Origin of the sequence: Psychrobacillus sp. NPDC058041, assembly GCF_042885655.1 — a bacterium.
GTDB lineage: Bacteria > Bacillota > Bacilli > Bacillales_A > Planococcaceae > Psychrobacillus.
Genome location: NZ_JBHVRO010000004.1, coordinates 6,338 through 64,008 on the forward strand (window position 1 = coordinate 6,338; position 57,671 = coordinate 64,008).

At 35.1% G+C, this 57,671-nt stretch carries 55 protein-coding genes and 3 pseudogenes (1 of these 58 cut by a window edge); 44 read left to right on the top strand and 14 right to left on the bottom strand.

Annotated features, from left to right (window positions below):
- The 19 genes from ACFVR1_RS07505 to ACFVR1_RS07595 all read left to right on the top strand — a co-directional run.
- Positions 1–355, top strand: a 355-nt coding sequence (locus tag ACFVR1_RS07505; protein WP_387582476.1) for a sigma-70 family RNA polymerase sigma factor, incomplete at its 5' end; no start/stop codon positions are given.
- 12 nt (positions 356–367) lie between these two features.
- Positions 368–1,000 (top strand): zf-HC2 domain-containing protein, encoded by a 633-nt coding sequence (locus ACFVR1_RS07510; protein ID WP_387582478.1) that lies wholly within the window; start codon positions 368–370, stop codon positions 998–1,000.
- Between the two features lie 114 nt (positions 1,001–1,114).
- Positions 1,115–1,951 (top strand): diadenylate cyclase CdaA, encoded by an 837-nt coding sequence (gene cdaA, locus ACFVR1_RS07515; RefSeq protein WP_387582481.1) that lies wholly within the window; start codon positions 1,115–1,117, stop codon positions 1,949–1,951.
- Positions 1,944–3,206, top strand: coding sequence for a CdaR family protein (locus ACFVR1_RS07520; RefSeq protein ID WP_387582484.1), 1,263 nt, complete (start codon positions 1,944–1,946; stop codon positions 3,204–3,206). The genes cdaA and ACFVR1_RS07520 overlap by 8 nt, the downstream gene beginning before the upstream one ends.
- A gap of 266 nt (positions 3,207–3,472) precedes the next feature.
- Positions 3,473–4,825, top strand: coding sequence for a phosphoglucosamine mutase (gene glmM, locus ACFVR1_RS07525; protein ID WP_387582487.1), 1,353 nt, complete (start codon positions 3,473–3,475; stop codon positions 4,823–4,825).
- Between the two features lie 300 nt (positions 4,826–5,125).
- On the top strand, positions 5,126–6,091 hold the full coding sequence (locus ACFVR1_RS07530) for a quinone oxidoreductase family protein (RefSeq protein WP_387582489.1): 966 nt from the start codon (positions 5,126–5,128) through the stop codon (positions 6,089–6,091).
- 107 nt (positions 6,092–6,198) lie between these two features.
- Complete coding sequence (locus ACFVR1_RS07535; RefSeq protein WP_387582491.1) at positions 6,199–6,714, top strand: type 1 glutamine amidotransferase domain-containing protein; 516 nt, start codon at positions 6,199–6,201, stop codon at positions 6,712–6,714.
- 268 nt (positions 6,715–6,982) lie between these two features.
- Positions 6,983–7,432, top strand: a complete 450-nt coding sequence (locus ACFVR1_RS07540; RefSeq protein ID WP_387582494.1) for an Lrp/AsnC family transcriptional regulator — start codon at positions 6,983–6,985, stop codon at positions 7,430–7,432.
- Between the two features lie 413 nt (positions 7,433–7,845).
- Positions 7,846–8,787 carry a nickel ABC transporter permease gene (nikB, locus tag ACFVR1_RS07545; RefSeq protein ID WP_387582497.1) on the top strand — a complete coding sequence of 314 codons (942 nt, stop codon included), beginning with the start codon at positions 7,846–7,848 and terminating at the stop codon, positions 8,785–8,787.
- Positions 8,788–8,803: 16 nt separating this feature from the next.
- The gene (locus tag ACFVR1_RS07550; RefSeq protein WP_387582499.1) at positions 8,804–9,700 is read left to right on the top strand and encodes an ABC transporter permease; all 897 of its coding nucleotides are present in this window, start codon (positions 8,804–8,806) and stop codon (positions 9,698–9,700) included.
- 23 nt (positions 9,701–9,723) lie between these two features.
- Positions 9,724–11,280: an ABC transporter substrate-binding protein gene (locus ACFVR1_RS07555; RefSeq protein ID WP_387582502.1), complete on the top strand. Its 1,557-nt coding sequence runs from the start codon at positions 9,724–9,726 to the stop codon at positions 11,278–11,280.
- 8 nt (positions 11,281–11,288) lie between these two features.
- Positions 11,289–12,293, top strand: coding sequence for an ABC transporter ATP-binding protein (locus ACFVR1_RS07560; RefSeq protein ID WP_387582504.1), 1,005 nt, complete (start codon positions 11,289–11,291; stop codon positions 12,291–12,293).
- Complete coding sequence (locus tag ACFVR1_RS07565) at positions 12,268–13,281, top strand: ABC transporter ATP-binding protein (protein WP_387582507.1); 1,014 nt, start codon at positions 12,268–12,270, stop codon at positions 13,279–13,281. The genes ACFVR1_RS07560 and ACFVR1_RS07565 overlap by 26 nt, the downstream gene beginning before the upstream one ends.
- Positions 13,282–13,303: 22 nt before the next feature.
- On the top strand, positions 13,304–14,908 hold the full coding sequence (locus ACFVR1_RS07570) for a gamma-glutamyltransferase family protein (protein WP_387582510.1): 1,605 nt from the start codon (positions 13,304–13,306) through the stop codon (positions 14,906–14,908).
- Complete coding sequence (locus tag ACFVR1_RS07575) at positions 14,902–15,498, top strand: chromate transporter (RefSeq protein WP_387582512.1); 597 nt, start codon at positions 14,902–14,904, stop codon at positions 15,496–15,498. Before ACFVR1_RS07570 ends, ACFVR1_RS07575 begins: the two co-directional genes overlap by 7 nt.
- The gene (locus tag ACFVR1_RS07580) at positions 15,495–16,022 is read left to right on the top strand and encodes a chromate transporter (RefSeq protein WP_387582515.1); all 528 of its coding nucleotides are present in this window, start codon (positions 15,495–15,497) and stop codon (positions 16,020–16,022) included. Before ACFVR1_RS07575 ends, ACFVR1_RS07580 begins: the two co-directional genes overlap by 4 nt.
- A gap of 447 nt (positions 16,023–16,469) precedes the next feature.
- Positions 16,470–18,272: a glutamine--fructose-6-phosphate transaminase (isomerizing) gene (glmS, locus tag ACFVR1_RS07585; RefSeq protein ID WP_387583288.1), complete on the top strand. Its 1,803-nt coding sequence runs from the start codon at positions 16,470–16,472 to the stop codon at positions 18,270–18,272.
- 671 nt (positions 18,273–18,943) lie between these two features.
- Positions 18,944–19,189: a hypothetical protein gene (locus tag ACFVR1_RS07590; protein ID WP_387582518.1), complete on the top strand. Its 246-nt coding sequence runs from the start codon at positions 18,944–18,946 to the stop codon at positions 19,187–19,189.
- Positions 19,190–19,453: 264 nt separating this feature from the next.
- A complete protein-coding gene (locus ACFVR1_RS07595) occupies positions 19,454–20,050 on the top strand; it encodes a hypothetical protein (RefSeq protein WP_387582521.1) in 597 nt (198 codons plus the stop codon).
- 1,366 nt (positions 20,051–21,416) lie between these two features.
- On the opposite strand, the gene ACFVR1_RS07600 is transcribed toward ACFVR1_RS07595, so the two are convergent.
- Positions 21,417–22,133, bottom strand: coding sequence for a 3-ketoacyl-ACP reductase (locus tag ACFVR1_RS07600; RefSeq protein WP_387582523.1), 717 nt, complete (start codon positions 22,131–22,133; stop codon positions 21,417–21,419).
- A 255-nt stretch (positions 22,134–22,388) separates the two neighbouring features.
- On the opposite strand from ACFVR1_RS07600, the gene ACFVR1_RS07605 reads away from it, so the two are divergent.
- Both ACFVR1_RS07605 and ACFVR1_RS07610 read left to right on the top strand, forming a co-directional pair.
- Entirely contained in the window at positions 22,389–22,769 is a 381-nt protein-coding gene (locus ACFVR1_RS07605; protein ID WP_387582526.1) for a winged helix-turn-helix transcriptional regulator, read from the top strand.
- Positions 22,770–23,416: 647 nt separating this feature from the next.
- Positions 23,417–23,590: a hypothetical protein gene (locus ACFVR1_RS07610; protein WP_387582528.1), complete on the top strand. Its 174-nt coding sequence runs from the start codon at positions 23,417–23,419 to the stop codon at positions 23,588–23,590.
- 728 nt (positions 23,591–24,318) lie between these two features.
- On the opposite strand, the gene ACFVR1_RS07615 is transcribed toward ACFVR1_RS07610, so the two are convergent.
- From ACFVR1_RS07615 to ACFVR1_RS07625, 3 genes are read right to left on the bottom strand one after another with little or no spacing between them, the layout of a single operon-like run.
- The gene (locus ACFVR1_RS07615) at positions 24,319–25,266 is read right to left on the bottom strand and encodes a TIGR03943 family putative permease subunit (RefSeq protein ID WP_387582530.1); all 948 of its coding nucleotides are present in this window, start codon (positions 25,264–25,266) and stop codon (positions 24,319–24,321) included.
- A gap of 9 nt (positions 25,267–25,275) precedes the next feature.
- Positions 25,276–26,280, bottom strand: coding sequence for a permease (locus tag ACFVR1_RS07620; protein WP_387582533.1), 1,005 nt, complete (start codon positions 26,278–26,280; stop codon positions 25,276–25,278).
- 55 nt (positions 26,281–26,335) lie between these two features.
- Complete coding sequence (locus tag ACFVR1_RS07625; RefSeq protein ID WP_387582535.1) at positions 26,336–27,310, bottom strand: CobW family GTP-binding protein; 975 nt, start codon at positions 27,308–27,310, stop codon at positions 26,336–26,338.
- A 377-nt stretch (positions 27,311–27,687) separates the two neighbouring features.
- On the opposite strand from ACFVR1_RS07625, the gene rpmG reads away from it, so the two are divergent.
- Together rpmG and ACFVR1_RS07635 are read left to right on the top strand one after the other, a co-directional pair.
- Positions 27,688–27,837 carry a 50S ribosomal protein L33 gene (gene rpmG, locus ACFVR1_RS07630; protein ID WP_387582538.1) on the top strand — a complete coding sequence of 50 codons (150 nt, stop codon included), beginning with the start codon at positions 27,688–27,690 and terminating at the stop codon, positions 27,835–27,837.
- Positions 27,838–27,859: 22 nt separating this feature from the next.
- A pseudogene (locus ACFVR1_RS07635) lies at positions 27,860–27,931 on the top strand (GTP-binding protein); the annotation flags it as partial.
- A gap of 88 nt (positions 27,932–28,019) precedes the next feature.
- On the opposite strand, the gene ACFVR1_RS07640 reads toward ACFVR1_RS07635, so the two are convergent.
- The 3 genes from ACFVR1_RS07640 to ACFVR1_RS07650 form a co-directional block, all read right to left on the bottom strand.
- The gene (locus ACFVR1_RS07640; RefSeq protein ID WP_387582540.1) at positions 28,020–28,232 is read right to left on the bottom strand and encodes a hypothetical protein; all 213 of its coding nucleotides are present in this window, start codon (positions 28,230–28,232) and stop codon (positions 28,020–28,022) included.
- A 12-nt stretch (positions 28,233–28,244) separates the two neighbouring features.
- Positions 28,245–29,624, bottom strand: a complete 1,380-nt coding sequence (locus ACFVR1_RS07645; RefSeq protein WP_387582543.1) for an NAD(P)-binding domain-containing protein — start codon at positions 29,622–29,624, stop codon at positions 28,245–28,247.
- A gap of 97 nt (positions 29,625–29,721) precedes the next feature.
- Complete coding sequence (locus ACFVR1_RS07650; RefSeq protein ID WP_387582546.1) at positions 29,722–30,168, bottom strand: MarR family winged helix-turn-helix transcriptional regulator; 447 nt, start codon at positions 30,166–30,168, stop codon at positions 29,722–29,724.
- Between the two features lie 98 nt (positions 30,169–30,266).
- On the opposite strand from ACFVR1_RS07650, the gene ACFVR1_RS07655 reads away from it, so the two are divergent.
- Positions 30,267–30,770 (top strand): GNAT family N-acetyltransferase, encoded by a 504-nt coding sequence (locus ACFVR1_RS07655; protein ID WP_387582548.1) that lies wholly within the window; start codon positions 30,267–30,269, stop codon positions 30,768–30,770.
- 287 nt (positions 30,771–31,057) lie between these two features.
- Here ACFVR1_RS07655 and arsC read toward each other — a convergent pair whose 3' ends face one another.
- Genes arsC through ACFVR1_RS07670 form a run of 3 tightly spaced genes read right to left on the bottom strand, consistent with a single transcriptional unit; the run spans position 31,058 to position 33,146 of the window.
- Complete coding sequence (gene arsC / locus ACFVR1_RS07660; protein ID WP_387582550.1) at positions 31,058–31,477, bottom strand: arsenate reductase (thioredoxin); 420 nt, start codon at positions 31,475–31,477, stop codon at positions 31,058–31,060.
- A 14-nt stretch (positions 31,478–31,491) separates the two neighbouring features.
- Positions 31,492–32,802, bottom strand: coding sequence for an arsenic transporter (locus ACFVR1_RS07665; protein ID WP_387582553.1), 1,311 nt, complete (start codon positions 32,800–32,802; stop codon positions 31,492–31,494).
- The gene (locus ACFVR1_RS07670) at positions 32,802–33,146 is read right to left on the bottom strand and encodes an ArsR/SmtB family transcription factor (protein WP_387582555.1); all 345 of its coding nucleotides are present in this window, start codon (positions 33,144–33,146) and stop codon (positions 32,802–32,804) included. The genes ACFVR1_RS07665 and ACFVR1_RS07670 overlap by 1 nt, the downstream gene beginning before the upstream one ends.
- Before the next feature lie 243 nt (positions 33,147–33,389).
- On the opposite strand from ACFVR1_RS07670, the gene ACFVR1_RS07675 reads away from it, so the two are divergent.
- The 9 genes and pseudogenes from ACFVR1_RS07675 to ACFVR1_RS07715 all read left to right on the top strand — a co-directional run bounded on the left by ACFVR1_RS07675 (position 33,390) and on the right by ACFVR1_RS07715 (position 41,778).
- Positions 33,390–33,992, top strand: coding sequence for a TetR/AcrR family transcriptional regulator (locus ACFVR1_RS07675; RefSeq protein WP_387582557.1), 603 nt, complete (start codon positions 33,390–33,392; stop codon positions 33,990–33,992).
- Positions 33,993–34,280: 288 nt separating this feature from the next.
- Positions 34,281–35,675, top strand: a complete 1,395-nt coding sequence (lpdA, locus tag ACFVR1_RS07680) for a dihydrolipoyl dehydrogenase (RefSeq protein ID WP_387582559.1) — start codon at positions 34,281–34,283, stop codon at positions 35,673–35,675.
- A gap of 23 nt (positions 35,676–35,698) precedes the next feature.
- Positions 35,699–35,977 (top strand): annotated as a pseudogene (locus ACFVR1_RS07685) (DinB family protein); the annotation flags it as partial.
- Positions 35,978–36,347: 370 nt separating this feature from the next.
- Positions 36,348–37,466 carry an ABC transporter gene (locus tag ACFVR1_RS07690; protein ID WP_387582562.1) on the top strand — a complete coding sequence of 373 codons (1,119 nt, stop codon included), beginning with the start codon at positions 36,348–36,350 and terminating at the stop codon, positions 37,464–37,466.
- 12 nt (positions 37,467–37,478) lie between these two features.
- Positions 37,479–38,672, top strand: a complete 1,194-nt coding sequence (locus ACFVR1_RS07695) for an ABC transporter permease (RefSeq protein ID WP_387582565.1) — start codon at positions 37,479–37,481, stop codon at positions 38,670–38,672.
- Between the two features lie 23 nt (positions 38,673–38,695).
- On the top strand, positions 38,696–39,604 hold the full coding sequence (locus ACFVR1_RS07700; RefSeq protein ID WP_387582567.1) for an ABC transporter ATP-binding protein: 909 nt from the start codon (positions 38,696–38,698) through the stop codon (positions 39,602–39,604).
- Positions 39,605–40,066: 462 nt separating this feature from the next.
- Positions 40,067–40,564: a DinB family protein gene (locus ACFVR1_RS07705; RefSeq protein WP_387582569.1), complete on the top strand. Its 498-nt coding sequence runs from the start codon at positions 40,067–40,069 to the stop codon at positions 40,562–40,564.
- A gap of 202 nt (positions 40,565–40,766) precedes the next feature.
- Positions 40,767–41,153, top strand: a complete 387-nt coding sequence (locus tag ACFVR1_RS07710) for a hypothetical protein (protein ID WP_387582571.1) — start codon at positions 40,767–40,769, stop codon at positions 41,151–41,153.
- Entirely contained in the window at positions 41,140–41,778 is a 639-nt protein-coding gene (locus tag ACFVR1_RS07715; protein WP_387582574.1) for an O-methyltransferase, read from the top strand. Before ACFVR1_RS07710 ends, ACFVR1_RS07715 begins: the two co-directional genes overlap by 14 nt.
- A gap of 72 nt (positions 41,779–41,850) precedes the next feature.
- On the opposite strand, the gene pdxR is transcribed toward ACFVR1_RS07715, so the two are convergent.
- On the bottom strand, positions 41,851–43,230 hold the full coding sequence (gene pdxR / locus ACFVR1_RS07720) for a MocR-like pyridoxine biosynthesis transcription factor PdxR (protein WP_387582577.1): 1,380 nt from the start codon (positions 43,228–43,230) through the stop codon (positions 41,851–41,853).
- A 124-nt stretch (positions 43,231–43,354) separates the two neighbouring features.
- Here pdxR and ACFVR1_RS07725 point away from each other — a divergent pair, with 124 nt between their 5' ends.
- The gene (locus tag ACFVR1_RS07725; RefSeq protein ID WP_387582580.1) at positions 43,355–43,978 is read left to right on the top strand and encodes an FMN-binding negative transcriptional regulator; all 624 of its coding nucleotides are present in this window, start codon (positions 43,355–43,357) and stop codon (positions 43,976–43,978) included.
- A gap of 218 nt (positions 43,979–44,196) precedes the next feature.
- Positions 44,197–44,658, top strand: a complete 462-nt coding sequence (locus ACFVR1_RS07730) for an ankyrin repeat domain-containing protein (RefSeq protein WP_387582582.1) — start codon at positions 44,197–44,199, stop codon at positions 44,656–44,658.
- 32 nt (positions 44,659–44,690) lie between these two features.
- Here the strand turns inward: ACFVR1_RS07730 and ACFVR1_RS07735 are convergent, their stop codons facing one another.
- On the bottom strand, positions 44,691–45,335 hold the full coding sequence (locus ACFVR1_RS07735) for an alpha/beta hydrolase (RefSeq protein ID WP_387582584.1): 645 nt from the start codon (positions 45,333–45,335) through the stop codon (positions 44,691–44,693).
- Between the two features lie 755 nt (positions 45,336–46,090).
- Between ACFVR1_RS07735 and ACFVR1_RS07740 the strand changes: the two genes are divergently transcribed.
- The 6 genes from ACFVR1_RS07740 to ACFVR1_RS07765 all read left to right on the top strand — a co-directional run bounded on the left by ACFVR1_RS07740 (position 46,091) and on the right by ACFVR1_RS07765 (position 52,897).
- A complete protein-coding gene (locus tag ACFVR1_RS07740) occupies positions 46,091–46,666 on the top strand; it encodes a DNA-3-methyladenine glycosylase I (RefSeq protein WP_387583291.1) in 576 nt (191 codons plus the stop codon).
- Positions 46,667–47,027: 361 nt separating this feature from the next.
- Positions 47,028–48,059: an ATP-binding cassette domain-containing protein gene (locus ACFVR1_RS07745; protein WP_387582586.1), complete on the top strand. Its 1,032-nt coding sequence runs from the start codon at positions 47,028–47,030 to the stop codon at positions 48,057–48,059.
- On the top strand, positions 48,056–48,871 hold the full coding sequence (locus tag ACFVR1_RS07750) for an ABC transporter permease (RefSeq protein ID WP_387582589.1): 816 nt from the start codon (positions 48,056–48,058) through the stop codon (positions 48,869–48,871). Before ACFVR1_RS07745 ends, ACFVR1_RS07750 begins: the two co-directional genes overlap by 4 nt.
- A gap of 298 nt (positions 48,872–49,169) precedes the next feature.
- Entirely contained in the window at positions 49,170–50,258 is a 1,089-nt protein-coding gene (locus ACFVR1_RS07755) for an endospore germination permease (protein WP_387582591.1), read from the top strand.
- A 33-nt stretch (positions 50,259–50,291) separates the two neighbouring features.
- Positions 50,292–51,746, top strand: a complete 1,455-nt coding sequence (locus ACFVR1_RS07760; RefSeq protein ID WP_387582594.1) for a spore germination protein — start codon at positions 50,292–50,294, stop codon at positions 51,744–51,746.
- Positions 51,743–52,897 carry a Ger(x)C family spore germination protein gene (locus tag ACFVR1_RS07765; protein WP_387582597.1) on the top strand — a complete coding sequence of 385 codons (1,155 nt, stop codon included), beginning with the start codon at positions 51,743–51,745 and terminating at the stop codon, positions 52,895–52,897. The genes ACFVR1_RS07760 and ACFVR1_RS07765 overlap by 4 nt, the downstream gene beginning before the upstream one ends.
- A 163-nt stretch (positions 52,898–53,060) precedes the next feature.
- On the opposite strand, the gene ACFVR1_RS07770 is transcribed toward ACFVR1_RS07765, so the two are convergent.
- Complete coding sequence (locus ACFVR1_RS07770; RefSeq protein WP_387582600.1) at positions 53,061–54,194, bottom strand: DegT/DnrJ/EryC1/StrS family aminotransferase; 1,134 nt, start codon at positions 54,192–54,194, stop codon at positions 53,061–53,063.
- 283 nt (positions 54,195–54,477) lie between these two features.
- Here ACFVR1_RS07770 and ACFVR1_RS07775 point away from each other — a divergent pair, with 283 nt between their 5' ends.
- From ACFVR1_RS07775 to ACFVR1_RS07785, 3 genes and pseudogenes are all read left to right on the top strand, one after another.
- On the top strand, positions 54,478–55,467 hold the full coding sequence (locus tag ACFVR1_RS07775; protein WP_387582602.1) for a phosphotransferase: 990 nt from the start codon (positions 54,478–54,480) through the stop codon (positions 55,465–55,467).
- A 236-nt stretch (positions 55,468–55,703) separates the two neighbouring features.
- A pseudogene (locus tag ACFVR1_RS07780) lies at positions 55,704–56,518 on the top strand (lipid II flippase Amj family protein).
- Between the two features lie 102 nt (positions 56,519–56,620).
- Positions 56,621–57,184 carry an SMI1/KNR4 family protein gene (locus ACFVR1_RS07785; protein WP_387582605.1) on the top strand — a complete coding sequence of 188 codons (564 nt, stop codon included), beginning with the start codon at positions 56,621–56,623 and terminating at the stop codon, positions 57,182–57,184.
- Between the two features lie 56 nt (positions 57,185–57,240).
- Here ACFVR1_RS07785 and ACFVR1_RS07790 read toward each other — a convergent pair whose 3' ends face one another.
- Positions 57,241–57,671, bottom strand: the end of a protein-coding gene (locus tag ACFVR1_RS07790; RefSeq protein ID WP_387582607.1) for an LCP family protein. The gene runs 616 nt beyond the window's last position; only the last 431 of its 1,047 coding nucleotides appear in the window; its start codon lies beyond the right edge, outside the window — the gene reads right to left on this strand; the stop codon is at positions 57,241–57,243.

Consider the following 57,671-nt stretch of genomic DNA (forward strand, 5'->3'; position numbering starts at 1 on the left):
TCGAATTGCGACAAACCTATGTATTGATCGTATAAGAAAAAAGAAGCCAGATTATTATTTAGATGCTGAAGTTGCGGGTACAGAAGGACTTAATATGTACTCCCAGATCGCCGCGGCAGAAGAGCTTCCAGAAGAAGAATTGATGAAACTCGAATTGCAAGATCGCATTCAATATGAAATAAGCCGATTACCAGACAAGTACCGATCGGCAATTGTGTTGAAGTATATGGAAGAACTATCTTTACAAGATATAAGTGAGATATTGGAATTGCCACTTGGAACAGTTAAAACTAGAATTCATAGAGGCCGAGAAGTACTTAGAAAACAGTTAAGTAAACAGCCCAACTTTTTATAGGAGGTAATCACGATGAATGCGTGTCCAGAGCGAATTGTTCACTATATGCATGAATATTTAGATGGTGAAATAAGCCGTGAACATGAGCTTGAGCTTAAAACTCATTTGCAGTCATGCGTCGATTGTCAGAAGCATATGCATGAGCTTAGTGATGTAGTTGCCTTCATAAAAGGAGCAGCTCATGTAAAGGTTCCGTCTAATTTTAAAAAATTAGTTATGGATAGACTTCCTAAAGAAAGATCTCATGCTGGTGTAAGTAGATGGTTGCGACGCCATCCAATTCTTACTGCAGCGGCGTTATTCTTTTTGTTAATGAGTAGTGCATTATTCACTAATTTTAATGAAGAGCAACAATTCTCTTTTACAAAACAAGAAAACGTTATTGTAGAAGGAGAAACAGTCATTGTTCCTAAAGGACAGGTCGTAAAAGGTGACCTAGTTGTAAAAAATGGCGATGTTCGAATTGATGGTGAATTGGATGGGAATCTAACCGTTATCAACGGTTCTAAATATATGGCTTCCACAGCAGTTATTACTGGTAAAACAGAAGAAATCAATGAAGTATTTGATTGGCTATGGTTTCACATAAAAGATGGAGCCAAACAGGTTGTATTATTTTTTGATAAAGAAGAAAGCGTAAAATAACGAAAAGTCTATCCAAAAAATGGGTAGACTTTGTTGATTCAAGAAAGCGGAAAATTACTTATCTATGTTATACTTACATTGTATGGATTTGTGATGAAAAGTGGGGGATGCCACATGTCGTTTATGGAGCAATTTACAAATTTAATGCCAGTAAACGTAATTGTAAACATTTTAGATGTTTTATTTGTTTGGTTTGTAATATATAAAATAATTACCCTTGTAAAAGGAACGAAAGCGGTCCAATTATTAAAAGGGATTTTTGTCATTGTTGTAGCCCGTGTCGTCACAGACTTTTTAGGTTTGGATACACTTGGTTGGATGCTAGAACAGGTTATTAATTTTGGATTTTTAGCGATTATTATTATATTTCAGCCAGAAATTAGAAGAGCACTAGAACAAATAGGTAGAGGAACACTCTTTTCGAGAAGTTCGATGCAAGAAGAGGAAGAACAGAGCCGTTTAATAGGGGCAATGACCAAATCTGTGAGCTATATGGCAAAACGCCGTATTGGAGCATTAATATCAATTGAAAGAGAAACAGGTTTAACGGATTATATTGAAACTGGAATTCCTTTAAATGCGAATATCTCATCCGAACTAATGATTAATATTTTCATTCCAAATACACCACTTCACGATGGTGCAGTGATCGTACAAAAAAATAAAGTGGCTTCTGCAGCATGTTATTTGCCGTTGTCCGAAAGTCCTTTCATCTCTAAAGAGCTTGGAACGAGGCACCGTGCAGCAATTGGTTTAAGTGAAGTAACTGATGCTATAACAATAGTTGTATCGGAAGAAACGGGAGCAGTAAGTTTAACATCGAACGGAGATCTCCATAGAAATTTATCCATGGAAGAATTTGAAGCCCACTTGAAACGTCTTTGGTTTGGACCAACGGTGGAACATGTAACTTCTTCTAAATGGTTGTGGAGGGGGAAACAGAATGGATAAAATGATGGATAATCCATGGTTCTTACGGATAATTGCATTAGTTTTAGCAATTATGTTATTCGTTTCCGTGAAATCTGATATCGAAAATACGAATATGAATGCTAGTGGAAAGTCAGTGGATACTCTCCGAGATGTCCCGGTTGAAGTATATTATGATGACGACAGTTTAGTTGTATCAGGCGTACCAAAAACCGTTTCGGTAAATATCGAAGGTCCAAGCCAACTAGTGCTATCTGCAAAGATGATGAAGGACTACAAAGTATTTGTAGACTTAAGAAAGTTAGCGATTGGTGAACATAGAGTAGCCGTTTCTACAGAAAATTTTTCAGATAAATTAAAAGTTCGAACGGATCCAGTTTATGTAACTGTGGTTATTGAAGAACGAATCTCTAAACAATTCCGTGTAGACCCAGATATGAATGAAAGTCTGTTGGCAGAAAATTACATCGTGAAGTCGTACGAGGTTGAACCTAAAGTAGTTACAATTACTGGTGCAAAAAGTTTGATAAATAGCATAGGCTATGTAAAAGCTACGATTGCAGGAGAACAAGGGATTAATAAATCTTTTGAACAAGAGGCAAGTGTACGCGTCTTAGACAAAGATTTAAACAAATTAGATGTAACAGTCGATCCAAAAACCGTACAGGTAAGAGTGAAAGTTGAAGAGTACAGTAAAGAAGTACCTTTAGCTTTGATGGAGAAAGGTACACCAAAACAAGGTGTGACGATTAATAAACTAACCACTAATGTTCAAAATATAAAGTTATATGGTCCTCGAACAGTGTTGGACAAAATTGAGAAGTTATTTGTGGATGTAGATGTAAGTAAAATAGAAGACTCTGGTGAATTTGATGTGAAGTTAACGGTCCCAGATGGTGTGACGAAAATGTCCCTAGACAAGATTAAAGTTATAGGTGATGTGACACCTGCTCCAATAACAGAACCGCCAGTAGATGAAGAGGGTATTTCGAGTGTGAGCGAAAAGTCTTTTGATCAAGTGGCGGTGGAAGTGAGGGGACTTCCAGATCAATTAGAAAGTGTTTTTCAAACACCTACAGATGGATTAGTTTCCGTGACTGCTAAAGGAACACCTGAAGCATTAGATAAAATAACAAAGAGCAATATTGCGCTTTATGTAGAAGCGCAAAATGCTGAAATAGGAGAAAATTTGTTTCCGATAAAAATGGATGCACCTCCTAATGTTGAGTGGGAAATGACTGCGTCCGAGGTAAAATTAACAGTTAAAGAAGCTTAACTTTCTCAGTAGGATTTGCCGAGAAACAACAGAATCACATGAAAAACGAAGTGTAAAGATATAGAAGTCCCTGACATTTGCAGATATAAGAACGAGCAACGAGATAACTACAATTCAATGAAGGCTAGCCTTGGTTGAATATAGTTAAATCTTACGACGCATACCAAGATTTAGATATGTCTACCTAGCAGTAAAAAGATCTTGGCGTACTTAGTCGAAGCGTAATTAATAAGCAGGACAACAGGTTTTTAAGGAGAGAAGTTTAAATGGGAAAATACTTTGGTACAGATGGTGTAAGAGGAGTAGCAAACTCAGAATTAACACCGGAAATTGCTTTTAAATTAGGTCGAGTAGGCGGATACATTTTAACAAAGGGAGCAGAGAGTCGCGCAAAAGTTTTAATTGGTCGTGACACGCGTATATCTGGTCATATGTTAGAAGGTGCGCTTGTAGCAGGACTTCTTTCTGTAGGAGTAGAGGTAATGCGTCTAGGTGTTATTAGTACACCAGGTGTTTCTTACTTAACTAGAGTAATGAGTGCAGATGCGGGAGTAATGATATCAGCATCTCATAATCCAGTGGCAGATAACGGTATCAAATTCTTTGGTTCTGATGGATTTAAACTTTCGGATGAACAGGAAGAAGAAATCGAGCAATTACTAGATGCAGAACTAGACGAATTGCCACGTCCAACAGGAGCGGGAGTAGGAACTGTATCCGATTATTTTGAAGGTGGACAAAAGTATATTCAATATTTAAAACAAACATTAGATGAAGAATTCGTTGGAATACATGTTGCATTAGATTGTGCAAACGGTGCTACATCTTCCCTTGCCACTCATGTTTTTGCGGATTTAGATGCTGATTTATCTACAATGGGAGCATCACCGAATGGCTTGAACATTAATGATGGTGTAGGTTCGACACATCCCGAAGAGTTAGCAAAATTTGTTTTAGAAAAAGGTGCACATGTAGGACTCGCTTTTGATGGTGACGGTGACCGACTAATCGCTGTAGATGAAAAAGGCAATATCGTAGATGGTGACCAAATTATGTATATTTGTGCCAAGTATTTAAACGCACAAGGCAGATTAAATAAGAACACAGTTGTATCTACTGTGATGAGTAATATGGGCTTCTATAAAGCTTTAGAAACACATGAAATGACAAGTGTTAAAACAGCAGTTGGAGACCGTTATGTAGTAGAAGAAATGAAAAAGAATGGCTATAATCTAGGAGGAGAGCAGTCTGGACATATCGTGTTCTTAGATTATAATACAACTGGTGACGGCTTACTGACTGGTTTACAACTAGTGAATATTATGAAAATAACAGGGAAGAAACTTTCTGATCTTGCTTCAGAAATGACCATCTACCCTCAAAAATTAATAAATGTTCGCGTAACTGATAAGCACGCAGTAACACAAAATGAAAAAGTAGCGGCAATTATTAGTGAAGTGGAAGCTGAAATGGCAGGCAACGGCCGTGTTCTTGTAAGACCATCTGGAACAGAACCGCTTGTACGTGTCATGGTAGAAGCAGCAACTGAAGAAGAATGTGAAAACTATGTAAACCGAATCGTCGAAGTTGTAATAGCTGAGATGGGTTTAGCTGAATAAAGAATAGATAAAAATCCAGCCTTATGCTGGATTTTTTATTTGGATATTTTGCTGTTTTCCTCACAGAATAAGAAAGTTAAATTTTTATGCCATGAACAGGTTTATTTCCGCTGCAGGAGACAGAAGCTATGCCCGCGAAAAGCATCCGCTTTGGCGAAAAACAACGACATTTATACGTTACTTTTCTAAAAAGGACCGGTCGTCTTTTTGCTCGTTTATTAAAAAAGGCTAATTCTTTGTGCTGCAAACAAAGATTGTTATACGATAGTTTATATATTTCAATAGAAGAGGAGTAGTAAAGTGAAAGCACTGATTTTTGAGAAGTTTGGTGGACCTGAAGTACTTCAGTATAAGGAAGTTGCTAAACCGATTATTAAGGAAAATGAGGTATTGGTAAAGACGAAGGCGATTGGATTGAATTTTGCTGATATTTATAGAAGAAAAGGAAACTATCATTTAGCTGGTAATCCACCTTTTATATTAGGATATGAGGGCTCGGGTGTAATAGATCAAATAGGTGATGGTATAAAAAATATGAAAGTCGGGGATCGTATTGCGTTTGCAGATGTTCCATTTGCAAATGCTGAATTCGTCGCAGTTCCGATGGAAAAGGCAATTCCTTTGCCAAATGAACTATCTTTTGAAATAGCAGCATCTGTTTTGTTACAAGGATTAACAGCGCAATATTTAACTAGCGATAGTTACAAGGTGAGGGCAGGAGATACGATTCTAGTCCACGCAGCAGCTGGTGGAGTTGGGCAAAATCTTATTCAAATTGGGAAGTTACTTGGAGCAAAAGTGATTGGACTTACATCTTCATTGGAAAAATCTGAAGTTGCCTATTCAATTGGTGCAGATCATGTTTTTTTATACAAAGATAATTGGGTAAATGAAATAAAGGATGTAACTAACGGAACTGGAGTAGATGCTGTTTATGAGTCTGTAGGCTCAACATTAGCGGACAGTTTTGATGTCACAAAAATAGGTGGTGCCGTAGTATTTTATGGAATGTCGGGTGGGGATCCGGCACTCGTTGATCCGCGTATGCTAATGGACACTTCTAAAACCTTAACAGGTGGAGATCTATGGAATGTACTAACCTCCTTAGAGGAAAGAAAACAGAGATCCAAACAATTATTTGATTGGATTTTAGAAGGTAAAATAACCCTAAAGGAGCCAACTACTTTCTCATTACAAGATGGTGCAAAAGCTCACAGCTTGCTGGAAAGTCGCAAAAGCATTGGGAAGATCCTGTTAATTCCTTAACAGTTACTTGAAGAAATAGAGAAAAAGGAATCATTCTCTCTGTTAAATGTTTACTCTGTTTATTTGGTGGAATAATAAGAGTGAACAAACAGATAGGGAGTGAGTAAATGGCTAAAGTAGCAACATTAGTCACAAATATGTTTGAGGATGTAGAATACACAAGTCCCGCACAAGCATTAAATGACGCAGGACATGAGGTATTTATAATTGAAAAGGAAGCAGGAAAAGAAGTAACAGGTAAGCAAGGCGAAGCCAATCTTAAAGTTGACTATAGTATTGATGAAGTAAAACCTGAAGATTTTGATGCATTATTCATTCCTGGTGGATTTTCACCGGACATTTTACGTGCGGACGATCGATTTGTTGAATTTGCAAAAGCATTCATGGATGCTATGAAACCTGTCTTTGCAATTTGTCACGGACCACAACTCCTCATTACAGCAAAAACATTGAATGGAAGAGATGCTACAGGTTATAAGTCGATAAAAGTCGATTTAGAAAATGCCGGGGCCACATTTCATGATGAAGAAGTTTTCGTTTGTGGCAAACAACTTGTAACAAGTCGTACGCCAGATGATTTGCCAGCTTTTAATAGAGAAATCGTGAAGTTATTAGAGAAGTAATAGAAAAGATTGCCCATCTATTCTTAAGTGGGCAATCTTTTATTTATATTGAATTGAACAATAGAATCTATACACATCCAGGGACGATCTTTATATCATTGATTTATAGTGAGTTTTATATAAACGAATACGAAGATCCAACTATATTTAACTAATTGGAAATATTTTAACCGTAATACTTACATTCTGTCTTCCAAGCAGTACTTTCACTTCCCAAAGTAAAGTATATTTCGTATAATATCTATACATGGCAGAAAGTGGGTGTTGTATGAATTTGGATGCTGTTGACAAGCGTATATTAGAATTATTGACGGAAAATGGCCGTTTGTCTTACGTTGATATTGGTAAAGAACTTAACTTATCAAGAGTTGCTGTTAGAGAACGAGTGCACCAATTACAAAATGAAGGAGTGATTGAGAGATTCACCGTTGTTATTAATTCAGAGAAAGTAGGTAAAAATGTCTCGGGTTTCTTTGAAGTGGATTGTGAACCGTCCTCCCTCGTAAGGGTTGCTCAAAATCTTGCTGATAATCCAAGTGTAGCAAGCTGTTATCAAATGACAGGACCATCAACCTTACATATGCATGTATTGGTAGATGACTTTTCAAGTCTTGAAAAGTTTATTAATAAAGAATTATATGCATTAGAGGGTATCACACGAGTTGAAAGTCATATTTTACTTAGAAGATTTAAAAGTCGTAGTGGATTAAAATTATAAATTTGTAAAAAGGCATTCCGTATAGGAATGTCTTTTTTATTTGTAACTGTCCAAACTCCAACACATGCGTTCGTGTGCAAAGCTCGTCGGAGAAGAAAGTGCGCATCAGAGTAAATAGGGAGCTTACGCCTTTCTTATTATTTTTATTATCGAAATGATTGAAATTAATTGGAGAAAAAGTATGGAATGTAAATACAAAAAGACTGATAAATGACTATAGATTATTCAAAACGTAATCAAATTTTATATCAATTATTCATAGTGTAATAATATTTAGAAAAAAATAAATTTATTTGAATATTCTTATAGATTTTTATTATTTATTGTATTATAATCACAATTAACAAATATTAAACATTTGTTAATTAAAAACAAATATTTAATTAACATTTGTAAGAAAGTGAGGGGGATATATGATTGCTTTAATTGTAAGGAGAGGTGTACAACTTATTTTTTTACTGTTGGGTATTTCTTTTTTGGTATTTTCATCCATGTACATTGCTCCGGGTGATCCAGCTACTATGGTAGGAGGACCAACAGCTTCGGCAACAGATTTAGAAGCAATCCGAGACAACTTAGGTTTGAATGATCCGTTCCTTGTACAATATGGTCGATATTTAAAAAATGCGGTACAAGGCGACTTCGGCTATTCTTATCAATCGAAACAATCAGTATCAGAAGCAATTTCCATACGTTTCCCTAATACTCTAAAACTCGCGATAGCTAGTATGGTAGTAGCCATCATAATTGGGATTATCGCTGGTTTAATATCAGCATTAAAACATAATTCTTGGCTAGATGTAACATCTACAACTTTTGCTTTAGCTGGAATATCTATTCCGAATTTTTGGTTAGGTGCTTTACTAATATTAGTATTTGCGGTTAATTTACAGTGGCTTCCTGTAGGAGGGCTCTCGGCACCTTTTTATACAACAGAAGGATTTAAACAGATGATTCTTCCTGCAATTACTTTAGGGACAAGCTCAGCAGCTATGATTGCAAGGATGACAAGGTCTTCTATTCTTGAAGTTGTGAAAGCTGATTATGTAAGAACTGCTCGCGCTAAAGGAGTTAGGGAGCGGAAAGTTATCTGGGTACATACTTTAAAAAATGCAATGATACCAGTAGTAACTGTGATAGGTGTCAATTTTGGTGCTTTGCTGGGTGGAACAATCATTACTGAAAAAGTTTTCGCTATTAATGGTGTTGGAAGACTTATGGTAGATGCAATAGCAATGAGAGATTTCCCAATGGTACAGGCTTCCGTATTATTAGTAGCTACGTTGTTCGTTGTCGTTAACTTAGTTGTAGATATTGTATATACGTTTATTGATCCAAGAATTACCTATGAATGATGAGGGGAGGCTACCCATGACGAATGCGATTATAACAACGGGTGTACAAACATCCGTGAATAAGAAAAGAGAGAAAGTGTACATCACAACAATCAAAAGACTATTAAAAAATAAACTATCAGTTATTGGTATTGTAATTATTTTAGGTTTAATCTTTATGGCATTGTTTGCACCTTTTTTAGCTACATATGACCCTGTAAAACAGAGTCTTGTAGATAGTGAACTACCGATGTTTTCGAATGGACATTGGCTAGGAACAGATAACTACGGAAGAGATGTATGGTCACGTATCGTATATGGATCCAGAATTTCATTAATCGTCGGCTTTACAGCAGTTTCATTAGGATTGCTTGGTGGGATTATCCTTGGTTTACTTGGTGGTTACTACAAAAAGTTAGATGGAGTTGTTATGAGAATTGTAGACTTACTATTCTCATTCCCAGGTATTCTATTGGCAATGTTAATTATTGCGATCTTAGGTACTAGTCTTGTGAATGTTGCGATAGCGATAAGTATATGGTCAATTCCAAGCTGTGCACGTATTGTAAGGGGGTCAGTTCTCTCTATTAAACAAAAGGAATACATCATGGCACTGAGGTCTTTAGGAGCTTCTGACCTACGTATTATGGTTCGCCACATATTGCCAAATGCTTTTGCTCCAATAATTGTGTTTGCAACAATGCGAATGGGGACTGCAATACTTTCTACGGCCTCACTTAGTTATTTAGGTTTAGGTGCTCAACCACCTTCACCGGAATGGGGTGCAATGATTTCTCAGGGCCAAAATTATATGTGGACATCTCCACATTTAACCATTGTTCCGGGAATAGCAATTATGCTAACGGTTTTTGCTTTTAATGTAGTAGGAGACGGATTAAGAGATGCATTAGATCCAAATATGGACATCCAATAAAAATAATAACTGGGGGAATAGAAATGAAAAAGAATATGTTTTTAGTTGTTTTATTTATTTTGTCAATCGTTTTAGCAGCATGTTCAAGTGGAGAATCTGCATCTGCACCAAAAAATTCAGAGGGTACAAGTAGTGAAAAGCCGGTAAATAATAAGACTTTTACTTATGCTTCAACTTCGGATGCAGTAGGATTATCTCCTATTTTGATGAATGATTCACCATCGGCTAATATAACAGAGCAAGTATATGAACAATTATTCCAACGAAATGTGAATACAATGGAATTTGAACCTAAATTAGCAGAGTCATATGAAACACCAGATGAAAACACATGGGTTATTAAACTAAAAGAAGGAATTAAGTTCCACGATGGAACACCTTTCAATGCTGAGGCTGTCAAATATACATTTGATAAATTACGTGATCCTGCAACAGCTGCGCCTCGTGCATCATTACTAGAACCAGTAGATACAATTAATGTATTAGACGAGTATACGGTGGAAATAAAAACTAAATATCCGTATGGTGCATTTTTAGCATCTCTATCACATACGAATGCGGCTATCGTTAGTCCTACAGCAGATCAAAAACAAGATTTAATGAAAGAACCAGTAGGTACAGGTCCATTTAAATTTGTAAGTTGGACACCAGGGGATCAAATTGTATTAGAAGCAAATGAAGAGTATTGGGGCGGTGCACCTGAGTTAAAGAAAGTAGTTTATAAAGTAGTGCCAGAAATATCAACTGCAATTTCCATGTTACAAACAGGTGAAGTTCAATTTATTGATGGTTTACCAACAGAACAAATTAAACGTCTAGAATCATTGGATAATGTAAATATCGAAAAAATAGATGGTTCACCAGTTTACTACTTAGCATTTAATCATTTAAGAGAAATAAATAAAGATCCTGAATTCCGTGAAGCAGTAGCATCAGCGATGGATCGTGATGCATTTGTTTCTAAATTAAACGGATTAGGAGTTCGTAGTGATAGTGTTATTGGACCGAAAGTTTTTGGATATGATTCATCAGAAGATAAAGCAGGTACTCCTTATAATTTAGAAAAAGCAAAATCGTTAGTGAAGAAAAATGGGTATGGAAATAAACCAATAAAATTATTAACTGCAAATCGCTCTAATTTTACTTTAATGGCTGAAATAGTTCAGGCTCAATTAACGGAAGCGGGATTCAATGTACAAATTGAATCAATGGAATGGGCTACATTCTTAGATACTGCTCGTGCAGGTGATTATGATCTAACTTTCTTAAGTTGGTCAAATGTAACAGGAGATGGATCTGAGCTGTTATACCCAAACTTCCATAGCGATAATGTAGGTTCTTCAAACCGTGCTCAATATAGCAATCCAGCATTTGATAAATTAGTAGTAGAATCTCGTACAACAATTGATCAAGATGAACGAAAAGCAATTTTGGACAAGGCGAACAAAATGATGATTGAAGATAATGCAGTTGTAGTAATGTATCACGGAATGGTTACAGCAGCGCTAGATAAAGCTTATACAGGGCTAGAATTAGACCCTAATGGTAAGTGGTACTTAAAAAATATAACTGGGAAGTAGGTTAGAAAATGCGGGAGACATTACTGGAAGTGAATCATTTAGTAACTGAATTTCGCACAGCAGAAGGAGATGTCCAAGCTGTGCGAGATGTCTCCTTCTCTATTGCAAAAGGAGAGACATTGTGTATTGTTGGGGAGTCTGGTTGTGGGAAAAGTATTACATCTTTATCAGTTATCGGTCTGCTTCCAAGCAACGGGAAGATAGCGGCTGGTGAGATTAAATACGAAGGCAAGGAAATACATAACCTACCTTACGAAGAAATGAGAAAAATGCGTGGTACCAAAATATCGATGATTTTTCAGGAACCCATGACTGCACTAAATCCAGTTTTGACAGTAGGATATCAATTGCGAGAACCATTAATGCTCCATCATAAGATAAGTAAAAGTGAAGCAACAAAACAAGGGATAGAATTATTAGAACAAGTCGGCATTCCTTACCCTGAAAAACGTATGAATCAATACCCACATGAACTTAGTGGTGGTATGAGACAACGTGTCATGATTGCAATTGCACTTGCTTGTCATCCTGGATTATTGATAGCAGATGAACCAACGACTGCACTGGATGTTACTATTCAAGCGCAGATATTAGATTTGATAAATGAGCTAAAAGGAAAGCTTAACATGGGTGTTATGTTAATTACACATGACATGGGTGTTGTTGCTGAAGTGGCTGATCGAGTAATGGTTATGTACGCTGGTAAAAAAGTAGAAGAAGGACAAGTAGCAGCGATTTTTGATAACCCAAAGCACCCTTATACTATAGGATTATTAAATTCGGTACCTAATGTAGATGATCCGGACTTTGAATTAGAGCCTATACCTGGCTCTCTTCCCAGCCTTCAAGAAAAGATTGATGGATGCAGATTTCATCCTAGGTGCAAATTTGCTACAGATAAATGTCGTGAAATAGCACCACCAGAATTTAGCACAGACCAAGGACATATTGTTAGTTGTTGGTTACATGAAGAGGAGGAAGTTAAAGATGGTCAATTTGTCTTCCAAAGCTGATCAAAAAATCCTCTTAAGGTTAGAAGGTGTGAAAAAGTACTTCCCTATTAAAGGAGGAGTATTGAAACGTGTACAAGGTCATGTAAAGGCGGTTGAAGAAGTATCTCTTAATCTATATGAAGGTGAGAGCCTTGGAATAGTTGGAGAATCAGGTTGTGGGAAATCAACTCTAGGTCGTGCAATTTTAGGGCTGGAAGGATTAACAGAAGGTAAAGTCATTTTTCGGAATGAAGAAATTCAAGATCTAAAAAGAAAAGAAAAATTAAAATTTGTAAAAGAAATGCAAATGATTTTTCAAGATCCATTTGCCTCCCTAAATCCTAGACAACGAATTGGACATGCATTAGAAGAAGTGTTTACAATGCATACTAATATGGCGCAAAAAGAGAAACGATCTGCTGTAATTGATTTGCTAAATGAAGTTGGGTTGAAGGAAGAACATTATGAAAGATATCCACACGAATTTAGTGGAGGACAAAGACAACGTATCGGAATTGCAAGAGCAATTGCTTTAAATCCTTCATTTGTAATTTGTGATGAGGCAGTCTCAGCATTAGACGTTTCAGTTCAAGCCCAAGTGTTGAAATTGCTGAAGTCGTTACAAGAGAAATATCAATTATCCTATTTATTTATATCGCATGATTTAGGTGTTGTACGATATTTTTGTGATCGTGTTTTAGTCATGTATTTAGGTAATACGGTTGAACTTGGTACTGTGGAAAATTTATTTTCCAATCCAATTCATCCTTATACACAAGCTTTATTGTCGGCAATTCCACGCCCATCTGTTCATGCAAACAAAAATCGCATAAGATTACAAGGAGATTTGCCGAATCCAGCAAATCCACCATCAGGATGTCCGTTTCATACAAGATGCCCTATTGCTCAAGAGATATGCAATAGTAAAAAACCTACCTGGGAACAAGTGGAAGAAGGTCATTTTGCCGCGTGTCATTTTGCTGGAACAAACATATTAAACGGTATATGAAAAGATTTAGAGGAGGAACATCATGGATTACTTACATCACCCATTTGCAGCAAAACGACATACCGTTTTCGCTAAAAAAGGAATGGTTGCAACTTCGCAACCATTGGCAGCTCAAGCAGGAATAGAAATCCTCCAAAAAGGCGGAAATGCAATTGATGCAGCAATCGCAACTGCAGCAGCACTTACAGTAGTTGAACCAACTTCAAACGGTATTGGTGGAGATGCATTTGCGCTAGTTTGGACTAAAGACAAGCTTCATGGGTTAAATGCATCTGGTCCATCGCCTTTGTCGATTACTGCTCAAAAGATCAGAGAAAAAGGATATGAAAAAATGCCGGTATATGGAGTTATTCCAGTAACGGTACCTGGTGTTCCATCTGCGTGGGCAGAGTTATCAGAAAAATTCGGGAAACTTCCACTTAAAGACGTGCTAATGCCGGCTATCCGATATGCTGAAGAAGGTTATCCACTAACCCCAATTCTCGGTAAGTACTGGAAAATGGCTTATAGAAAGTTTAAGGATACCTGTACAACAGAAGAATTTTCATCTTGGTTTAAGACATTTGCACCAAATGGAAGAGCTCCGGAAATAGGAGAAATTTGGTCTTCGCCAGATCATGCGAAAACGTTACGTGCGATCGGTGAAACAAATGCTCGTGATTTCTACGAAGGTGAAATTGCAACTAAAATTGATGCTTTCATGAAGAAATATGATGGTTACTTGTCAAAGGAAGATCTGGCTTCGTATAAACCTGAATGGGTTGAACCAATCTCTGCTAATTATCGTGGATATGATGTGTGGGAGATACCGCCAAATGGACAAGGAATGGTTGCGCTTATGGCTTTAAATGTATTTAAGCAATTGGCGAAACCAGAATGGCAAAGTGCAAATGTACTTCACCAACAAATCGAAGCGATGAAGTTAGCATTTACAGACGGAAAAGCTTTCATTACCGAATTAGAAGAAATGCCAGTTAGTGTGGATCATTTACTATCAGACGATTACGCTAGAGAACGTGCATCGACTATTCAAGAAGATGCGATTGATCCAGCACCATATGAATTACCTAAAGCTGGAACTGTTTATTTAGCTACAGCCGATGAAGAAGGAAACATGGTTTCCTACATTCAAAGTAATTATATGGGATTTGGCTCAGGAATCGTAGTGCCTGGCACCGGGGTAGCATTACAGAATCGTGGACATGATTTTTCTTTAGATGAGTCTCATCCAAACTTACTGAAGCCAGGGAAACGTTCGTATAACACAATTATTCCAGGTTTTCTAACTAAGGATGGAAAAGCAGTTGGACCTTTTGGAGTAATGGGGGGTTATATGCAGCCACAGGGTCATTTTCAAATTGTCACAAATACAGTCGATTATTTACTGAATCCACAGGCAACGCTTGATATGCCAAGATGGCAATGGATAAAAGGGAAAACAGTACATGTGGAACCTGAGTTTCCAAACTATCTTGTCCAAAGCTTAGCGAGGAAAGGTCATGATATTCATGTTGCAGCGGATACTGGAAGTTTTGGACGTGGACAAATTATTTGGAGAAATGCAGAGACTGGTGTGCTTCAAGGTGGAACTGAGTCCCGAACGGATGGAGCTATAGCAGTTTGGTAAAACATAATGCAACGAAGAACAGATCCGTGCGTCCAGATCGAGTTCTTCAAAGGGATATTAGTATTGCCTTTTTCCGTTCAGGGATTCTTGGATTCGGAGGGGGTCCATCTTCTATACCGCTCGTTCATCAAGAGGTTGTGAAGAAATATGGCTGGATGGATGAAGATGAATTTGGAGACACTCTTGCCCTTGCGAATACGTTGCCTGGTCCAATCAACACAAAAATGGCAGGGTATATCGGCTACCGAATAGCGGGTATTTGGGGTTGTTTAAATGCAATTATTGTCACCGTAATTCCAACTGTATTAATGATGATTTTATTATTGGGATTAATACAAAAGTATAAGGATATTCCAAAAGTGCAAAATATGTCTACCGCCGTAATACCGGTAGTAGCGGTACTGCTTGGTCAATTAACGTGGGACTTTATAAAGAAATCGGGAGATTCTCTTGGTTGGTTAAAGGCGCTTTTGTTAATAGCTCTTTCATCGGTATTAATAGAAGTGTTACATATTCATCCTGCCATTGTCATTTTAGCGTGCATAGTCCTTGTGTTCGCCCCCTTGCTTAAAAGGAGGAAGAAAATATGATTTTTTGGCGTATATTTTTAGCCTTTTTTATTCCAGGTATATTAGGCTATGGAGGAGGTCCAGCCTCTATACCATTAGTGGAGCATGAAGTTGTAGGGAAATATGGCTGGATGACAACTCAGGAATTCAGTGAAGTAGTCGCTATTGGAAACTCTTTGCCTGGTCCAATTGCCACGAAAATGGCAGGTTATATTGGTTATACAGAAGGTGGAATATTAGGTTCATTCATCGCAATGTTTGCCACTATAGCACCAACTCTGATATTAATGATTGGTATGATGGCCATTTTATTAAAGTATAAAGATGCTCCGGAAGTAAAAAACTTAACGAAATTTATTCGACCGATTATCGCTGTTTTACTTGGCTTTATGACTGTACAATTTGCGCAAGAGTCTGTAGTAGGACTGGGGATGTGGAGTTCAATCATACTAATAGCTGCAAGCGTGCTATTATTAGTAAAGTACAAAGTTCATCCCGCATTTGTCATTTTATTAGCTTTAATATATGGTGCGATTACCGGTTAACCAAAGAGCCACAGAAATGTGGCTCTTTTGTGTATCAATTTGTATTGTTATAGCATTTATAGAAGGAGTACTTAATTGACTATCGAATTTAATTTAAGTATGATAGAGATGCTGATTTTTAGTTGTCATACCTCTTGTATGAGCTAATCACAACAGCACCCGCGTTGAATGGAGGGAAACGGAACGCGTAAAACAAAGGAAAACAATTATAGCGCCAGAGCTGAAGAAATTGGACGGAAATGTATCTTCAGCAGACGAGGTGGAGGTTATCGAACTTTCGGCGGATGCCTCCCGACCGTATTTGCCCGGTTGTTATTCTTTTTCATAAACCATACGAGTGATTGTATGACAGAGGGGAAAAGAAGGCATTCTTAGCTTAATGAGCTACTACATTTTATTGTGTAGGGAGCTTATTTAGACATGAATGTAAATGGAGGAAATAAGATTATGTGTGGAATTGTAGGATATATTGGAGAAGCAGATGTAAAAGAAATTTTGTTAAATGGTTTAGAAAAATTAGAGTACCGTGGATACGATTCTGCGGGAATTGCTGTGTTAAATAAAGACGGCGTAGTCGTTTTCAAAGAAAAAGGACGTATTGCTGATTTACGCGATGTAGTGGATGAAGATGTAGATGCGAAACTTGGAATTGGTCATACACGTTGGGCAACTCACGGAGTTCCAAACCAACTAAATGCACATCCACATCAAAGCACAACAACACGTTTCACTCTTGTGCATAATGGTGTTATTGAAAACTATCATTTAATGAAAAAAGCGTATCTACCTAATGTAGAAATGGCATCTGACACGGATACGGAAGTAATTGTTCAGCTTATTGAGAAATTCTCACAAGACGGGCTTTCTACAGTAGATGCACTTAGAAAAACATTGCATCTTATTCACGGATCGTATGCACTTGCTCTACTAGATAAAGAAGACAAAAATACGATTTATGTAGCAAAAAATAAATCACCACTATTAGTAGGAATTGGTGATGGATTTAATGTTGTAGCATCAGACGCTATGGCAATGCTACAAGTTACGGAGCATTATGTAGAGCTTCACGACCAAGAAATTGTAATCGTACAAAAAGATTCTGTTGAAATTCAAAAACTAGACGGAACAAAAGTAAAACGTGCACCGTACAAAGCGGAACTTGATATGAGTGATATTGAAAAAGGAACATATCCTCACTATATGCTTAAAGAAATGGATGAACAGCCTGCTGTAATCCGTAAAATAATTCAAGCTTACCAAAATGAACAAGGCGAGCTTACTATTGATCAAGCTATTTTAGATGCATTTCATGATGCAGACCGTTTATACATTATCGCAGCGGGAACAAGCTATCATGGCGGATTGATCGGTAAAGAATACTTTGAAAAAATTGCTGGTATCCCAGTAGAAGTGCATATTTCTAGCGAATTCGGCTATAACATGCCGCTTCTATCAGAGAAACCATTGTTTATGTTCCTAACACAATCAGGTGAAACTGCAGATAGCAGACAAGTACTTGTGAAAATAAAAGAAAAAGGTTACCCAACGATTACAATGACAAACGTACCAGGGTCAACACTTTCTCGCGAAGCAGATCATACATTACTACTTCATGCTGGCCCTGAAATTGCTGTTGCATCCACAAAAGCATATGTCGCTCAAGTTGCAGTATTAATGGTGACAGCTTCTGTATACGCACAATCTCAAGGAAAAACACTAGACTTTGATGTAGTGAAAGAACTAGGAATTGCAGCAAATGCAGTGCAAGCAATCGTTGATTCTAAAGAAGAAATGGAACAAATCGCTACAGAATTTTTAGCAACAACTAGAAATGCATTCTTCATCGGACGAAACATCGACTTCTATGTAAGTTTAGAGGGTGCACTAAAACTAAAAGAAATTTCATATATTCAAGCAGAAGGCTTTGCAGGCGGAGAACTAAAACACGGTACAATCGCTTTAATCGAAGACGGAACACCGATTTTCGCCCTAGCAACTCAACAAGCAGTGAGCCTGAACATTCGTGGAAACGTAAAAGAAGTAGTAGCACGTGGCGCAAACCCATGCATTATTGCTATGGAAGGTCATGAAGAAGAAGGCGACCGCTTCGTACTTCCAAAAGTACACGAGCTATTCGCTCCACTAGTAGCAGTAATTCCGCTTCAACTGATCAGTTATTATGCTGCATTGCATAGAGGTTGTGACGTGGATAAACCAAGAAACTTGGCTAAGTCGGTAACTGTGGAATAGGTAAATTTCGCTATAAATGAACAATGTGGCTTTGAAATTAATTTTTACTGTTTATAAAGAAGTTACACCGTTTTCCCCTTTAGATATGATTGTCTAAGGGGGGTTTTTTATGTCCAAAAGAAAAAGAATATCTGAAATTGAAAAGTGGATTTAAACAAGGTCGTGGTACAGGAATAGGAGAGCACTATCAGCCTTGATTAAAGATTCAAGACGTTTCCTCAATAGGTCGATCAACGAAACTAAAGGTCTGATGGCGCTTGGGCATGAAGAGTAGATTGGGATCCCAAAAAAGGCAGTCCTATAAATATTACAATAGGAAAGAAAAGGCCATATAAAATTACAATTCCTTTTAAAGCTAGTAAAAAACAATATGAATCTATTATAGATAGTTATAATAAAAAATGATCATAGCGTCGGGTACCAGGTTCTAACACAATTCTGAATTCAATGGGAACCTGGTACCCTGCACGAAATGGGAATTTTTTCTAATGCTTTTAGTAATACTCTAATAAGCTTTGCAAAGAAAAATTTAGTAAAAGCACTAGGTAAAAGAGCGGTTGGTATGATGATTGGGGGCTTAGGAGGGGTTTTAATTCAAGAGTCTGCTTCATTCATTTACTGGACCCTAGTATACGCAACAAAATATAATCCAAAGAAATGAGGCGAACTTTTTGATATTTTTTAGTACAGGCTTATTAATAGTAGGGGTCATAATTGCAATAATAAAAAGAAGTATATATCCATTCATTCTATCACTTACCTATGCAAGTGTTGCATTACTATTTGATTTTTTTCAATTAATTCTTGGGTTTTTAGGAGATAGTTGGGTATATCATCTGGCTATTCCTTTTATATTAACATTGATAGCATTCTATATTGCAGACAGAATAATTGGAAAAATGGATTGGCAGTATTAATAAATCAATTTTATTTAACTGAATCAATTTCATAAATCATCTTTTTCAAGAGCTTAGATGGCTCCTAAATCGAAACCTGCATTTTTTTAATTATGCTGCTTTTTGGAGAATGAGGAATCTGGCTGGCGAATAAGTGAAGAAAGGTCAAAAGACAATGCTCATGGAGGAAGCGCTTGGAAACTTGAGAATAATAAGAATAAACGTAAAGCAACATTAGACAAAAACGGGTATGTATTAAGAGAATAATTAAAGGAGGCATATGGTATGCCATTAATAAATATATTAATTGATATTTGCAAAGAAGCTAAAAATAGAGATAGTAAAAAATTAGACGAATTAATAGATCAACTTCATGATTATGATAATCCTAAAATACTTGATATTTACCCTTATCAGATAAAAAGTAATGAAAAGTTTAGTCAAGTAGAAATATTTTTTGATAAATTGGAAATTATAGATTTCCAACAAAAAACTCAGAATTTTAATTCGTATTTGAAAAGCTTAGAAAAATTCGAGAAATTCTTTGAAATGATATGGTTAAGATCGACTGAATTCTATGCATTCTATTATTTTCCAGAAACTTTATATAAAGATGAATTGTATTATAAATACTACGAGAGAGAATGGAATAAAATAATACCTAAGGATTATGAAGAACTAAATTTAATAAACATTGATGAGTATTCTATGTTAATTTCTCTAATTAAATTAGCTGTTTCGGATCATATCGATTTACATTTCATTATACCTGAGGAGAATATTGTATTTAGAGGGAATGGATTAGGATTTATAATATATAGCCAACATAATCTTGATCTATTAGAAAAGATAGCTAATACTGAGGGGCTCTATATACGTTGATCTCTACTTACATTAGGTATCTCTTCATATCTATAATGCTTCTGGTGGTTAATTCCTAAATTTATAAGGCACAGCCCTTAGTGACTTAGTAAAATAAACCTAAATGCTAGGTAGGGTAGAAACTAAAAACATGTTAAAAACAGCCAAGAAGGTGGCTTTAAAGGTCGGACTAAAAGCAGCATTACCTTTCAATTGGGCTACGGATCTTTATGTGTTCACGAGAGGATTTATAATAGGATGAAATAAGTATAAATAAATTTAGTTATCAGGTTAATAATTTCTGTAAACAGAAAAGTATTATATAAAAGATATATTTAGCAGGGGGAAAATTATTTGATTTCACAGCTTGCAGTTTCACCTGTATACATTATATTAACAATTATTTGCTTGGGATAATTGTTGTTTTTTGGGAATGAAAAAGGGATGTATACTATTGTCTTCAAAGTATATTCAGCTATTCACTTAATAATCTATTTAATAGCTTTATATTTGTATATTAAATAGAATTGGTGTCAGGAACCGGCGTCCAACACTATTCTTACTCCATGTATGGTTATAATTATGCGAATAATTATCCTGTTATTATGGTTGATCCTGATGGTAAGAAAGCAAAATATATTATATTATTAAGGAAATATGCTGGTATAGGAATAAATTTAAGGTACCAGGTTCTAACACTATTCCGAATTCAATGAGACCTTGGTGCCCTATTCACTATATTATTGGCTAGGTACTACGCTAATTTAGTTCGTAAAAAAACAGGGATGTTATTTTGATTTTTTTATAATGATAAATAAACTGTTCATTCTTTTTATAAAAACTAATTCAGCAAGATAACGAAAGAACCCATTTTGATCAATCTTTGTTCAAAATGAGTTCTTTTAGTATACAGCGAAGTCAACGTTTATGGGACACTATTTAATCAAACTTTATTACAAACCAACAAATAAATGTAGCTTTGAAATAAAGTTGCGTTGTATATAAAAAAGATACGATGTTTTGAATAAAATTGCGGTGTTTATTTAAAAGTTGCACCGTTTTACCCCTTTGGATATGGTTATCTAAAGGGGTGTTTTTATAGTGAAAAGGAAAAGAATTTCTAAATCAAAAATTGTATTAAGGAACTGTTGAATTACAATAAAGTTGTTCCGATAATGGGCTATTTAATTGAGTAATAGGCTGCAAAAACCACACTTTTTTTATTATCTTCTTCTTACTAAACAAATGTCATTATTACTAATGCTCCTCGTGATGCCGTTCATGTGATAAACGAGTTGGCAATACCGCCATTAGAGCTTTTTATTCTAAAAAGAAAAACGCCATCCAAAATACATCGGATAGCGCCTTGATTTTTCGAATAGTTCTATTAAGGGTTCGTCGACCAAAGCCCAGCATGTTTTAACACAACACGCGGATGAAGTTTTAGTTGTGCAACCATTAAGTCTGCTAAATCTTCTGCTTGCATCACTTTTTCTGGATTACCGTCTGTTAAGTTTAGTTCAACAGCCATATCAGTGGCAACCGTACTTGGCGTTAACGTTGTAACGCGAATATTTTTCTTACGCACTTCAAGCATTAATGACTCACTTAGTCCGATAACTGCTGCTTTTGAAGCCGAGTATGCGCTTGTAATTGGTGCACCTTTTTGACCAGCTGTTGATGAGATGTTAATGATGTCGCCTGTGTTGCGCTCTATCATTTCTGGTAATACCGCACGTGTTGTGTAGTACACACCTTTTACGTTGACATCGATAATATTTGTCCATTCTTCAGGCGTTAAGTCCATGAAGTTACCGAATTTTGAAATGCCGGCGTTATTTACTAAAATATCGATTGCACCAAGCTCGTCACGAATCGATCTAACCGCTGCTGTGATAGAATCTAAATCTGCTACATTCGCTGCAGCAATTGCTACCTTCACGTCATACTGTTTAAGTTCCTCTGCAACTTGTTGTAAATTTTCAAGCGTACGTCCAACAAGACCTACGTGAATGCCTTCCTGCGCAAAAGCTATTGCTGTTGCCCGTCCAATTCCACGTCCTGCCCCTGTAATTAACGCCACTTTTCCTGCGATTGTTTGCATGTTTTTTTCTCCTTTAGATAAGATAGATTTATTATTGACGAAATAAAGTGTATTAAACTAAAAATTTAATACTTGAGTAAGGTGCGTTTGATAAAACCGTTATGATGATATAATTATATACACTGTTTTACTCGGAAATGATTTGTCTTTAAGACTAACTTCATTCTACCTACAGTTTTCTCTATTGTGAAGAACGCACTTTTTTGTGCGGAGGTTACCAAACGGTTACTACTATAAGTAAAGGAGTAAATGTCCATGTCAGATACATTAAGAAAAGAAATCCAAAAAAGAATATTAAATCAAGATTATCATTGTGAAAAAGAACTTACCTTATCGATTATTAGCGGTAAATGGAAAGTTGTTATTTTGTGGCATTTAGGAGTAGAAGGTACACATCGATTCAGCGAACTTCAAAAGCTTTTCCCAAAAATATCCCATAAAATATTATCAAATCAATTACGTGACCTGATAGAAGATGGAATTGTTCATAGAGAAGTGTTTCCAGAAATTCCTCCGAAAGTCGAATATTCAATGACTGAACTTGGGATGACGTTATTACCAATCGTTGAGCTGATGTATGAATGGGGAAAAAAACGAATAGATCAAATTAAACAAGAAAACAATTATTTTGAATAAGAAAAAAACGAGATCATTTCCAATTATATAAATTGCATGTGCTGTTAGAAAAAGTAATATTGAATATAAAAAAAGATGTTTTGTTGTATAAAAAATCTCGGATATATTCTTTACTTTTGTAAAAAAGGAAGAAAGAGAGAAAAGGTTTATCTCGTTTCATAATCGGGCGCGATTTTTGAGCAACACGGGTAGAAAATGATCAAACTATTTTATAAAAACCAAACTTAAATCTGCTGAAAAAGAATCCATTTTGATCAATCTTTTTTCAATATGGATTCTTTTTATTTATCGTAAAATATGGTTTTGCGAGGTAGTTTTGATCAAACTTTATTTCAAAGCTACAATGGTGTTGTATCAATAAAAAGATTGTTACTTGAAAAAAAGATCGTTACTGAAGTGAAGGATCAATAAAGACGTACTCCAATAGAAAGTTTTATAAAATCGTATTTAAGAGATTGTTTCTCTTGGTCTGTCTTCAGGAGGGGTACTAACGATACGGGTAGCTTTATACCATAATACAATAAACAAATTAGAAAGGGTGATTAGTTATTTCACCAGTCAGCAAACTACGCAAAAAGAAAAGCAAACCAGCGATTACCAAGGTACCAGAAGAAGTTATTAATCATTTTTTTGGAGACATTTTTTCGATGGCTAGAGCAGTAATGTTTATAGGCTCAGTTATAGAGAAATCATTTAGAGTAAATACAAGTACAAAGATGAATTATTGGAGAACCTATGAAGCTGCCGGGAATGCTTTTAAGAAATCTATTAAAAGTGCTGCATTTAAGCAGGCTTTAAAAGAATCACTAAAGGTTGGGTGAAAAATGGTATTAAAATCCCTTTTTGAAGTGTGGGTCATTATCGAAACTATTGTTTATTTTTCAATAGGAGCAAAAAAAGGATATGAGGAATATAAACGTTACCATATAAATAGGGAGATATTATTATGAGTATACTTACACAAATACCATTTTTTTTATTAATAATTCAAAATATATATATTTCTATCGTTGATAAAAATTATAAATATCTATTGACAACTATACCAATTTCTTTAATTCTAATATCATATTATGTTTTCCATTTTTCTGGGTTATATTCATTGACAGTTGAATCTTGTATATTATTTTTTTGTATTTTGGCTTATTTTTATCTATATTTAAAATATAAAAAAAAATAAGGCTCTTCTCCATTTAGTGGTAAGTGTCAAACTGTTTTCGCCTAGTAACGGCCATTTATACAGAAATAATCTCCTTAAGAAATATTTATTAAGGAGATTATTTTGATGGAGAAAAGAAAAATTATGAAAAGAATGCTATATTCAGTGTCAGTCCCACTAGCCTTGCACAAGTAGAAAAAAGGTCAACTAGACCAGAACACAGTCCAGCAAAAGTCGAAAAATGGATTAAAGAAGATCGTGGCACAGGGATAGACGCAGATTACAAACCTTGGTGAAACATTCAAGATGTTTCATCATTAGGAAGATCCACACGTTTAAAAGGTATAGCATTTTATTATGCTTCTCTATCTTATGTCTGTATAAATCACATTAAGGCATATAATTTTCATATACATAAGGATCCTCAGGCTGCTCAATTCTTTTTATATCGGTTATTTGTAAGTTTGGCAAATCCCAATCATTTACATTGGTTTTTGATATTATTCCAGCTACTCTAATCCATTCATCCATTACTACAGGGTGAGAGATGTCAGTTGTCGCTACAATACCATAAACAGAAGAATCAGCAACACAACAAGAGATTGCGAATCTGGCAACTACAAATTGATCCGCATTAAAATCAGGCTCTTTATAAACAAAACCAACAATCTCCAACTCTTTGCCGATAAAGGAGTTTAAATCATTCGAAATGATATCCAATACGTCCAAATAATATTCATCTTTTACAACAATTTTAGAACTTCTTAAAAGGTCACTTTTCAGCTCTTCTCTATTTTTATAATCCACTGTGGCTTCATTGCTATTATATAAGTATGGTTGTAGTTCATTATTTATAGAAACATCATTATTTTCAACTAAAGCATTCACATTATTTATTACTCCAAAATCGTCAGAGGTGAAAGGAGCTTCTCCATTCAATTCTGATGCTTGTGTAGACAAACTCGACCCATAGTTGACTCCTCTTTTTGCTACAATTGAACTATCCAAAACTATATCTGGAAACCATAATCCAATAAGTATAGGTAATATAAATAATGAATAAATAAAACAACTTTGAAAGAATGACCCGTTATTGTTATGATCAAAACCACAGTTACAGTACAATTCCACCTTATTCTTCGAGTTACTTCTCCAAACTTGAATAACTCCTAATATTAATAAAACCACAATAGAAAAATATGAAAATGGTATCATTTTAGGTGCGATAAAGTTTTGGATATTACCAGTCAACATTAGCTTAAAAACTAATAGAAAGAATCCAATCAATATAATTCCTCGTAGCAATATATGAAAACTATAATCCCGTTCTTTTTGCATTACCCCACCTCACAAGATTAAATATTGAAATATTAAAATTATCACGTACACAGTTATTGTAATAATAATCATATACCCAATTACAAATTTAGCTCGAAAATATGCAAACAACATTAATGAACTTTTTAAATCTAACATAGGTCCATATACTAAAAATGCTAGAAGCGATCCGGTAGAAAATGTGTGTGCAAATGAAGAGGCCACAAAAGCATCTGCTTCCGAGCAAAGAGATAAGATAAAGCCAAGACCCATCATTACGAGAGGGGAGACTGTATCACTCGTACCAAGACTAACTAATATATCTCTGTTGAAAAAAGTCTGAAACAAACTTGCTAAAATTGTGCCGATAATTAGATATTTTCCCATGTCGAAGAATTCGTCACTTGCATTAAACATTAACAATTTTAGTTTAGAAGTATTCCTTTCGTTCACCAGTACAGAACTATCCAAAAATTCATTTGTTGTCCATTTTAATTGATTACTTTTTCGAAAGCAGACGTAAACCAGGATACCTATTAAAATGGCCGATATAAAGGCAAGACCCATTCGAGCATAAGCAATACCAGGTGTAGATTGGAATGCATAATAGGTAGAGGCAAAAACAATTGGGTTTAATATAGGAGATCCTACTATAAAAATAACTCCTAAGTGCAATGGCATCCCTTTTTTGATTAACCTTCTAACGACAGGGATAATAGCGCATTCACATACTGGGAAAACTGCACTCAATAAAGCGACTGGGATAATTGCGATAAGGGGATTTTTAGGAATAAATTTCTGAATAGCTTTTTCTGATACAAAAGTTTGAATTAAGGCTGAGGCAAATACACCTAGAAATACAAAAGGTAATGCCTCTAGAATAATGCTTAAAAATATAGTACATACATTTAGCCATGATTTAGGAATTTCAAATTGTATTTGTATGTAGTCTGCGACAAGAAAGGAAAAGGCAATAGCACCAAAGATCAGTAGACCAATTGTTTGTTTCCATAATGAAATTCCTTGATCTCTCATGGACGTCCTCCAATATCATGAAAAATTATATTCGTCTTATACAAAAGAGACGTAACTATTTTAGTGTTCCCTCTAATAATTGCTTACAATGATTATTCATTTGCTCATTGTCTAGACCTACGCCTATCAAAATTACGATAGGCTTTTTATTTAAAGAGGATGGAACCGGTGTGAATGTTGTCTTTTTGGAAGCATATTGAAAACTATAAAGTTGTTCAAAGCCTTTAATCTCAACAAACCCTTTTCCGCGCAAAACGTTATTTGGAAGCTGACTAAGCCATTTTTCAAATGCTTTTTGTTGTAAGGAAGGAAAATCCTCCACCTTCATTGCTTGTACAGTGGAATGATGGTGATGATCGTGAACAGTATCCGAATGTTGTTTACTAATAAGAATTGATTGATAACGCTTTTTGAAAAGCATGTCGGTATCTACTTGACCATGTGTACACTTCATTATTTCCTTTTCATTTCCAGATATTTTCATGATTTTATGTATCACTTTGTCTAGCTGTTCTGATGTGATAAGATCAGTCTTATTTAGCAGTAATATGCTTCCACAAATCATTTGTTCCTTCATTAGCTTCCGAACTTCAGCTGAACTTGAAAATACACTTTGATATTCTAAATAATGACTAGCATCAAGAACCGTAATTATAGACATTATTTCAAACTGATCAATATATGGCTTACTCAATAGTGCTTCTTGTATTTCTAATGGGTTTGCCACCCCAGTTCCTTCTATAAATAAAACATCCAAAGGATTGCTGTCCATTTCTGTAATCAATTTATCCAAGGTATCTTTCAAGTCATCTTGAATCGTACAACAAATACAACCATTTAGTAGCTCAACTACTTTTTTATCTTCAAATAAATGCCCTTCAACGTTTTCTTCACCTAATTCATTTAATATAATTCCTGGATGTTGACCTTTTTCCTTACAAGATTGAAGCATGTTCAAGAGGACAGTAGTCTTCCCGCTTCCAAGAAAACCACTTAAGATAAAAACAGGGATTTTGGTAGCTATATTCATTAAATCTCTCCTAACTCTTAATTTTTATAATAAAACTTGGAAAGTAGTGTTATTTATCATATATGAGGAGAATATGTTTTATCACTAGAAGATAATGCCGTGATTATAAACATATGAATGGATACAACTGAGTAGGACTATAAAATAAAAGCTAATAAACTATTTAATTGACGACTTCAATAGTAATCATTACTATTTAGGATTTTACTTCTTTTATACTTTTTCGTCAAACACAAACATGAATTTTATCTATATTAGATTAATAGATTAGGGAAAAGAATTTACTGACCAAATAAGTAAAGAAGTATTGACAGTATTTAAAAAAAATACTATTCTTTAAATCGTAATGATTACTATTTATAAATAGGAGGGCAACAATGAGAGTCCAAATAACTTTAGCTTGCACTGAAACAGGAGACAAAAATTATATTACTACGAAAAATAAACGGAACAATCCTGAACGATTAGAATTAAAAAAATATTCATCACGATTAAAGCGTGTAACTTTACATCGCGAAACAAAATAAATAAAAGAAATAATGAGATAATGTGAATAAAATACCAGTTACAGTTTTGAGTGGTTATTTAGGTGCGGGGAAAACTACTGTACTGAATCATTTATAACAAATCGAAATAAACAACACCGTTCTTCTATATGAACGGTGTTATTTGCATTGCAATAATAATCTGTTATTCTTGTCGTTTTGTATTAACTAGAAAATTTTTCTTCATTTATTATCTCAATTGCCTTCAAAAAATTGTTATAACTTTCTTTTCCATAAGTAGTATTACTTTTATTAAAAAAGTAGTTAAACATATAGGATTGCGCTTGTTCTAGAGAATATCCTATGGTCTCGCTAATCAATTTTAGATAGGAAATAAAATATTCTTTAGATAAATTAGCACCATTATTTACAGTCACGTACCTTCACCTCTAACAATTTGATGCTTCCGTTCCACAACATGATTGAGTAGAATTTCGTTGAGTTAAATTAATACTACATACACCAGTTTCGGGTAATTCAAGTTCTACCTTTTTTGCTGATTCAAAATCACCGGAAAGATGAGCCACAATAGATCTAACTTGTTCATAACCAGTCGCCATTAAGAAGGATGGAGCACGACCATAACTTTTCATACCAACAATATAGAAATCTTTTTCAGGCTGTCTTAATACCTTTTCACCATGAGGTCGAACTGTTCCGCAACTGTGAAGATTTGGATCAATTAAAGGAGCGAGGACTTCAACACTTTCTGTAGCAGTATCTATGCTTAGTCTGATTTCTCTTATAAATGAGAAGTCTGGACGGCTGCCTGTATTTGCAATGATTTCATCAACTGGAGAAAGTGTTACTTCATTACCTTCTGATTCTCCTGTAATTTCGATTCCACTTTTTGTCTTAGTTAATTGATGAATAAGAAAAGGAGTATAGACTTTTACTTGGCCAGCATCAACTAATTGGTGTATACGACTACCAAGTCTACCTCTTGCTTCAAGAGCGTCTTTATCTTCTCCACCGTATGCATTCTCTACTTTTTTCTTTCGCATTATCCAAGTAATTTCTACTTCATCATTTAACTGTGATAGTTCTAAAATCGTGTTAATGGCTGAATGGCCACCACCAACAACAGCTACTCGTTTAGCTTTGTATCTTTCTTTATGCTCACCATTAATATCAGGAATTCCATAATAAATGTGTTGTTTTAATTCTCTTTCTTCTTTTGTCCATATACTATCAGCGTTTATTGGATTTGGTTGTGACCAAGTTCCTGTAGCATCAATTATTGCTCTTGCTTCTATTCTTTTTGACCTTCCATTTTGTTCTAGGTAAAGAACAAAGGGAGAAGTTTCTCTTTTAGCATTTTTCATTTTATCTAAACCCTTTTTACTTATTGAAACAACTTTTGTATTCAGCAATAGAAAAGGTTTTATTTCAGGTACTTTTGCTAAAGGCTCCAAATATTTACTAACTAACTCACTTCCTAAAGGGAGTTGTTCCAATGATGGAGCACTCCATCCGTGTTTATCTAGAATTTTTTTAGCAATCTTATCGATGTTGTATTGCCATGGTGAAAATAACCGTACATGGCCCCAGTTTAAAATATTTCTTCCAACACTTTCAGCTGACTCCAGTAGTATAAAAGATTCACCAATATTGGCTAGATGCGCAGCCGCAGCCAAACCTACCGGACCTGCCCCAATAATTGCTATAGGCAATTCCTTATTGGATTCTTTTTCTTCTTGTTCAATTATTTTTGTAGAAGTTCCACAACATTTGCCAACGTTAATTTGTTTTAGTACAATGTTATTCATTCTCTTACCTCCATAAATTTAGTGGTATTACTTGAATAGTTTATATTACTTGTATTTTGCAAGTAATGTAAATTTTTTTAAGCAAGAATTAACTTGCTTAAAGTAGAGGGCTACAGCAAACGCTTGATTTGGACATAGCTTGATTTAATAATTGAATAGAACGAATAACTGTTTCTTTTTCAAATTCGTTCATATGTGAGAATACTTCCTCTAAATAAGCATTCATCGATTGATCAATGGTTGTAGCAACAAATTTACCCTGTACCGTTAGGGATAAAATATATACCCTTTTGTCTATAGAAGAAGGTGTTTTTTTTACTAATTCCATTTTAATAAGTGTCTGGATTTGTCTGCTAAAAGTTGTAATATCCATTGCAATTGTGTCCGCAATTTGTTGCATAGATGGTGATGTTTGTTTGTCTATTTCATAAAGAATATGACTTTGTATAGTAGATATATCCACTGTTCCAACTGAACAACAATTTTTATTTAGGAGTCCAAACCTACGGGTAAGCACTTGAAATAGTTCACGTTTGTTTTCCATGTTTTCACCTCTACATATAAGATACGTTATTTACTTGCAAAATGCAATTATTAAATATAAAATTGCAATAAATATCTTTATTTTGGAGGGATTAAGACATGAATTATATGGTTAGAAATGCCTCGAAAGACGATTGGGATCAAATTAAAAATATTTATAAAGAGGGTATTTCCACAGGTCTAGCTACATTTGAAACGAAAGTACCTTCTTCCTATGAACAATGGATCTTAAAAGCACACCCTGAATGCACTTTAATTGTATATGAAGAAAACACTACCCTTGGATGGTGTAAATTGTCAACAACATCAGATCGATTGGCTTATACAGGTGTAGGCGAAGTTAGTATTTATGTGCATCCTTCCGCAAAAAGAAAGGGTGTCGGTGATTTACTATTGAAAAATTTGATTGTGAAATCTGAAGAACAAGGGTTTTGGACTTTACAAGCTGTAATCTTCCTAGAAAATAAAGGTAGTGTTCATTTACATCAGAAAAATGGTTTTAGAGTGGTAGGCATTCGAGAAAGAATTGGAAAAATAAATGGTATTTGGAGAGACAATGTTTTATTAGAAAGAAGAAGCTTGTTAGTTGGATTAGAAGAGTAATCTTTATATTAGAGAAAAGTGTGATCCTTGTTCGGCTAATTGGGAAGTTTAGTTGAACAAGGTAATATAATATCCCCCCTTCTAAAAAGGAGGGATTTAATATAGTTGTTTGTATTTTCCTTTAATGAAACATTCAACCCAAGTTCATCTGATAAGATGATACCAATTAAACTTTTTACGAAAACTGGACTTCTGCATTATTATTTCGCCAACTATTAAATCCATTAGGTATATACTTTTATTAGTTAAAAGAGAACCAAAAAAAAACTCTCAAGGTTATTTATACATTACTCACCGGTTTCAGCAAAATGTTTAATTCTGTCTCTAATTTCATTACGAACTCGTTGGAAAGTTACCCATTTTTCGGCATCAGTCCCGACCGCTTTAGCAGGATCGTCAAATCCCCAATGATCCCGTTTAACATGAGGTGGTGTTATTGGGCACTTATCCGCTGCATCTCCACAAAGTGTGACCACGAAATCCGCGTTATTTAACGTTTCTATATCGATAATATCTGAAGTTTGATTTGAAATATCAATACCAACTTCACACATGGCTTTGACAGCATTAGGATTTAAACCATGTGCTTCAATACCTGCACTTAAAACTTCCCACTCATCACCTAAATATTTTTTTCCCCAAGCTTCCGCCATCTGGCTTCTGCATGAATTTCCCGTACATAAAAAGTAGATTGTTTTTTTTTCCATAATTGAAGTCTCCTTTAGAAAAATAATAATGAAATATAAAGTCCGAATAATGTAAGGAATAAGATTGGAATTGTTAGGGCAATACCAGTTTTAAAGTAAGTTCCCCAAGAGATTTTTACCCCTTTTTGTGATAAAACATGGAGCCACACTAACGTTGCAAGTGAGCCAATCGGTGTAATTTTAGGTCCTAAATCAGAACCAATAACATTCGCATAAATAAGTGCTTCACGGATTGTTCCAGAAGTATTCGTTTCTGCAATTGCCAATGCATCTATCATAACGGTTGGCATGTTATTCATTAGGGAGGAAAGGAAAGCAGCAATGAATCCCATTGACATCGTTGCTACAAACAACCCTTGCTTTGCAGCTTCTTCAACTATGCCAGCTAACACACTTGTAAGCCCTGCATTCCCTAGCCCATAAACGACAATATACATACCAATAGAGAAAAATACAATATTCCATGGAGCTCCTTTTATTACTGTTCTTGTATCAACAGCCTTACTTCTTCTTGCCATTACGATAAAGGAAATAGCTATTATTCCTGCTACAATGGAAACTGGTATATTAATGTATTCACTAATAAGATAACCAACTAGCAATATAGCAAGAACATACCAAGAAAGATGGAACATTCTTATATTCCTAATTGCATCTTTTGGTTCTCTAAGCTTAGATAAATCATATGTTCTTGGTATGCTTTTTCTAAAATAAAATAATAAAATGCTGATAGTTGCTATCAGTGAGAATATGTTAGGAATAATCATTCGTGAAGCGTATTCCACGAAGCCAATATCAAAGAAATCCGCTGATACAATGTTAACTAGGTTACTAACCACGAGTGGTAGAGAGGTTGTATCTGCGATAAACCCACTCGCTATAATGAATGGGAAGATCATTTTCTCTTTAAAATTCAAATTACGAACCATCGCTAAAACAATTGGCGTCAAAATTAAGGCAGCCCCGTCATTTGCAAAAAAGGCCGCGACAATTGCTCCTAAAACACTTACATAAACGAACATTTTAATACCGTTACTTTTGGCAGCCCTTGCCATATGTAAAGCAGCCCATTCAAATAATCCAATCTCATCTAGAATTAAAGAAATTAAGATGATCGCGATAAAAGATAATGTTGCGTTCCAAGTAATATCTACTACTTCAACAACGTCACTAAATTCAACAACTCCTACTAACAGTGCAATAATAGCTCCTCCACAGGCGGACCAACCGATGTTCAAACCTCTAGGCTGCCATATAACGAAAATAAGGGTTACTAAGAAAATCATTGATGCCAAAATTACTGGTGACAAAATACTAACCTCCATTATTCACATGAGATACGTAATCCCTGTTGTTCTAATTCATGTAGTTTAAAATCTTGGTTTGGAAGATGATGAATCAAGTTTTGTACGAGTGGAAAAACATCACTTTCCTTGTTCAGTGAATAGATAATCCATTGGCCCCTTCTTGTTTCACGCACCAACCCAACATCTTTTAACTTCCGTAAATGTTGACTAATAGCAGGCTGACTTACTTTAAATATTTCAACGAATTCACAAACGCAATAATCATGAGAATCCAGCATTTTAAGCATTGTAAGCCTTGTTTTATCACCCAATAATTTTAATATTGTTGCAGCTTTTTCTATTTCAATTGTTGATAATTCCATGAAAGCCCCTCCTTACCCTATTTGAATATTAGTATATAACGATTTACTTATATAATAATTTGCTTATATGTTAATTGCAACTGTTTATTTTAATTTTTGTGAATAGGATTAAATAGCAAAGCATTTTGCAGACTTGTCGGTCCAATACAGTCTTGTATTTAATTTTTGTTAAAATTTCTTGACTTCGTATCCGACTTCCTTCATATTAAAAGAGACTGAAAGGTATCTTTTTGGAGGGTGAAAATGAACAAAGGTGAATTAACAAGGCGTAATATTATTCGAAAATCAGCTACGCTTTTTAACAAAAAAGGTTACATGACAACATCAATGAGTGACATTATTCAGGAAACGAATATTCAAAAAGGGGGGATATATCGACACTTTAAGGATAAGGAACAGCTGATGGTGGAATCTTTTCATTTTTCTACCGAAATAATGCGTAATCATTTAATGACGAGTGTTTCACAACACGATAATGCAACGGACAAATTAATCGCATTTGTGGAGGCATTTTTACAATTAAGTGAAGGAGAACCGATAGTAGGTGGGTGTCCTATTTTTAACGCAGCCATTGAAATGGATGATTTAGGGGTGAGTACGTTACTGCCATCGATTAATGAAGCAATGGATATGATGATAAAATGGATGGTAAAAATTATAGAGGATGGTATTAGGCATCAAGAGTTAAATCAGTCATTACAGCCATACGACACTGCGATATATATTGTGTCAACTCTTGAAGGTGGACTCGTATTAGACCGATTAAAGAAAAATGGGCAAATAACGAAGATCATAATAAATAATTTGAAGCAATATATTTCAATGATTGCTACTGAGCGGCAATAAAGCCGTCTTTTTTATAATTTAAAAGAGACTGAAAGGTATCTTTTTAAGAGCTAGAAGAGAATGGTGTCTCGAGAAAATATTAAAAAATCAACAGTCTCCAGCTCTTGCCATACATTCTATTCAAGAAAAAAAAATTTCCGATTTCAAATGTGGATGTCCTATTACATGATAGCAACTTTAAACAAGTAATTAAAGTTGATACTAGAGGTCACCATAATTGTGTAAAAGATAAATATTTTTGGGATAACGTTTTTCATTTTATAGTAAACAATGAGGGGGATAAAGTAGATGAAGTATATTGATACGCTTGTAATTGGTGCAGGTCCAGGAGGATATGTGGCAGCTATTCGCGCTACTCAAATGAAGCAAAACGTAACGATTGTAGAGAGAGAGTATTTAGGAGGAGTTTGCTCGAATGTCGGTTGTATACCATCAAAAGTGCTGATTTCAGTAGGTCATCGTTTTGAGCAAGTAAAGCATTCAGATGATATGGGTGTTGTTGCACAAGAAGTAAAACTTGACTGGACAAAAGTGCAAGAATTCAAAAAAGGCATAGTTTCTAAATTAGTAGGTGGTGTTGAAAGTCTATTAAAAGGCAACAAAATCGATATCGTGAAAGGCGAAGCATACTTCGTAGATGCAAACACTGTACGTGTCATCGATGGCGACAACCTACAAACTTACAAATTCAAAAATGCAATCCTTGCAACAGGTTCTCGTCCGGTGGAAATTCCAACATTCAAATTCACTGATCGCTTAATCAACTCAACTGGTGCACTTTCTTTACCAGAAGTACCAGAAAAATTAGTTGTCATCGGTGGTGGTTACATCGGTACTGAGCTAGGTTCTGCTTACGCTAACTTAGGTTCTCAAGTAACAATCATTGAAGGTGGCAAAGACATCTTAGCTGGTTTCGAAAAGCAAATGACACAAGTTGTGAAAAAAGGCTTAAAGAAAAAAGGCGTAGAAGTTGTGGTAGGCGCATCAGCTAAGGGCGTAGAAGAAAATGAAAACGGCGTAGTTGTAACGTATGAAGTTGGCGGAGAAGAAAAAACAGTAGAAGCTAACTATGTATTAGTAACTGTAGGTCGTCGCCCAAATACAGATGAGATGGGTCTTGAAGCAGTAGGTATCGAATTTGCAGAACGCGGTTTACTAAAAGTAGACAAACAATGCCGTACTTCCATGCCAAACATTTATGCAATTGGTGATATCGTGTCTGGTCCACAACTTGCGCATAAAGCTTCTTATGAAGGTAAAGTAGCTGCAGAAGCAATCGCTGGTGAAAATTCATCCGTAGATTATTTAGCAATCCCAGCTGTATGCTTTACAGATCCAGAACTTGCAACTGTTGGTTACAATGAAGAGCAAGCAAATGCAGAAGGTATTGAAGTGAAAGTAGCGAAATTCCCATTCGCAGTAAACGGTCGTGCATTAGCTTTAAATGTACCAGAAGGTTTTGTGAAACTTGTAGCAAGTAAAGATGATGGCGTATTAATCGGTGCTCAAATCGTAGGTGCTGGTGCATCTAACATGATCGCTGAAATGACTCTTGCAATCGAAGCGGGTATGACTGCAGAAGATATCGCATTAACAATCCATGCTCACCCAACTTTAGGTGAGATTACAATGGAAGCTGCTGAGATAATTTTAGGGAACCCAATCCATGTTGTGAAAGTATAATGAATATATTTCGCATACTTACATTATTGGATAGAACGAGAAAGATTAATGCTCCAAAAATGTTGAACCAAATGCAAAACCATTTGAAGTTCAGCAAATAATTAATTTGTTAAACGATTTGAGGGAAAATTCGGTAACTTTTCTTAGCGCCTTAGAAGATGATATATTGGCGGGAAAATCAATGAAACATCCAGCTTTTGGTGAATTACCTCTCGATCAATGATGAACATATATATTTACATGGACAGCGACATATAGAGCAAATAAAAGAAATAAAATTACTTTTAGATGTGAGTCACTAAAACTATGATTATAAAAATAATTTTATTGGATAAAATTTAAATATTTGTAATAAAGTTGCCTCTTTTGACCTCTTTAGATATGATTGTCTAAAGAGGTATTTTTATGTCTAAAGGAAAAAGAATAACCAAAATTGACTGAAAATTCAGTTGTTTTTGATGATATATTAGAAAAAAATTTCCGTTATTACGGCTGGAAGAGACATTGTATTTGCTAATTAACTTTACATATCCTTCTCTTACAAGAATAGTAATTTTCCCGCATTGCTATAAATGAAGGTTATATGAAATGGTACAAGTCTTATTACTGATTATAATAGAGAAATTTGAAAAGTCTACTTTTTACAAGTATGGCTTTACTTGGGGGATGCCTATGTGGAAAATTTTAAAGACTTTTTTTATTTTAGAGAAATCTAATAAAAAAAATATTTTTACTTGTATTGCCGTGGCAGCATTTGTTTTTGGCATGGTTTTATTTGTAAAAACAGAGGATTTAGGAAACGGAATAAAAGAACAATCAATTGAATACCAATCGCTTTCTTCAGCGTTGAATAAATTTCAAAATGTAGACGCCTCTCCAAAAGGGAGAGGTAGCGAACTATATAAGAATTTAGTCCTCCAGCAACAATTAGTAGCTAAGCAACGTATGTCGATAAGAATGGATCTACCAGAATTGTTTTTGGATACAGCGATAGATTTTGCAAATTTAAGAGCTAAGGCATTCGAAATGGATGGATTTGATAAGGTTGCAGGTAATCTACCTTCTAAAAGGGAAAATCAATTAGATAGTATATTCTATCAATATATTAAGAAAACTGAGATTCCTTTATCCACGAATCCATTGTCTTTTTTTCCGTTTATTGCTTATCTATTTAGTGTACTTGGCTCCGTTTGGTTTGTTTTCATAGCCATTTATTCATCTGGGATCATGGTAGAAGAATTCCGGCATACTTCTTTAATTAAAGGCTATCCAATATCGTTTGATAAGTACGTTATAGCCAAATGTATTTCATCCATGCTCCTAGTAGGTGTATTTCTTTTGGAGCTATTTGTTTGCAGCCTGCCATTAATTTATTTGGATGGATTAGGGAACTCTTCTTATCCTATCGCTATTTTTAATGGTGATTTTGATGTTTACCCTATATATAAATATTTAGGTGTATCTATACTCTACATGGTTTTAATTTCTATTTTTGTTATACTTCTATCCGTAATATTGAATGTTTTGTTGAAGAATATGTATTTGACGCTATTTGTGCAGCTGTTATTGTATGTTTTTCCTATGTTATTTCCAGGCATGATGAATCTTATCCCGTTTAATCCATTTAACTATTTTAACTTTTCTAGTGTATTGAATGGACAAATGCTCGACCTTGCCAAACCAGTAGACTTAAATAGCACATATGGACTTATTTATATCGGGATAAGTATTGTCATATTGGTAGTCGCTGTAAAGTTATTTTTGACTACTGGGAAACTAAAAAAAGTATAAGGGAGTGAGATAATGAGCGAGTATTTTAAGATAGAGTTTTTTCAATTTATGAGCAATAAAAAGAATATCGCGATTTATGTCATTCTACTTTTCTTTTCGTGTTATTATGCACTAAAAATATCTCCGGAATATGATCCTATCGAAAAAGTAGATGTAAGTGAAATAGAGGCACGGTATTTAACGAGGGATGAATTTCTAAAACATGTGGTGATTAATGAATGGACGAACTATTATGTAAGATTTGCTGCTGGGATATACCCTGAATGGAATAAATACGATAAAAAAAGATTAGACGCTATCAAACAGGGCAACCTAGATGATTATGCGGAGGCTACATTTAAATGGTATACGTACTCTGACAACATAATTGTTAACTGGGGAAGCGATATCCTATACTACAATCCTGGTTATTACACGTATGGAAATAATTATGCAAGGGCCGATGGGCACTATGCGTATTTATATTCTGCAAGTCGTTTCGAAGGATATACAGAAGGGAAATCAAATTTATCGATAAACGTTTTTGAGGAAAGAACTGCGTTACAAACATTGCAACGCTTGTTAAACGCTTATCTGCCGCTCATCCTCCTTGTTAGCTGTATACTTTTCACAGTGGATATTGTGATGAAGGATCGACGGAATCCAACATTGTTACAAGGTTTGCCACTTTCAGATTGGGGAAAATTGATAGTTAAAGGGGGAGTTTCCTTACTGGGAAGTATTCTAGCGATTATCCCACTTTCCGTAGGTCTATTGATAATAGGGGCTCGAAACGGGTTTGGTGATTTTAAGTTGCCTGTTCCTATTTATAATTCTAGTGAAAAAATCTTTTCAAATATAATGATGTGGCAATATTTAATAGAGAACATGATATTCATGATGTTCTGGTTTTTATTCATCATTACTTTGCTGCTAATTGTAAGTGTGACGTTAAAAAACGAGTTTGCAAATTTAGTAGTAGGCTGCGTGTTTGTTGTTGCTGAATTTATGTACTACGTTAGAGGGATTGGTCATTATAGGGACGTTCAGTGGTATCCAACGAGTTATGTTCAAGTAGGACAGATCATTTCAGGACATCGGAACTTTCTTTATGTTACCGATGGACTTACAGTTGGTACTGGACTTTTTATAATAGGATTGTGTACATGTATTTTTCTGTTCGTTACTTTCTTGATTAGTCATCATAGAAAGTTTAAGTTATTTTAGTTTCATAGGGATGGAGGGAAAATATGATTGAATTAAAAAGTATTGGCGTCCAGTTTTCAGGTAAAGTCATTTTAAAAGATGTTTCTGAGATGTTCAATCCAGGAGAAATTATTGGTTTGGTGGCTCCCAATGGGACGGGGAAGTCAACGCTTATGAATGTCATCATGAATTATATCAATCCAAAAAGCGGTAAAGTCATTTTAAATGGTTGGATAGAATATACAAATAAAAAGAATGAAGTGAAAATTCATCAACTAGTCTCCATGATGCCCGATCAAAGTGACTTATACAATCATATTTCGGGAAAAGAGCATTTAAAAATTTATTCTTCTATGTGGAATAGTAATCCAAAATTGATTGATAGTACAATAAAGGAATTAGGAATGGCGTCCTATATAAATAAGCACACAGGGAAATATTCTTTGGGTATGCGCCAAAGACTATGTTTTGCGATGCAAATTGTCTCGGATACTCAAGTTATGTTAATGGACGAAGTGATGAATGGATTAGATCCAACTCATGTCGAGCTTATTTCACAAATATTAGTTAAAAAGAAGTCTGAAGGAAAAACGATTATTGTAGCTTCTCATTTATTAGAGAACCTAGAGAGGTATGCGGATCGCATTTTCTTTATAAAAAATGGAGAGTTAATACCTGTAAATACCCTATCTTCAGAGTTTGAAGAAAAGGAAATCACAACCGTTCGGGTAGCAGAAGTGTCGGATATGCTAAAAGAAAAGATATCAAAAAAGTTTTCAAAAATAAACGTGCAACACTTACCGAATGGCGCCACTCTAATAGATGTACGTGGATTTGATTCAGGGGAATTAGGAAATGTTGTGGCATTTCTTAAAGAAAATCAAATAACACAGTTTAGTTTTGGAAAAGTAACATTAACCGATTTGTATTCCAAGTATTATCAAGAAGGATGAGGTGAAAGAGAGAGATCTCATTTTGGGTGCCAGGAACCACCACAATTCTAAATAGCTTGGGTTCCTGGCACCGAAAATTATTAATTTCTATTACTAGGTGGTTTAATGTCTTTAGGAATTGGACAAGTGGTTTATTAGGTTATCTCATGCAGCAAGAGTTAACTGAATTTAAAACACCCACGTACCAAATATAATTATTTGATTCAAAAATCAAGTCCATACATACTCTCGAAAAATCTAAATTTTTATTGGAATTGCTAATCGCAAATAAGCGTTTATAAAAATCGCCCTCTGTAATATCTAGGGTCACTACGTTCCTGCTATTCCCGGAGAAGTCGCCGATGCAGATAGTTTTGGTTCCTAGCGTAGCAATTAACAGAGGTATAAATTCAAGAGAAGAATATTAATTAGCTACTAAACTTATAATATGAATGAGAGCAGAAAAGTGAGGGGAGAAATCACATGGATAAAATAGTTACCGACAATTTGTATGAAACGAGAAATAACCTAGTAATGGAGCTTACTTCATTAAGCGATGCTCAATTTAATGGTAAGCCTGATATGAATACGTGGAGTATAGCACAAGTGTGCCATCACTTAGTTTTAGTGGAAGAGGCATCTATAAAAGCTATTGCATGGGGATTAAAAGATAGTACTAAAAAAGAACATAAACCAATTCAGATAATACTATTAGATAGAACGAAAAAGTTTAAAGCTCCAGCGATCGTTGAACCAAATATAGAACCATTTGATGTACAGCAAATAATTGACTTGTTAAGTGACTCGAGAAAAAGATTGATAACTTTTCTTGATACGATAGAAGATAAATCCATTTTGGCGGAGAAATCCATGAAGCATCCTGCTTTAGGTGAATTACCTCTGGATCAATGGATTGAACAGATTTATTTACATGAACAACGACACATAGAACAAATAAAAGAGATAAAAATGACTATTTGAATAATGTTCCCTGTGATGCAAACAATTTGAGTACTATTCAGAATAGTATTGGAGTTGTAAGTAACATAGGGAACATTTTTATTTTTGTGATTTCAGAGGAACAATGTTTCGCTGGAGAGAATATTGACAACTTGTATACGTTTGTATACAATAAATTCATTAATTGAGTGTATACAAATGTATACGATGAAAGGTGATTATAATGAGAAACGAAAAAATGAAGGACTTTAAGAGTGAGGGACATCATCGTGGTGAGCGTTACAGAGGAAGAGATAGGTCACAACAACATGGACCAAAAACCTTTCGAAGAGGTAGGGCAATTGCTTTTTTAGAGAGGCTAAATCTTAAGCGTTCAACCATTATGGAGCAGCTAGATAAACCAGAGTTTCAATCTATTACTCAAGTTTTAGCAGGGGAACTAAAGGCCATTGATATGGTAATTAATGAATTTACTCAACTATTTGAAATAAATGAAAGTGAAATAACGGATCTACCCGATAATAATGAAAAAGTAGAAGATTCGGTTTCGGCTACTAAAGAGTTTTTAGATAATAGTGAGGAAGGAAATGAATTGAATGAAACAGATTAACAGCTATATTGATTCAGTGTTTCATAAACGGGATAAAATTTTGGAGGAAGTCATTTCATCCATTGAAGAAAACGGAATGCCATCCATATCGGTATCTCCTTCCTCTGGAAAACTTCTAACCATGCTTATTTCAATTTCAGGGGCTAAAAATGTTCTTGAAATTGGTGCTCTTGGAGGTTATAGCGGAATTTGTCTTGCAAGAGGATTTGGTAGAGAAGGAAAATTAACTTCCCTTGAATTAGAGGAGAAATACGCAAAGTTAGCACATAGCAATCTATCGAAATCCGGTTTTGGCGATCAAGTATCATATATTATCGGTGCAGCTTTGCACAGCCTTGATAAACTGATTGAAGATAATAAACGATTTGATTTTTTCTTTATCGACGCTGATAAAGAAAATTATGAAAATTATCTGGCTTATTGCATTAGGCTTGCGGATTCCGGTGCTTTAATAGTTACTGATAACGTACTTGCTGGCGGTAGTGTAGCAGACCAGGAGGTTAAACCTAAACGTTATACTGATTTAATGAAGAAGTTTAATGAAACTGTGGCTAATCATCCTCAATTAGAATCTGTTATTATTCCAATCGGTGATGGGATGACTATTTCAAAAGTAAAGAAATAAAAAAGTATTAGTTTGTCTATAACAAAAATACCCCGTAATCACTAGATATAATTAACGATTAAGGGGTATTTTTTATGACCAAGACTTTTTTAGTAGCTCTACACCAAGCTGGATTTCATCACAAGAAAGATTACTAAATCCAAGTTTTATAATTGGTTCACTAGTTTTGTTTTTAATGAAATAAAGTGAAGTAGGATACACTTTCACCCCATAAAAGGAAGCGCGCTCAATTAACCATTCTTCTGAACGCTTTTGGTGTACTTTAACTAATACGTATAACCCAGACTGCTCGCCAATAATGGTTATTCTTTGCTCGAATTGTTCTTTTAATAAGGATACTAAGTGCTGCATTTTTCGTTTATAAACAAGCCGCATGCGTTTTATGTGTCGACTCCATTCTCCAACTTCCATGAATTTAGCCATTGTAAGCTGGTGAAGAAGGGAAGTGGTACTCTCGAATGGAAGAAATTGATCTTTATAATGATTTATTAATGACGGTGGCAGTACCATATAACTTAATCGAATTCCTGGAAGAAAGGACTTTGAGAAATTCCCTAGATAAATGACTCTTGTTGAATCAATGGAAGCGAGAGCAGGAAATGGTTGTTGTGTATAGCGAAATTCGCTATCATAATCGTCTTCGATAATATATCCTTTTCTCTTGGTAGCCCAGCGAATAAGTGTTTGCCGTTGCTGGATGGTCATACTTACCCCAATAGGGCTTTGATGGGAGGGAGTTACATAGATTACTTGTGATTTCATTTGTTCTAATAGTGAAAAATCAGCACCACTTTCATATACAGGTAAAGTTTCAAGTGAAAAACGATGAAACTGAAAAGCTTCTCTAGCACCATCATAGCCAGGATCCTCTACGATAATGCTTGGGAAATTATCCTTCAGTAAATGCCCAAGATGGATAAGCATTTGTTGGGTACTACTACCGATAATAATGGCATTTGCTTCTGTTTTCACCCCGCGAGATTGGAGTAAGTATGTGGCAATTTGTTCACGTAGACATGTCTCACCAAAAGGTTCACCGTATTGAAAGTTCTCCTGTAATGTTAAGACTTGATTAGAAATTTTCCTCCAAACTTTTACGGGGAAATGTGTTTGATCAACTGCACCTGCTCGAAAATCAATGAGTACAGGCGTCTCAGACTCCTTTTCCTCTTTATTGGGAGAAATGAACGCTTTTTGAACTAAAAGTGCCTCTAATTCGTTTACAAAATAACCTTTTCTCCCTTCTCCGTGAATATAGCCTTCCGCTACAAGTTGATCGTAAGCCATTAATGTCGTATTGCGACTTACTTGAAGGGAGTCTGCAAGCATTCGAATAGAGGGTAATTGCTCACCAGGTGGTATATCGCCTCTCTCGATAAATAATTTAAACTGCTCATAGATTTGTTTGTATTTTGGAGAGTCTGAATTAAATGCAAAAATGGTATTTTTCATTTGTGATCTCCTTTGACATGTTTATATATTTGAAACTGTATCTTTTTATGTGTCAGTTCATATATTACTATTAACTCAGAATGTAGGACATATCACAATAGTGAAATTCAAGGAGGACCCAATCATGTACGTACCTAAATATTATAAAGTAACAGATTTTGATGAAATTAAGGGTTTTGTGCAAGACAATTCATTTGGAACGATTGTTACAACAAAACAAGGTAAACCAATCGCGACTCATTTACCTTTAGGATTTAATAAAATTGGTGATGATTATTATATAACTGGGCATATGGCTTATGGGAACCCACAGTGGAAAACATTCGATACTGGGGAGGGTGTACTCGTTATGTTTCAAGGACCACATGCTTACATATCTTCTTCTTGGTATGAGCATGAAAATGTGCCGACATGGAATTATCAGGCAGTCCATATATATGGAACTGCTAACATTTTGAATGAAGAAGAGTTAAAACAAGAGCTAACCATAATGCTTAAAAAATATGAAAGTCATCGAGAAAATCCAGTTTTATGGGAAAAACTTTCTCCGGAAGTTTTAAATAGAGAATTAAAAGGGATTGTCGGATTTAAAATTAAAGTACAAGAAATTCAAGCTGCCTATAAATTGAGTCAAAATCGTAATGAAAAGGATTATCTTAATATCGTAAAGGAACTGCATGCGGAAGAAGATATTAACTCCCAACAGATGGCCACAGTGATGGGAAAGAGCTTAAGAAGTGAAGGATAATCATGTATATCAGGGGCCGGCTTCTCGCATAATCTTGAATTCTAGGAGCCTGCACCTGACACCAATTTCGTTGAATTAATTGAGCGTTACAAAAGTAACGCCTTTTTTTGTCTAAAGTGTCAGTAAGTATAAGAAACCCTATAAAACATAAGGAATATAGGAGAACATAACAATGAAAAAAAGAATCAAAATGAAAAAAGAGGTATAGAGGGGAAATGGTGTGGGCTATTTATAATGGTCAATTAGAAAAGGTAAAGAGGATTATTCGTTTCGGAATAGACGTTAAGGAAACAGATGATAGAGGTTATACTGCTCTTCACTGGGCTACACAGGAAAGTAAACTAGATATTATTAAACTACTTCTCTCTGTAGGTGCCAATATAAATTCAAAAGACGTAGACGGATTTTCACCACTATATCAAGCAGCTGCTGATGGTAATATACAAATCGTTGAATATCTTCTAGACAATGGTGCTAATATTGAAATTAAGTCTAATGACGATACTACTCCCTTAATAATCGCTAGTTGTTACAACCAAATAGATACCGTGAAGTTTCTCGTACAAAGAAGTTCAGATATGAATGCAAAAACCGACGATGGAAATACTGCTCTCTCATTTGCAAACGAATATGGAAATGAAGAAGTCGCTATTTTTCTAAGAGAGCAGGGTGCTTCTTAACTCCATCAATATAATCCCATCCTCTTATCTTGCTAAAGTGCCTTTAATGTTTCCTCAAGTTTTTCCACTACCCTTGATAAAGTTAATATTGAATTTGTTGTATCAGAATCGACGATATCCAAGGAATGAATTGCATTTTGGATAACCTCTATCTTTAACTTTGAGTTACTTAATTGTTCAATTTGATTTGAATCGAAGTGATGGTCTTTGTCTCCAATGACTAAAAGCCCTTGATGTTCGCTATTCAAAATTGAATTAAAAATCGAATCGTAATTTAACAATGGAGTGAGTAAAATCATTTTTGAATTTGAAAATTCATTTCTTTTCATAAAGTGATTAGCAATTGGAATTGTACCAATTGATTTACCTAAAAAAATGGTTTCATCATATTGACCATTCTTAAGAACATCCAAAATGACTGGGGTAATATCATCCACCATTGTTTTGGATATTTCTTCGAGAGTTGTTTTCAATATATGTTCTCCATAGGAGTAATGAATATGAACGATATCAATTTTGTTTTGAAGCATTTTCATAGTTGCATAATAAAATAAAGGTTTATCATAATTGTAACCAGAACCTGAAAACATAAAGCAAATTGTTTTGGACCCCGTTTCAATATGTGTATAGCTAATTACATTATCATTAGTTTGTACATTCCTTTTATTTTTTTTCATCATTGACCCCTCCCGATATATTTATAATATTCTAACATATTATATTGAGTCTTTTATAAAATAATCATCCTCTTTATAGCGGGGATGATTTCACGAGTTACAAGGACACTTAATTTCCACTATTAAATTCGTGTTGTCTTTACAGGATGTTATTTTGTGTACAACTAGAAGGATTTTCTATAATAATTGCAGAATAGAAGAAGTAACTCGGAAGTAAATAGAACATTTCTTTAAGAATTTAATGCTTACAAATAATTTCACTTCATGTTTTGAGGGCACATATTTTTAAATTATCATTTTTCCAGTGTCGGCCTTATATCTCGAACCGTCACATTAGTTTAGGTTTCTAATACCTTAATTAAGAAATCGGTTTTATAGATCGTTTTGAACATATTAACTATTTAAATAACAATGGAATAACACTTTTAATTGGTGCTTGAATTTAATAACTTAAAGGTGAAAAAGTATAATTCCCCTAATATAGTTGTTTTAAATAACGAAATGTTATTTGATATGCGATATTTGTGGGAATCTATTTTAGTATTTTTATAGAACGTATGTGTGGTATTATTTTAACGAAGAAGTTATAGAGGCTTCTACTATCTATTTTGAACGTTTGATTCACAACCATCAAGCGGTTCTATTAATGTGTTCAGACGGGACTTCGAGTATATGTTTAACTTTTTTTTAACAAGAGAAATTAACTTCTAACGTAATCTAAAAACTTATAAGAAAATGGGGTGGATTTACAAATGATTGAGCGATGTACGTGGGTAACAGCAAAAGAGCCTTTATATTTGGAGTACCATGATAAGGAATGGGGAGTGCCTGTATATGATGATCGGCTGTTATTTGAAATGCTGTGCCTAGAAGGAGCACAAGCGGGTCTAAGCTGGTGGACGATTTTACAAAAAAGAGAAAACTATCGAAAAGCGTTTGATAATTTTGAAGCAGAAAAAATTGTTCATTATACGGATGAAAAATTGCAATTATTAAGAGAAGATACTGGTATCGTACGGAATAAGCTGAAGATTCAAAGCGTCGTAACAAATGCAAAGGCATTTTTGAGGATCCAAAAAGAATATGGTTCATTTTCTAATTATATATGGATCTTTGTTGATAACAAACCCGTCATTAACTATTGGAAGAATATGAAAGAAGTTCCTATTTCGAATGAAATAAGCGACAACATGAGCAAACGGTTGAAAAAAGATGGATTTAAATTTGTAGGTGGTACAATTTGTTATTCCTATATGCAAGCTGTAGGGATGGTGAATGACCATACATTGGAGTGCTTTTGTCACCCTTCTCATATCGAAGTCAAAAAATAAATTTTAGTGCATTATAAAATTTTAAGAGCCTAACGTAAAATATTGAATAACATAGAAATTCGGGGTATAAATCGCATGGAGATTCATACTCCGTTTTTTAGTGGCTTATAACAAATACTCATCCTTTTACGTTTGCAAATGCAACAAACCTCATTGTTCATTTCAGTTCATATTCAGTTCATAAATATAGTTTATTATCCTTGTATGAACAATTATTTGAAGAGTTATGAGGAGGAACCTCTTGATGTGAGATGGAATGGCATGTAAAAATCCGTCCTAAGACGGAGGGGATTCTCAGACCAGGGTTCGTACTAAAAACTACTAATAAAAATTAACCTGTTAAAAAGAGGGAGGAATTACAATGAGTAATGTGAATAGAAAGGTAATAGAGCCGAACAATGGTGAATGGGCAATTGAAGCGCGAGGGCTTGTCAAAAACTTTGGTGACAATCGTGCAGTTGACGGTGTTGATCTTAATGTGCGTACTGGTACTATATACGGTGTGCTTGGTCCAAATGGGGCGGGTAAGACTACCACAATCAGAATGCTGGCTACTTTACTGCGAGCAGACGCAGGTTCAACGCGGATTTTTGGGCACGATGTAGTGAAGGAGGCTCATATCGTACGCCAATTAATTGGAGTTACTGGGCAGTATGCTTCTGTTGATGAATCGCTTAGTGCTACTGAGAATTTGATCATCTTCTCCCGACTTCTTGGATTAGGACGTGCGGAGGCACGAAAAAAGGCGGAGGAGTTATTGGAGGAATTTGGTTTAACAGAAGCCGCAAAGCGTCCACTGAAAAATTTCTCTGGGGGTATGCGTCGCCGACTAGATTTGGCAGCAAGTCTCATTGCACAGCCACCGCTAATCTTCTTGGATGAACCTACTACCGGGCTAGATCCCCGAACGCGCAATCAAATGTGGGATACTATCCGTCGATTAGTAAAGACGGGTTCTACTGTACTGTTAACAACTCAATACCTTCAAGAAGCAGATGAACTGGCTGATCGTATAGCTGTTATCGATCATGGTCGAGTTGTTGCGGAGGGCACCGTTAATGAACTGAAAGCGTCAGTTGGCACTTCATCATTGCAATTGAGCATACAAAATCAAAAGGACATCCAGAACGCCCGTCAGACTGTTGAACGAGTTCTCAAAGTACCGTCAGCTGTTTCTACGGAAATGGGGAAAATTACCGCTCCGATGGCTGATGCTGACCGGGTTACTGACCTGCTTATCGCGCTACGTGATGCAGGAATTCAGTTGGCAGAGTTGAGTGTACAGAAACCAACTCTTGACGAGGTCTTTCTGACTATCACCGGACATGGTGTTGATGAAAGCGAAAATAAGGTATCCAATGAATCCAATAGAGCAGGGGAGGTAAGAGCATGAAAAGTACTTCTATTAAGCAAGTCGCTGGCCGCCAACTACGCAACAAAACGAGTTTTAGTCAGTCTATACGCAATTCGCTAACAATGGCATATCGAGGCTTGTTGAAGATTCGCCGCACACCTGAGCAATTGTTCGATGTTACGCTTCAGCCTATCATTTTCACCCTAATGTTTACTTATATTTTTGGAGGGGCTATCTCTGGAAACGTGCAAAACTATTTGCCGGTTATTATACCGGGTATCCTAGTGCAAACCGTAATCACCACCTCAATTGTCACTGGTGTCCAGCTACGAGAGGATATGGATAAAGGTGTGTTCGACCGGTTCAAGTCACTGCCAATCGCTCGTATTGCTCCATTGGCGGGAGCACTATTGGCAGACACTATTCGGTATACAATTGCAACCGTGCTAACCTTCACCATGGGATATATCATGGGCTACCGACCTGACGGAGGTTTAGGTAACGTAGTTATCGCTGGGCTTCTTGTGATTGTGTGTGCCTGGGCTATCAGTTGGATCTTTGCCTTCTTCGGTGTCATTGCGCGTACCGCTTCAAGTGTACAGGGTATCTCGATGATTGTGTTGTTTCCACTGACGTTTCTTTCCAATGCTTTTGTGCCAGCAGAGACATTACCACACTTTCTTCAGTGGTTTGTAAAAATCAACCCAATCTCGCATCTTGTCACTGCCGTCAGAGAACTTGCAAACTCTGGTACCATTGGTTGGGATTTGTTCGCCTCTCTCATTGGAGCTGCTGTTGTTGTGGTTATTTTTGCACCAATCACGGTACGTGCATATATGCGTCGTGCATAGACGAAGAGACAGCAAGGACTTCCTCAGTTGTGAAGTGAAAACTGGTTAAGTATAAACCAACCAGTTTTTTTAAAAGAATAAAAAATAGACCAAGTAGATGCTTATATGCTCTACTTGGTTTTTTGTATGTGTATAGGTTTTTTCACTACACTCTGATTTGTTAGATGGAGAAAATATGTAAGTAAGATTGAAAAACTAGAATGTAATATAACAAACCAACTTTCTACATCCTTAACTTATAATCTTTCGTGGTATTGTCCATACTAAACAATACCAATAAATGTTAGAGGGTTATAATGTGAGAAGCGTTGGACCAATTAGTATATTACATGTAATCTTCCTGTCAATGACAGTTATCGGTTTAAAAAATCATGTAACTATTATTCCTCCACTCCTAAAAGTTGTGGGAAGAGACGGATGGGCATCTGTAATAGGAGCTGCAGTAGCAACGGTGCCGTGGTTGTTTCTATTAGTTTATATTCACCAAAAATCGAATCAAGCCCCAATTAAAGATTGGTTAAAGTCCGTAATCGGTGGAGTAGGATCCACCATTGTGCTTTATATTACAGGATTATATTTAATTTTACTTGCAGCTTTTACGATGGTAGAAACGTTGAAATGGGTAACGACAACCTTTCTTCCAAAAACTCCGATGATACTAATGTTAATTATATACATAATACTTTGTATTCTCCTTGTCTCAACAAATATACAAACAATTGCAATGGTTAATATCATGGTTTTATTTGGAGTAATTATTTTTGGTTTTTTTGTGGCGATTGTAAATATACAAGTGAAAGATTATGAGCTATTGCGTCCTTTTTTTGAACACGGTTTCCAGCCGGTTTTGAAGGGAATGGTGTATCCAGCCTCTGGATTTGTCGAATTGCTGTTGCTTCTGTTTCTTCAACATCATTTTAAAGACCGCATTAGATGGTACCATTTTATGGTTATGCTTTTTATTCTGACGGGATTGACGATAGGCCCACTTATGGGAGCAATTACGGAGTTTGGTCCAGTTGAAGCGGCTAACCAAAGATATCCTGCTTATGAAGAATGGGGACTTGCATCGATTGGTAGCTATATTGAACATATGGATTTTTTCTCTATTTATCAATGGCTTACAGGAGCATTTATAAGAGTAGGATTTATCTTATTTGTAGTTGCAGACATGTTAAATATGACTAAGAAAAAAAAACGTATTTGGGCCCTACTTGCACCGGCTTTTTTCGTAATTTGTTTATTGTTATTTCTTTTGAGTGAAAGTTTATTTCTTGAGATTAAGAGAAATTATTTCTTATTAAGTAACTATTTTTTCTTTTTCCTATTGTCGCTCCTTCTAGCTTCTGTTGCCTTAGCTTCTGGAAAGACTTCCAAAAAGATTTAAATAATAAAATCACTTGGAAAGTGGTGAAAATTGATGCAATTAGTTGAAAATACAATGGACTTTAAAACCTTGCGGCAGTTGTTTCAGAATTCAGCAGATGTTCAATTTCAAGCGTATACCTTCGATCGACATAGAGTTGTGTTCATTACATGTGACGCAATGGTCGACCGGCCATTATTAAATGATGTAATTGTCCAACGTGTTCAACTATTATGCAATAACTTGGCTGAGAATTCTCTAGAACAAGCAGTGAATACACAATTACACATTCCGGATATAAAAAAAGTAAAAGATAAGACTGAAGCTATTTCCCTTGTATTTACAGGCCATTTGCTACTTTATTTTGAAGATGAACATCTCCTTTTTTCAAGTAATATTGCCAAAAAGCCGAATCGTAACCCTGAAGAGACGCGTTTAGAGGCGCTTATAAAAGGACCAAGGGATAATTTTATTGAAGATATTTCGGTTAATATTGCTTTATTACGGAAGAGATTACCTACGAATTCATTGTGTGTGGAAAAACTTATATTGGGAAAGCGGTCTAAAACAACTGTAGCTATTCTTTATTTCGATGATATCGCCAATAAGGAAATTTTGAATGAAATTAAAGGACAGCTAAATAAAATTGATACAGATATTGTTTTTAGCGGAGAAATATTAATGGAAAAAGTTAATAAAAGCTCAAAGTTATTCCCTAGAAATGATTATACAGGAAGACCAGATTATGCTATTCAAGCCCTTGCGAGAGGAAGATTTCTCATATTTGTTGATGGCGTTTCTTACGCAGTCATCACTCCAGTTAATTTGTTTTTACTCCTAAAGTCAGGGGAGGATAATGAGCATTCCATTTTTTATAGTTCACTTGAACGTATTCTACGTATTACAGGAATTTTAATTGGTTTGCTTCTCCCGGCTTTTTGGCTCGCATTAACGTCGTTTCACCAAAATCAGTTACCTTTTCAATTGCTAGCGACAGTTGTACAAGCGAATAAGGGGCTTCCGTTGCCTTCATTACTTGAAATGATTCTCATGCTCATTATGTTTGAATTGTTCAGAGAAGCGAGTTTACGCCTCCCATCTGTCATTGGAGGAAGTATAAGTGTTGTTGGAGGTTTAATTATAGGTGATGCTGCTATTCGAGCAGGTGTTACAAGTGCAGCAATGATAGTTATTATTGCAATTTCAACAATCGCAACATTTACGTTAGTCAATCAGTCATTAGTAACTGCGGTGAGTATATTACGCGTAATTTTCATATTAATGACAGCGTTGTTTGGTTTATTCGGGTTTTTTATTACATTCTACTTTGTATTACTTTATTTGGCCAATATCCGTATTTTTGGAGTTCCATACTTGAATATTGCAGCAGATTTAAGTTGGTCAACAATCGCGAAAACTTTATTCCGATTGCCCCCCAAAGGCTACACTGAGCGTCCCAAAGCTTTAGATCCTCAAGATCAAACAAGGGCCAAAGAGGATGGGAAATGAAGAAGAAAATAATAGCAATCCTTATTCTTGTTATAATCTTCCTATCAGGCTGTTGGGATGTGAAAGAACCTGAAAGGATGCTTTATATCTACGGTTTAGGCGTAGATTATAAAGACGGAAAGTACGACGTATATGCCCAAATCGTTGATTTTTCCAACATAGCAAAATCTGAACAACCAAATACTGAGGCTATTCAAGCTGCAGTTGGACATGCTACCGGTAAGACAATGGATGAAGCAATATTCGAACTGTACCATTCGATGGATCAAAAGCTTTTTTGGGGTGACTTGACGTATCTCATTTTGACGGAAGAAGTATTGAAGAATGGACATGCAAATCAGACTATTAACACTTTTGTCCGATACAGAGAAACAAGATATAGAACCTGGGTGTATGGTACTAAGGATTCTGTGAAAGACATAATGTTAATAACGCCAATTCTAAATAGATCCATGTCATTGTCTAAAATAGCAGACCCACTGAATTCATATCAACAAGAATCCTTAGTAGAGCCAATAAATTTTCGAAAAATGATTATTAGACTAAATGAGCCTAGCCACGAAGTGAGTATCCCGTTGGTATCCATTAAAGAAAATTGGGAGACCGAAAAAGAAACTGAAAAAGCTGCTTCTATTAATGGGGTTGCTGTGATCTCTCCCAATGAGTTGAAAGGATTTATTACGGGAAAAAAAGTACGAGGATTACAGTGGATGACTAATGAAACAGAAAGAGGAGAAATAACAGTCAAATTAGATTCGAGTAACGATAATTACCTAACCGTCGCTTTAGATAAAATTAAGGTGAAAGTAACACCAGATATTGAAAATAACAAAGTGAAATTTGAGATAGATATAAAAATGGATGTAACAGTTAGTGGATTTCAAGAAAGCTTAACAGAGGATGAAATTCGGAAAGCTGTTAAAAAAGAGGTTACGAAAGAAATTGAGGAAACATATAAAGAGGCATTAAAGAACGATATTGATATCTATCGCTTATCGGAATATGTATACCGATACAATATTAAAAAATGGAAAGAAATTCAGAAGGATGGAAAAGTTGACTTGACCAAAGATTCGATTCGTAATATCACCGTAAATATTAGTAAGGTTGATTCAGGGAGAAAATCATTTAAGAAAACGATTTCTGATTAATAGTATAACTTTTGAAGATGAAAATTGAACAAGATTAAAGAGCCTTTCTACATGAAATTGTAGGAAGGCTCTAGATTTCTCACTTCACAATTAAATAACTTTGTATCTTTACATTACTTGCCTATTTCAAAAAAAGGGCATCTTTTAAATGTAATATTATCAATTAATTAGAATTAGACTTCTTATAATTAAAAAATTCAATAATTTTAGACACTATATATCTTTGAGTTTCTTCTTTTAACTCTGGATAGATTGGTAGAGATAATACTTCCTTGGATGCTTTTTCTGTCTCCGGAAAATCACCATCTTTATAATCGAGATCTTTAAATACTGGTTGTAAATGGAGTGGCAATGGATAATAAATAGTAGTCTCAATACCATGTTCTTTTAGATAGCTTTGAAGTTCTGAACGTTTCTCATCAACTCTAATTGTATACTGATGGTAAATATGATAACTATCTTTAGATTCTTTTGGTAATATTATTTGTGTCAAGTTTGACTGATTAAATAGATTATTATAAGTTTCGGCTTTTTTTCTGCGAAGTGCATTCCATGTTTCTAATTTTGGAAACTTAGTATTTAGTATAGCAGCTTGCATTTCATCTAGCCTACTATTGTAACCAAGCACATGATGATAGTACTTAGGCTTTGCGCCATGAACACGTAAAACCCTCATATTTTCAGCTATTTCGTTGTCGTTAGTTATCATCATACCACCGTCGCCATAAGCACCTAAGTTTTTTGAAGGGTAAAAACTGAATGTGGCAGCACTACTTAATTCTCCCGGGGATATACCTGCAAATTTCGCTCCAATTGCTTGTGCAGCATCTTCAATAATATGTATATTATGCTCTTTAGCGATATTATATATAGATTTCATATCTGCCATTTGACCATATAAATGCACAGGTATTATAGCTTTAGTTTTTTTATTGATAGCATTTTCTATTTTATTTACATCAATATTATAAGTTACAGGGTCAATATCAATGAAGACTGGTTTAGCACCTGCACGAACAATTGCACCGGCAGTAGCAAAAAATGTAAAAGGAGTTGTAATTACTTCATCTCCTGGACCAACTCCAGCAGCCTCCAGCGCGATATGTATTGCATCACTTCCATTAGCGCAACCAATTCCAAAGTTTACATTACTTAAAACAGCAATATCATTTTCTAGTTTCTTTACATTTTCGCCTAAAATAAATTTCGATGAGCTCATAACTTCGTCAAGTATTTTTAATAATTCGGGTTTTAAATCTTCGTATTGCTCTGTTCCATCTACCATAGAAATTTTCATATAAATTCCTCCAAATTAGTATATTACATAATAAAAAATGGTAAATTTTAATGGTAATACTTGTATATTTTTTTGAAAATCGTTAATGTTAATAGCATGAAAATATTTATTTCTAATTTTCAAACTACTATTAATAATGTCCTATAACATAGAAAATATGTCAATATTTTTATTTTAACTGTTTCCTAATATCTCAATAACATTTTGTCTATTAATAAAAACAAAAATAGTATCTTACGATAGTTATAAAATAATAAGTTTAAGTTTCAAAGGGAGATAAAATATGGACTATGTATTAACAGAAGAAATGATATTGGACGACCTTATCATTACTTGTAAACGATATTTTGGATTTATAGTATTAGATGCGATGCCAATAAAACGTGGTTGGTTAAATTTAAAATGGAAAATAACAACGGATTCCGGAGTTTATTTAATCAAGCAATACAACAGGGAAAGATACAGAAGATATAACCATGAAAAACTATTAATAGCTTTCTCTCAACAAATGAGATTAAATTCAAGAGGACTTCCATGCCCAAAACTCTATTCTTATGAAGATCAGTTTCTTTTAGAATCAGATAATGGCGAACTTTTTATGTTAATGGAATACTGTGATGGTACTGTAATTCCACCAGGTAAATTAAATGTTCATCAAATGTATGACTTAGGAAGAGTAACAGGGAACATGCATCATTTGTTAAACACAGATACACTTGGGGGTAAGAGTAGCCCTGAATTTAATCCACCAAGTCGTGAGGAGCGTTTAAGCCATTGGCAATCTGCTTGGAATCATGCAAATGATAATAGCAAAAAATATTTATTGCCAATATTAGAAATGCAATATAAAGTAACTGAAACTATAAATTTGGAAGATTTTAATCTGAATGAAACTGGCTGGGCTCACCGTGATCTTTGGGTAGACAATTTATTGTTCAAAGAGAAAAAAATAAGTGCGGTTTTAGATTTTGATAGAATGAAATATGACTACCCACAACTTGATGTTGCAAGAGCTATTATATCTGGGGCATTATATGATGATAACCTTGATGTTTCTCTTGTTCTGGCCTTTATAGAAGGTTATAGTGAGCACCGTGTATTAGAGAAAGGTTTCATCACCAGCTCATTAAAAATGTTATGGTTTATGGAAAGTACATGGTGGATAAACTCAAGCATGGATCAGCATAGTGGACCTCCAGAACGTTTTACAAAAGAAATGATATGGCTCTCTGAAAATCAAAAAGAATTAGAGTCCATGTTAAGACATATATAATAATAGCCAAATAATGATAGATTAGGAAAAGTTCTTTATAGAACATCAGTATTCATAAAAACAAAATTTAGTGAGATTTGAAAAACAGATTAGAGTCTATTAAGTCGTTATTCAGCAATAGTCTTTACGATAAATTAGTCGGAGAAATAGATATAGCATTTTGTAAAGTTAGTAACGCTAATAATTACTATGAAGACATAGGTAAAGGAAGAAAAATCGAAAAGTAGGTTAAAGAAATGGACTTAATTACAGAAAAGCTATTAATGATTTCTTTTTTTATCCTAATTATCCATTCCATTGAGACATTAGCTTATGCAGTACGGTTAGCGGGTGCACGTGTAAAATTACTAGCTTCGGCTCTATCTCTTTTTAATTTGATGGTGATGGTATCAAGATTAGCAAATATGATGCAACAACCCTTCACAGGAAGTCTGATTGATACAGCACCGAAAGAGAATACGCTAGAGTTTGTAGAAAATCAATATCGTATTATTATTGGTTCTGCTTCAATAGGGACACTGCTAGGAATTCTTTTATTACCGACTTTTGTTGCAATCTTTACGCGTGCAATTATTCATTTGTCGGAGGAAAGAGGATCAATACCTGCATTATTTAAAAAAGGCTTGAGCCTTGAGTACTTCAAGCGAGGCATTAAACATCTTCGTATGCCTAGTTTTTCATACTTGAAGGGAATTAGCTGGAGAGATATACCTCTTAAATTATTTATAATCAATGTATTCATTACTGCAATTTATACGATTGGTGTGCTTTCCGCTTTATATGCCGCTTTATTGGCACCAGAAAGAGCAACAACTGCGATTATGGCTTCCGGATTGTAAACGGTGTTGCGACGATTTTACTCATTATTTTTATTGACCCTAAAATTTCAATTCTTGCAGATGATGTCATTAATCAAAGAGGAAGCCATCTAAATTTAAAAAGAGCTTCGGTTATGATGATGAGTTCTCGTTTCCTAGGAACTTTATTAGCCCAAATATTATTTATACCAGGGGCGAATTATATCGCGTGGTTTACTAAATTCATTGCTTAATGTTTATTGGGGACTTTCGTTAAGGCTTCGACTTGCGAAAAGCTATCTGATAGCCATACAAGAAGAAAACCAAGAAAGTGGTTAACTGAAGAGAGGGATAGTATGAATATTAATGATTTTATTGAACAGTTCAATGAAAAATATCCTGATGTTGATAGGTTTGAGGGCGCAACGGATGAAATGGTTGAAGCACATGAAAAAATGCTTGGATATCATCTGCCTATTTCCTTTATTGAGTTTTTAAAGAGATTTTCTAATGGGATACTCTTATTGGATAGTGAACCAATAGGTGGTGTTAGTAAAGACTCACCTTGTAGTAATGTTAGCAAAGTGAGTAGGATAATCCCTGACATTCCAAATGAAGTATTAATAGTAGAAACCAACGAAATGATAGAATCCACCCGACTCGTCTCATTTACAATGTTTGATGGTGGCGATTCTTCTAACAATCACTGGGTATTCTTATGTGAAGATGGCATTACAAACAATGATTATAGAGTCGGGTTTATTAGTCAGATATCAAATAAAGTGGTAAAAGTATTAAGCAATTTTGAAGAATGGCTAACAATATTTTGGAGTAATAATGACGATGAAGAACCGGGAATACCTGTATTCCACGCAATTTATCCAGACTATGATGAAAGGGGAGTCATACTAGATTCATAAGGTTTAACTTTACTAAGCGAAAAGAAAAACGAATCAGTCTAAACGACCGACTCGTTTTATTCTCCTTTTGATAAATCGTTCACTTCTTTGGTTGTATTAATATCATTTTGTGCATTTTGTCCGGAGTCATCTAGGTTAAGTTTCAAAATTTCTTTTAATTCGTTTAAGGAATCATCATCAGGAAAGAAGTACCATATATCCTTCTTTTCCTTCTTATCATATAGCTTTTTATCTATCCCCTCGAGATGTAATTGCTCAATTGGGGATGTTTTTACTTTTTGATACATTTTAATTAATCCAAAATACTCTGAGGTAGGGATATTTGTTTTTACGTTATTACCAACGTCTCTTATCATATTATCTATTTTTGTAATATTACTTAGACTCGTGGCTTTATTTATAACGTCTTGAATTACTTGTTTTTGGCGTGAATTTCGTCCTTTATCGCCTTCTGGATCTTTTTTACGCATACGTACATAAGCTAGTG

Excerpts from the sequence above, each read along its gene's own strand:
- ACFVR1_RS07510 (WP_387582478.1), top strand. The coding sequence starts at position 368 with ATGAATGCGTGTCCAGAGCGAATTGTTCACTATATGCATGAATATTTA.
- ACFVR1_RS07550 (WP_387582499.1), top strand. The coding sequence starts at position 8,804 with ATGACGAATGCGATTATAACAACGGGTGTACAAACATCCGTGAATAAG.
- glmM (WP_387582487.1), top strand. The coding sequence starts at position 3,473 with ATGGGAAAATACTTTGGTACAGATGGTGTAAGAGGAGTAGCAAACTCA.
- nikB (WP_387582497.1), top strand. The coding sequence starts at position 7,846 with ATGATTGCTTTAATTGTAAGGAGAGGTGTACAACTTATTTTTTTACTG.
- ACFVR1_RS07665 (WP_387582553.1), bottom strand. The coding sequence starts at position 32,802 with ATGGAGGTTAGTATTTTGTCACCAGTAATTTTGGCATCAATGATTTTC.
- ACFVR1_RS07645 (WP_387582543.1), bottom strand. The coding sequence starts at position 29,624 with ATGAATAACATTGTACTAAAACAAATTAACGTTGGCAAATGTTGTGGA.
- ACFVR1_RS07770 (WP_387582600.1), bottom strand. The coding sequence starts at position 54,194 with ATGAAAATTTCTATGGTAGATGGAACAGAGCAATACGAAGATTTAAAA.
- ACFVR1_RS07725 (WP_387582580.1), top strand. The coding sequence starts at position 43,355 with ATGTACGTACCTAAATATTATAAAGTAACAGATTTTGATGAAATTAAG.
- ACFVR1_RS07520 (WP_387582484.1), top strand. The coding sequence starts at position 1,944 with ATGGATAAAATGATGGATAATCCATGGTTCTTACGGATAATTGCATTA.
- ACFVR1_RS07620 (WP_387582533.1), bottom strand. The coding sequence starts at position 26,280 with ATGAGAGATCAAGGAATTTCATTATGGAAACAAACAATTGGTCTACTG.
- ACFVR1_RS07600 (WP_387582523.1), bottom strand. The coding sequence starts at position 22,133 with ATGCAAACAATCGCAGGAAAAGTGGCGTTAATTACAGGGGCAGGACGT.
- ACFVR1_RS07535 (WP_387582491.1), top strand. The coding sequence starts at position 6,199 with ATGGCTAAAGTAGCAACATTAGTCACAAATATGTTTGAGGATGTAGAA.
- lpdA (WP_387582559.1), top strand. The coding sequence starts at position 34,281 with ATGAAGTATATTGATACGCTTGTAATTGGTGCAGGTCCAGGAGGATAT.
- ACFVR1_RS07765 (WP_387582597.1), top strand. The coding sequence starts at position 51,743 with ATGAAGAAGAAAATAATAGCAATCCTTATTCTTGTTATAATCTTCCTA.
- ACFVR1_RS07675 (WP_387582557.1), top strand. The coding sequence starts at position 33,390 with ATGAACAAAGGTGAATTAACAAGGCGTAATATTATTCGAAAATCAGCT.
- cdaA (WP_387582481.1), top strand. The coding sequence starts at position 1,115 with ATGTCGTTTATGGAGCAATTTACAAATTTAATGCCAGTAAACGTAATT.
- ACFVR1_RS07745 (WP_387582586.1), top strand. The coding sequence starts at position 47,028 with ATGAGTAATGTGAATAGAAAGGTAATAGAGCCGAACAATGGTGAATGG.
- ACFVR1_RS07700 (WP_387582567.1), top strand. The coding sequence starts at position 38,696 with ATGATTGAATTAAAAAGTATTGGCGTCCAGTTTTCAGGTAAAGTCATT.
- ACFVR1_RS07710 (WP_387582571.1), top strand. The coding sequence starts at position 40,767 with ATGAGAAACGAAAAAATGAAGGACTTTAAGAGTGAGGGACATCATCGT.
- ACFVR1_RS07750 (WP_387582589.1), top strand. The coding sequence starts at position 48,056 with ATGAAAAGTACTTCTATTAAGCAAGTCGCTGGCCGCCAACTACGCAAC.
- ACFVR1_RS07655 (WP_387582548.1), top strand. The coding sequence starts at position 30,267 with ATGAATTATATGGTTAGAAATGCCTCGAAAGACGATTGGGATCAAATT.
- ACFVR1_RS07670 (WP_387582555.1), bottom strand. The coding sequence starts at position 33,146 with ATGGAATTATCAACAATTGAAATAGAAAAAGCTGCAACAATATTAAAA.
- ACFVR1_RS07775 (WP_387582602.1), top strand. The coding sequence starts at position 54,478 with ATGGACTATGTATTAACAGAAGAAATGATATTGGACGACCTTATCATT.
- ACFVR1_RS07705 (WP_387582569.1), top strand. The coding sequence starts at position 40,067 with ATGGATAAAATAGTTACCGACAATTTGTATGAAACGAGAAATAACCTA.
- ACFVR1_RS07610 (WP_387582528.1), top strand. The coding sequence starts at position 23,417 with ATGGCTAGAGCAGTAATGTTTATAGGCTCAGTTATAGAGAAATCATTT.
- ACFVR1_RS07560 (WP_387582504.1), top strand. The coding sequence starts at position 11,289 with ATGCGGGAGACATTACTGGAAGTGAATCATTTAGTAACTGAATTTCGC.
- ACFVR1_RS07690 (WP_387582562.1), top strand. The coding sequence starts at position 36,348 with ATGTGGAAAATTTTAAAGACTTTTTTTATTTTAGAGAAATCTAATAAA.
- arsC (WP_387582550.1), bottom strand. The coding sequence starts at position 31,477 with ATGGAAAAAAAAACAATCTACTTTTTATGTACGGGAAATTCATGCAGA.
- glmS (WP_387583288.1), top strand. The coding sequence starts at position 16,470 with ATGTGTGGAATTGTAGGATATATTGGAGAAGCAGATGTAAAAGAAATT.
- ACFVR1_RS07735 (WP_387582584.1), bottom strand. The coding sequence starts at position 45,335 with ATGAAAAAAAATAAAAGGAATGTACAAACTAATGATAATGTAATTAGC.
- ACFVR1_RS07650 (WP_387582546.1), bottom strand. The coding sequence starts at position 30,168 with ATGGAAAACAAACGTGAACTATTTCAAGTGCTTACCCGTAGGTTTGGA.
- pdxR (WP_387582577.1), bottom strand. The coding sequence starts at position 43,230 with ATGAAAAATACCATTTTTGCATTTAATTCAGACTCTCCAAAATACAAA.
- ACFVR1_RS07595 (WP_387582521.1), top strand. The coding sequence starts at position 19,454 with ATGCCATTAATAAATATATTAATTGATATTTGCAAAGAAGCTAAAAAT.
- ACFVR1_RS07570 (WP_387582510.1), top strand. The coding sequence starts at position 13,304 with ATGGATTACTTACATCACCCATTTGCAGCAAAACGACATACCGTTTTC.
- rpmG (WP_387582538.1), top strand. The coding sequence starts at position 27,688 with ATGAGAGTCCAAATAACTTTAGCTTGCACTGAAACAGGAGACAAAAAT.
- ACFVR1_RS07615 (WP_387582530.1), bottom strand. The coding sequence starts at position 25,266 with ATGCAAAAAGAACGGGATTATAGTTTTCATATATTGCTACGAGGAATT.
- ACFVR1_RS07565 (WP_387582507.1), top strand. The coding sequence starts at position 12,268 with ATGGTCAATTTGTCTTCCAAAGCTGATCAAAAAATCCTCTTAAGGTTA.
- ACFVR1_RS07625 (WP_387582535.1), bottom strand. The coding sequence starts at position 27,310 with ATGAATATAGCTACCAAAATCCCTGTTTTTATCTTAAGTGGTTTTCTT.
- ACFVR1_RS07580 (WP_387582515.1), top strand. The coding sequence starts at position 15,495 with ATGATTTTTTGGCGTATATTTTTAGCCTTTTTTATTCCAGGTATATTA.
- ACFVR1_RS07555 (WP_387582502.1), top strand. The coding sequence starts at position 9,724 with ATGAAAAAGAATATGTTTTTAGTTGTTTTATTTATTTTGTCAATCGTT.
- ACFVR1_RS07760 (WP_387582594.1), top strand. The coding sequence starts at position 50,292 with ATGCAATTAGTTGAAAATACAATGGACTTTAAAACCTTGCGGCAGTTG.
- ACFVR1_RS07695 (WP_387582565.1), top strand. The coding sequence starts at position 37,479 with ATGAGCGAGTATTTTAAGATAGAGTTTTTTCAATTTATGAGCAATAAA.
- ACFVR1_RS07540 (WP_387582494.1), top strand. The coding sequence starts at position 6,983 with ATGAATTTGGATGCTGTTGACAAGCGTATATTAGAATTATTGACGGAA.
- ACFVR1_RS07785 (WP_387582605.1), top strand. The coding sequence starts at position 56,621 with ATGAATATTAATGATTTTATTGAACAGTTCAATGAAAAATATCCTGAT.
- ACFVR1_RS07715 (WP_387582574.1), top strand. The coding sequence starts at position 41,140 with ATGAAACAGATTAACAGCTATATTGATTCAGTGTTTCATAAACGGGAT.
- ACFVR1_RS07605 (WP_387582526.1), top strand. The coding sequence starts at position 22,389 with ATGTCAGATACATTAAGAAAAGAAATCCAAAAAAGAATATTAAATCAA.